Source organism: Hydrocarboniphaga daqingensis (genome assembly GCF_900129825.1).
Taxonomy (GTDB): domain Bacteria; phylum Pseudomonadota; class Gammaproteobacteria; order Nevskiales; family Nevskiaceae; genus Hydrocarboniphaga; species Hydrocarboniphaga daqingensis.
Genome location: NZ_FQWZ01000004.1, coordinates 375025 through 431795, shown reverse-complemented (window position 1 = coordinate 431795; position 56771 = coordinate 375025). Strand labels below are relative to the sequence as shown.

The following is a 56771-nucleotide window of genomic DNA, read 5'->3' as shown; positions in this document are numbered from 1 at the left end:
GCCCCCAGCGAACTGCCGAGCCCAATCGCAACCGATCCGGTCGGCACCGCGATGGTCCCGACATCGATCGTCGAAACGGCAACGGCCGGCATCGACAATTCAGGTAAAGCTGCCTGCGCCAACGCCGGTGGCGCCTCAGGCGGCGGTGGCGGCGCTGATTGCAGCAGCTTCATCGGGTCGGCTGGCGGGGTCTCGTCACGCTCGGTCTGGACGACCCGCACGTCTTCGATCGTCGTCGGCGGCTCCAGCGTCGATTCCTGGCCCCGAATCGCCAACATCATCAGCAGAAACAGCAGCCAGGTCAGCAGCAAGGCCGCCGGCGGCAGCCACAGCCAGCGCAGCCTCGACACGCGCGGCAATGGAACCTCGGACCTGACGGCGATCGACGGCATCGGGGCTATTGCGGCGTTGCGGATATGGCAACGTCGGCAACACCCGCCAGACGCGCCTGGTCCATAACCTCGACCATCAGTCCGGCACGCGCATCACGATCGGCTTGAACGACGACGGCGGCCTTGGGCCGGTCGCGTCGCATGCGCTCGATTTCGGCGCGCAAACGGCGGATGTCGACGCGTTGCCGATCGATCCAGACTTCGTTGGTTGCCGACACGGCGACGAAGATGCTGCCCTTGTCCTCGGGCTTGGCCGTCTTGGCGGCGGGACGGTTCACGCGAATGCCCGACTCGTGCACGAAAGCGGCGGCGATGATGAAAAAGATCAGCAGGTTCATCACGAAGTCGAGCATCGGTGCAAGGTCGATACCGGTGTCTTCCTGCACCACGGTATGGCGGCGAAACTTCATGCTGCAGCTCCGATGCGACGGCCGACGCGAGCCGAAGGGCGGCCGTCGAGCAGATCGTGGATGTAGGCGGTCTCGCGCTGGATGCGCGTTGTGAACAAGTGACTGAACAGCAGGCCGACCAAGCTGACGACGAGACCGGCCATCGTCGCGATCATCGCGTGGCTGATGCCATCGGCCATCGCGCGCGTATCGGCATTGCTCGACGAGGTCATCGCGTCGAAGACCTGCAGCATGCCGGTGACGGTACCGAGCAGGCCCAGCAAAGGCGCCATCGGCACCGTGACACGGATCAGTGCCATGCCCGACTCCAGGCCAAGCTGGAGTTGCGACACCATCGCACTGCGGATCCGCAACGCCGCCCAGCTGTGATGTTCGGTGCGTGAACGCCACTCGGCGATCACGGCAGCCCGTCGCAGCGGATGGATTTTCCACAGATACCACGCGCGCTCGAGTACCAGCGTCCACATGATCAGCGCGGTGATCAGAATCCAGGCCACGACCCAGCCGCCGGCATCGAGGAAATCGAGCAGCAGGGTCAGTGGCATCGACAGCATTTGACGCATCAACGCGCTCCTGCGGCGCTGCTCTGAGCCTTGGAGTTGGCTTCAAGATGGCGCGCCAGCAGACCCGCCGCCTGCTCGTCGAGCACCTGCGTTAGTGCGCGCGAGCGCGAGCCCAGGAAGCTGTTTGCGAACAGCAGCGGGATCGCGATGATCAAGCCGAGCACCGTGGCGACCATCGCCTGCGAGATGCCACCGGCCATCACTTTCGGGTCGCCGGCACCGAGTTCGGTGATCACCTGGAAGGTCATGATCATGCCGACGACGGTGCCGAGCAGGCCGAGCAAGGGGCCGGCTGCAACGATCATTTTCAGCAGCGACTGGTAGCGCTCCAGCTTCGGCGTTTCGCGCAGAATCGCCTCCGACAGGCGGGTTTCCAGCACTTCGGGATCTTGCAGCAGCAGTGCGTCGGAGGCGCCCTGCGGCGCAATGCTCGCCAGCACGCGGCCGAGCGGATTGTCGAGCCGCGGCTGCTCGATCTGGCGCAACTGCTGACGCACCTGCCGATCGACCCGCAGCAGATACACCAGCTGATAGATCGCCAGCACGCCGCCGAGAATACCGATGGCGATGATTACGTAGCCAACTTCGCCGCCCTGATCGATCCGCTCGCCCAGCGTCGGCCGCTCGGCCGAACGGCGCAGCAGCGCACCGCGCGACGGGTCGATCAAGATCGTGGCCAGCGGCTCGTCGCCGCGACCGAAATCATCGATCAGGCCAGTGTGGCCGGGCTGGCGCGCCAACGCCGCAAGCTTGCCGGTGTCGGGCTGCAGCGCCAGGTAACGGCCGTCGGCGAACGCGGTAAACAGGCCGATACGCGTGACCTGCTGTTGCTGCGGGCTGCCCTGGTCGTCGAACACTTGCGCGTCGAAGCGCGCCACCTTGCCGCCTTCGGCAATTTCCTGGGCGTAGGCCAGCCAGAGCTGCTCGATCTGGTCGACACCGGGCAGCTCGCGCGCCTGCGCCAGCGCGTCGAGTTCGGCAATGCGGTCGGGGAACTGCGGCGTCACCAGCGAATCCCCAGCCTGTGCACGGAACGCACCCGCGGCCTCGGCCACGGCCGAAAAAATCTGCGCGCTATCACCCACGCGGCCGGACAGCTGCTGCTTGAGCGCGGCAATGCCGGCTTGCGCACCATCGAACCGTGCCTTGGCCGCCTTGGCGCGGGCATCGGCCGCGTTCCGCGCGGCCTCGGCTTGCGCCAGCAGCGCCGCTTGCTGCGTCTTGTCGCGCAGGAACCGCGCTTCGCGCTCGGCGTTGGTCTTGGACATTTCGCGCGAACCGTCGCGGATCTGCTCGACCAACTTATCCAGGCCGTTAGCCGGCGGCGGGGTCGCTGCCAGCGACGACAACGACGCCAGCAGCAGCGCGAGCGCCAATGCGCCCGATGCAATGCGTGAGGTCGCGGCGATCATCGCGCGGTCTCGGTGGCGGGCGCGGCAGCCAGCCGCTGCGGCATCGGCAACTGCAACAGATCGGGCGCCAAGGTTTCGCGCGCCATCCGCAAACCGCGGCGGATCGGCGTGATGTGCTCCGAGTCCAGCGTCTGCCATTGGCGTGCGGCGGCATCCCACCACCCGGCCTGGCTGCCGTCCGTACTCAGGTAGTACAGCGCCGTGCGCCCGACGCGCAGCACGTCGACGGTGCGCTGATCGATCTGCGTACGCTCGGCGCCCAGCGTGCGACCGTACTCAGCTTCGATCTGATAGGCCTCCAGAATTCGCTTGAACTTGTCGGCATTGCTGGTCGACGGGTCCGACATCAGCCGCTTGATGCCATCGACGCGGTCCTTGCGCTCTTGCTGCAGAAACGGCAGGTCTTCAGCAACCACGCTTTCGAGCCCTTGCACCATGCGCAGCATCAGCGGCAACAGTTCACGCTCGGTGCGATCGATCTCGGTTAACTGCCGCGACAGCGAATCGCGCTCCGCCTCCTGACCATTGGCCAGCTCTTCGAGCTGTTCGGCATAAACCTTCAGCTGCTGCGACTGCCAGGTGGCCGCGCGATAGCGTTCCAGCATCTGCCGCGTGGCGTCATCGAGCTGGTTGATCCGCGCCTGAGAATCACGCGCACCCCGGTTGGCTGCGATCGTGGCGTCGAGCGCCTGCCCGACCGGATCGGCAGCGGCTGCGGTCACCGGCAGCGCCGTGACGGCCAGCGGCCATGACAAGAGCAGAGCCCAAGAATGGGCCCGAAAAGACCTCTGCACCGGTACGCTCCTCAATCGCAAGTCGACCCACTAATTTGCCGCGAAGATTCGGCGCCGCCGTTGTCGCTGTCAACGTCGATATGGACGAGGCCAACGCAGCCACCCGATCGACCGCGGTTTCGAACCCCGGTTCCACGGCAACCACGGGTCGGATCGCGCCCGCATCAGTAGAATCGGCGCCTACATCCATGCCACGCACGACAGGAACGACGATGAGCGGCCACTCCCACAACTTTCTGAAACTGGTCAACGACGCCCGCAGCCGGGTCCGTGAAATCCCGGCGCGCGCGCTGGCGGCCGAACTGGGCGCCGTGCCCAACGCCAAGCTGATCGATGTACGCGAAGAAAGCGAATATGCAGCCGGGCACATCAAGGGCGCCGAGCATATCGGCAAGGGCGTCATCGAGCGCGATATCGAATCGCGCCATCCCGACAAGAGCACCCCGCTGTACCTGTACTGCGGCGGTGGGTTCCGGTCGGCTCTGGCGGCCGACAACCTGAAGAAAATGGGCTACGACAATGTCGTCAACATCGACGGCGGCTGGCGCGAACTGAAGGACCTGCTGCCGGTCGAGTGACGCTGACGATGACGTAGCGCGCGCCGCCGCTGCCGGCGGCACGCGCTACGTCAGTGAACGCTCAGTTGCGCGCGGCCTGCTGCGGCGGACGGGCGATCAGCGACTCCAGGTTGGCCTTGACCTCGCGGGCATCAAAAGCCTTGAAGTTGTCGGCCGGCTTGGGGCCCTTGAAGACCAGAATATTGGCCTGTGCCTCGTACTCGGTGCGCGGAATCGCGTTGCTGACGCCCAATCCGAAACCGGGGCCATAGAACGGCGACCAATAGCCGCCGTAGCCACCAAACCCACCAAACCCACCCGAGAACGTCTGCGAGTACGTGGTCTGCGCGTCGGTGTTGGCATCGGCCTGGACGAAATAGTCGTAGCCGTTCTGCAGCGTGACTTCGGCGGCGCGATACAACAGGTAGTTTTCGACCGTCTGCCGCGGCGTGCTGGAGTTGCCAGCAAACGTGACTTTGTAACGGTTGGACTCCAGCCGCTGCTCGGCGTAGCCGACGCCGTTCTTGATCGGCTGGTACGGCGTGGCCGTGGCGCAGGCTGTCAGCGCGAGCGCCAGGCTCGTCAGCGTCAGGCTGCGAAGGACAGAGTTACGCATGCGAAGGCTCCTGGGAAGGCGAAAAGTTCGGGCGGCACCCGGCCGCCGATGGCGCATTATCGCGCGCCGAAACCGTGGTCGGCACAACCGTTCATTTACGATTCAGTTGGGGCCGGGCGCCGCGTTTCAAGCGCGAGTTGGCGCGTCATAGCCTACGGATACGACCTCGATTTCGGTTTCACCCGACGGCAGCCGCAGCCGGAAAACCTCACCCTCGCCCTTGCCCAGCAGCGCCCGTGCCAGTGGTGAATCGACACTGATGTAGCCACCGTCGAAGCCGGCCTCGTCCGGGCCGACGATCCGGTAGCGCCGAGTCTCACCGCTGTCGTCGGCCACCTCGACCCAGGCGCCGAAAAACACACGGTCGCCACGGTCCGGAACACGGTCGACGACCTGCAGTTCCGGCAGTCGGACCTGCAGGTAGTGCACGCGCCGGTCGATCTCGCGCAGTTCCTTTTTACGGTACTGGTACTCGGCGTTCTCGGACCGGTCACCTTCGGCCGCCGCTGCGGCCAAGGCGCGGACGACCTCGGGGCGGCGCACGCGCCACAGCTGGTCGTACTCGTCGCGCAGACGCGCATAGCCACCGGCCGTCACGTACAGCGAGCCCTTCTCCGACGGCGGCCGATAGCGCGACATGCTCAGACCTCGGGAAGCCCGTCCGGGACGAAGAAGTCGGGCATGAAGCGCGTCGTGCCCGGCACGGCCGCGTAATGACTGAAGTCCTTCACACCGGCGGCCTGCAGAACCAGATCGTCGATACAGAACTGGCCGGTAAATGCTCGGCTCGGCTGCGTCAGCATCACGTGCGCGGCATCGGCCATGATCTCGGGCTTGCGCGACTGCTTCATCAGCGCCTCGCCGCCGAGCATGTTGACCGCCGCCGTGGCGATGCCGGTGCGCGGCCACAGCGCGTTGGCCGCAATGCCGGCCTTACGGAATTCCTCGGCCCACGCCAAGATGCAGAAGCTCATGCCGTACTTGGCCATCGAATACGCCACATGCGGGCCAAACCACTTCGGCGACAGATCCAGCGGCGGCGACAGCGCCAGGATATGCGGATTGGCAGCGCGTTTCAGATGCGGGATGCAGGTGCGACCCACCAGATACGTACCGCGCGCGTTGATCCCATTCATCAGGTCGTAGCGCTTCATGTCGGTTTCCAGCGTGCCGGTCAGCTGGATCGCGCTGGCATTGTTGACCAGGATGTCGATGCCGCCGAAACGCTCGACCGTGGCGGCGACCGCCGCCTGCACTTGGGCCTCGTCACGAATGTCGCATTGCAGCGCCAGGCCCTTTCCGCCTGCCCGCTCGATCGCCTCGACGGCCGAATAGATCGTGCCTTCGAGCTTGGGATGCGGCTCGGCCGTCTTGGCCGCGATGGCGACGTTGGCGCCGTCACGCGCAGCACGCTCGGCGATCGCAAGGCCGATACCGCGGCTACCACCGGTGATGAATAGCGTCTTGCCAGCCAGCGAGCCGGCCGTCAAAGGCTTGAGTTTGAATGCGTCCAGATCCATTGCCGCTCCTCGTCATGTTTATTGTGGTGATTCGCCGCGCTGGTGACTTTCCTGCAGCATGGCCGTGGCACGCGCCAGCCGCTCGGCCTGGACGCGATTCAGATTGCGGAAGACGGTAGCGGCGATCCGCGGGTAGCGGCGCCGCAGCCGCTCCAAGTCCTGCGAGTCGAAGCGGAGCACGCGCAGCGGTGTCGTTGCGGCCGCGTTGGCGGTGCGCTTCTGGCCGAAGTAGCCGGCCTCACCCAAGACCGCGCCACGCGTCAGGCGGGTCAGCGTCTGGTGCTCCCCTCCGCGATCGATCCAGATCTCGATATCGCCGTCGACGACCACGTACATGTCACGCGCGACATCGCCCTGGCGAATCACCAAATCGCCGGCCTGGTGGCGCTCTAGCTTGGATATCAACGCGAATACTCGCGCCTGACGCAGCGACAGCCCCGAGAACAACGGGATCGTGTGCTGTGGCGACTGGCCCAAGTCCAGCCGCAGCAGATCCCACAGCGTGACGATCTTCAGGCGCGTCGCCAGTGCCGGCGTCAGCGTGATCTCGGAAATCCACGCAACGAACAGCGTAAACGACGCCAGCAAGCCGAACTGCACCTGCGATCGCAGGTCGCTGCCGGCAAACATCAGCAAGCCCAGGCACAGCGCCAGCGTGTTGAGCGTGGTCGGGCGCAGCGTGCCGGCCAGCGCCTTCTCGACGGCTTGCTGCTCGTTGCCGAGCGCCCGCGCGTAGCGGTTGAAGCGCGCCAGGAAGTGCACGGTGTCGTCGACCGCAATGCCGAGCACGATGCTGGCGATCAGACTATTGGTCGGGTTCAGCGGAATGTCGAGAATCCGCAGCAGACCGAAGTACACGGCAACCGGCAGCAGGTTGGGCAACAAGGCCCACAAGCCGGCGATCATCGACGTGAACATCAGCGCCAGCAGCGCCCAGATCACCGCACCGGCCACGGCCAGCGACAGCCACTGCCCCTTGCCGATCTCCTCGACCGTGCGCGTCGCCAGCACCGAGCTGCCGGTCAGTTCGCCGTCGAGCGGCTGCGGCAGCGTCGCCAGCTGCAAACGGGTGCGCTCGGCGAAGCGGGCGATCTCGGCCGAGTCGTTGACGTTGAGACGAATCGAGATCAGAGCCTCGCGAAATCGCGGATCGACGAAACGACGCAGGTCGTCGCCACCGGCAAACACCAGCAACTGCTTGGCGGCGGCGGCGCTGTCGGGCAAGGCATAAGCCGCAGCCGCGCCCTCGTTCATGCTCTGGTTGATCAGCTTCAGATGATCGACGTACGACACGGCGGCGCCAACTTCAGGCTGCTTCCGCAGCCAAGTCTGCAGCCCGTCGATCGCCTGCATCAGTTCCGGCTCGGTCAGCGCATCGTTCAGATGACTGTCGATGTGCACCGACACCAGATTGGCGCCGTTGAAGACCCGGTTGACGGCCTCGTAATCCATCCGCGCCGGATGGTCGGCGACAAAGCCTTTCACGTAGTCGGCACCCACTGGAATGCCAGTGGCCAGCAGCAGGCAGACCGGTACCAGCACCAGGGCGACGCCGATGATGCGGCTGCGCCAACGGGTGTCGAACCGCGACAGCGGCCCCGCGAAGCGCTGCGCCAAGCGGTTGCCAAGCTGGTTGTGTTCCCGCGAGCCACAGTGCAATACCGACAGCATGGCCGGCATGAAGAACAGCGTCAGCAGCAACAGGTACGACACGCCCAGTACCGACAGCATGACGAACTGCCGGATCGCCGGCAGCGCATTGAGCAGCAGCGCTAGGAATCCCGCCACCGTGGTCGCCGTCGCCAGCAGCAAGGCCGGCGCCAACTGCTTCATCACATGGATGCTGCGCTCGCGGCGCTCGGCGGCATTGCGCGCCGGCTCGGAGAAGAAATCCGACAGCAGATGGATCGCATAGGCCAGCCCCAGCGTCACCACCAGCGGCGGCGTGATCACGGTGACCACGTTCAGCGGAATCTCCAGCGCCACGGCGCTGGCCAGCGTCCAGATCATCGCGATGCTGACGCCGACGACGGCCGTTAGCATCGCCCGGATCGAGCGAAACGCCACCAGCAACAGCACGACGATCAGACCGTAGATCGTCGGGATCGTGAACTTGAGCGTGTCGAGCAGCGCCAGCGTGGTCGCGGCGCGGATCACCGACGCGCCGGTAACGTGAATCTCGGCGCTGCCGGTGGTCTGCTGGGCGAGTTCGCGGAAGCGACGTTCGTAGTGTTCGCGCAGAAAGCGGACTTCGTCGACGCCATCGAGCGACACGACCAGCGCTGCATAGCGACCATCTGACGACACCAGCGTGCCGCGATACACCGGATTGCGCACGAACGCGTCGGCCAAGGCCGGAATGACCGAAGCATCCTGCGCGGCCTGCTCGGTAAACGTGCTGACCTCGATGTCTTCGCCCTGCGCCAGCAGATTGGGCGCCGTGGCCAGCGAATACACACTCTTGACGCCGTCGACGCGGCGCAGCGCGTCGCTGAGCTGGGCAATGGCGGCCAAGCTGTCGGCACGCCACACGGTGTCGAAGCGCACCGCGAGCAGAATGGCGTCGGTATCGCCGAACGTCGCGCGCAGATGCTCGAAACTGAGCCGGTCGGCGTCATCCTGCGGCAGCAGTTTTTCGGTCGACGGATCGACGCCGATACGCAAGCTGCCGTCACGGTCGACGCAGTTCAGCGCTGCCGCGATCGTGATCGCCAACACCAGCACGAGCGGCCACCACGGGTGGCTTGCAACCCCGTCGACCAAGCGGTTGAACAAACGCGTCAAGCGCTAGTTCCCCAGGTAGAAGCTGCGCGGATTGAAGTACAGATCGGGCAGCGCGTCGCTGGTGGCGACGCCGTCGATGCTCAGTTGGGTCCGGCTATGTTCGCCGAGATCTTCCATGACGCCCTTGGCGACATACCAGTGCGGCCCAGCCTTCAGAAGATCTTTGGCCGATGCGCTGTAGCGCTTGCGTGCTTGCCCATCGGCGATGAACTCGGCGCGCAGCGCCACGCAGGACTCACGGTCGACCCAGGTGCGGATTCGTGAGTAGCGCGACTGTTGGCTCGCGTCAGGGATCAGGCCCAGGATGTAGGTGTCGCGGCCGTCGATCTTGTCGGTTTTCTCCAATTCGATCTGCCCGCCGCTGAACGCATGCGAGATCTGCTTGAGATCGGCATAGGACAGATCGGTACCGAACAAGGGATTGTCCTGCGTCCCGCCCATGATGCGCCGCACTTTGTTCAGCGCCGGCAGGTAGACGTACATCGCGTCCTGCTGCGCCGCCTCGCCTTCGCGCAACAGATAGGCGGCCCCGCGCAGATCCGGCGGCGAGTCGATGCGCAGCATCGTCCGCAGCAGGCCGTTGTCGCGGATCGCGTACAGACGACCCTTCATCAAGCGGCCGGCGCCGTTGTGATCGACCGCATTGAGGGAGAACTGCCGGATCTGCAATGCGGGCGGAATGTTGGCGCGCATGCAGGCGTCAATCGCCTCGACCGTCGCGGCCGTCGGCGCGGCCTGCCCCGCACTGCTGGCTCCCAGCATCAGCAAGGCAGCCGCCAGCAGGCGCACACCGGCCCGGTAGTCCCTAGGGTTTCGCATCGATCTGTCTCCCGGCGGGGTGCACCCGCTCTCGTACTAGCTTAGCGGGCGGCGCTGGCGCCCGTGCAAACGACCCTCCGCGTCAATGCGCGCCCGGCAACGGCATCAGCCAGAGCATCAAGCCGTGCGCTGGCGCGTACAGCAGCAGCGGCGATCCGATCACGATGAATACCATCCAAGCCCAGCCCGGCATCCAGCGCTGAGGCACCTCGTCGGACAGGCCGTACACGTAGTTGATGTTGACCGGCGTAATGCCCTGGCGATGCGGCGTCGGCGGCGGCAGGTAGAAGTAGCAAACCAACAGCAGCAGCGTGGCCAAGCCGGTCCAGACCCAGAAGGCGCGCGGGTCGTAACCGACTCGGGCGACCAAGTAGACCAGCAGCAGCGGCAACCAGCCATGGAACAACGACAGCCCGCGCAGCAAACGCGAGCGCCGGGGGTCGAACATATAGTCGGTCATGCCGGTGGCCCGCCGACGGGTCGCGCGGACGATGAAGTCGGCCAGCCAGAACATCTGCGGCACCAGGATGCCGGTGGTCGCCACCGACAGCAGCAGCGGGCTTTCGAGCCAGACGCCGGCCAGTGTCAGAAGCAGGGCCACGTCGCACAGGTACAGAAAATTGGTCGGGCCGTAGTGGCGCAGGTACACCGGCACCAACACCGCCATGAACGCGCTGTAGCCGAGCTTGACCGCCAGCGGGATCGTCCCGACCGCGACATCGATCATCGAAGGTCCTTTTTCAACCATCCTCCGCAGAAGTCCGTTTCGTCTGCCGGCAGCCGCACCGCCGGTGCCGCAGCGTTCAGGCTGCCTGCGGACGCATGTTACCGTCGCCACCCGTCACTCAGGAGCCGCCGCGTGAACCCGCCCGACCGCATCCCCGTCTGCCTGCTGACCGGCTTTCTCGGCGCCGGCAAGACCACGCTACTCAACAGCCTGCTCAAGCAGCCGGCGATGATCGGTACCGGCGTCATCATCAACGAGTACGGCAGCGTCGGCATCGACCATCATCTGGTGGAATCGGCGCCCGAAGACACGGCCCTGATCGCCGACGGCTGCATCTGCTGCACCGCGCGAGGCGAAATCGCCGAAGCCTTGCTGAGCCTGAGCCAGCGGATGCAGGAGCGCGCGCAGACCGCATTGCAGCGCGTGATCATCGAAACCACCGGCTTGGCCGAGCCCTGGCCGATTCTGATGCAGATCCTGCGTACGCCGGAACTGGCCGAGCGCTTCACGTTCGATTCGGTGGTGACGCTGGTCGATGCCCTCAACGGCGGCGATACGCTGGCTGCGCACGACATCGCCGTCCAGCAGATCACGGCCGCCGACCGCTTGCTGATCACCAAGACCGATCTGGTGAGCGCCGCCGACGTCGACGCGCTGCAGGCGCAACTGACGGCGATGAACCCGGACGCCGAGGTCAGTGCCCTGACCCCAGGCAGCGCGCAGCCGTCGCTGCTGTTCACCGGCGGCCGCCATGACCCGAGCTCGCCGCAGTTCCGGCCGGGCGCGTTGCTGGCGCAGGCCGACACGCTGCGCTTCGTACCCGCCTCGGCGCATTCGCTGCGCCCGGCGGGCTCGCCGCCGCCGCGCGAGCAAGACATCCAGACCTTCAGCCTGATTCTCGACCAGCCGATGCTGCCGGGGCGGTTCTACGGCTGGCTGGAGTTTCTGCGCACGCTGTGCGGACCGACGCTGCTGCGCGTCAAAGGCATCGTCAACATCGACGGCCGGCCGGGGCCGACCGTGATTCACGGCGTGCAGAAGGCGTTTCACATGCCGACCGAGTTGCCGGCATGGCCGGATGACGACCATCGCACGCGCCTGGTGTTCATTACGCGCGGCTACGGCCAGGAGATCGTCACCGACACCCTGACCCACCTGCGAGCCTGTGCGGCCGGCAGCCCTTGAAAACCTCCGAGCCGCGCCTAGTTTGAGCGGTGTCGGGATGCCGAGGTCTGGGTCCCGATCCAACAAACTTTGCTGATATTCAGGAGGTTGCACATGAACACCGCATTTTCTCTGGCGCCGCTGTTTCGCTCGTCGATCGGCTTTGACCGCTTTAACGACCTGTTCGAGACCGCGCTGCGCAGCGACGCTGCCACGTCGTATCCGCCGTACAACGTCGAGAAGCATGGCGACGACGACTACCGCATCGTGATCGCGGCTGCCGGCCTGCAGGACGCCGATCTGGACATCCAGGTCGAGCGCGACGTGCTGACGATCACCGGCGGCCGTCGCGAAAAGGCATCCGAGCAGGTTCAGTACCTGCATCAGGGCATCGCGCAGCGCGCGTTCAAGCTGTCGTTCCGTCTGGCCGACCACATCGAAGTGCGCGGCGCGAGCCTGAAGCATGGCCTGCTGAACGTCGACCTGGTCCGTCGCGTGCCCGAGGCCGCCAAGCCGCGTCGCATCTCGATCGCCGGCGACAGCCTGCCGCAGACCGCTGGCGCCGCTGCTAACGGCGTGACCGTGGACCAGCGCGCCGCGTGATCGTCGCCGCCCGGTCCAACGGGCTACCGCTGCCGTAAACGAAATGGGGCGCCCATCGGCGCCCCATTTCTTTATGCGCGGCTCATGACAAGCTCAGGGCCGGAATGGTCCGACCCCTCCGGTCGCAGCAGCAGCAGCGACCGTCGCGGTAGCGGGATCATCAGCGTGCGATGGCCGTCGCTGACTAGCCCAATCGATTGAGCTGCGCACCCTCTGCGGACGCCCGGTAAATCCAGTACGCCAGCGCCAGCAGCGCGGCAGCGGCAGCGGGCACGGCAAGCGCCGCAAACTGCCAGTGCTGGAAGGCCAGCGCACCGGCCGAGCCGCCGCTGATGAATCCGGCGATCAGCAACAGAAACAGCAGTGCCTTGCGCCGGTCGATCGGATGGCCGCGCAGCCGTGCGCCGAGCATCGTGCCCAGGTCGGTGAACATGCCGGACACATGCGTGGTGCGGATCGTGGCGCCGCTGTAGGTACTGACCATGCCGTTCTGCAAGCCGCAGGCGGCGGATGCCAGCAGATGGCCGACGTCGGCGCCATGCTGCATCGCGACCATGGCCAGCAGTAGCAGTGCAGCTTCGATCAGCAGCGCCACGCCGTAGCGATGGCCCAGCCGCAGCGCGGTGTGACCGGTCAGCGCGCCGCTGAACGCCGCGCCCGCGACGAAGCTCAGCAGGATCAGCAGCAGATGCCAGGCATCGGCGCCGTCCTGATTGACCAGCGCCAGGCCGAGCAGCGTCGAGCTGCCGGTCAGATGGGAAACCGCCTGATGCTTGAAGCCGAGCAGACCGATCGCGTTGACGGCGCCCGCGATCGCCGCCAGCCAGAAGCCCCCGATCTCGACCCAGCGCGGCAGGCGCGTCATCACGGCAGTTGCGGGAGTTTCCGGATCATCGCTGCAAGTGTCGGCAGCGGCAGCGTTTGTCGCAAGCAATCCTTCATTTCAACGTGTCTTGAATCGATCACATTGCTTCAATAAGCTTTGAAGCATGAACACCGAAATCGCCGTCGACCGCCTTGCCGCGCTGGCCCAGCCGTCGCGGCTGGCGGTGTTCCGCCTGCTGGTGCAGCGCGGCCGCGACGGCTTGCCGGCCGGCGAGATCGCCACGCAGTTGGGCATCGCGCCCAACGCGCTGTCGTTTCATTTGAAAGAGTTGAGCCGCGCCGGCCTGCTGCAGGCCCGGCCCGACGGCCGCTACATCCACTACGCCGCCGACTTCGCCGCGATGAACCAACTGCTCGGCTACCTGACCGAGCACTGCTGCGCCGGCGGCGCCTCCGACCCGGCTTGCATCGAAGCAACCGGCTGCACCACCTGCTGATCCACGACCTGCGACGACCCGACCCATGCCCGACTCCCGCTATCAGGTGCTGATTCTGTGCACCGGCAATTCCGCCCGCTCGATCCTGGCCGAGGCGGCGATCAACCATCTGCCGACGCTGCGCGAACGCTTCGTCGGCCACAGCGCCGGTAGCCAGCCGCGCGGCGAGGTCAATCCGTACGCGCTGGAGCTGTTGCAGCGCGCCGGCATCGACACTCAGTCGCTGCGCAGCAAGAGCTGGGACGAGTTCGCCGCACCGGGCGCGCCGCCGCTCCACTTCGTGTTCACCGTCTGCGATTCGGCAGCCGGCGAAACCTGCCCGTACTGGCCCGGTCAGCCGATGACCGCGCACTGGGGCATGCCCGACCCCGCCGCAGTCGTCGGCAGCGAGGAGCAGATCCGCCGCGCGTTCCTGCAGACCTGGCAGCTGCTGTGCCGCCGTCTGGAACTGTTCGCGAGCCTGCCGATGGCCAGCCTCGACCGGCTTGCCTTGCAGCAGCGTCTGCAGCAGATCGGTCAGTCATGAGCGCGCCCACCCCAGCCGCTCGGCTCGGCTGGCTCGACCGCTACCTGACGCTGTGGATCGGCCTCGCGATGGTGGCCGGCGTGCTGCTGTCGCTGTACGTCGGCGCGATCCCCGAAGCGCTTGGCGCCACGCCGATCGCGGTCGGGCTGATCGTGATGATGATTCCGCCGCTGGCGCGCGTGCGCTACGAAGAGCTGCCGCTGGTGTTCCGCGACCGCCGCGTGCTGCTGCTGTCGCTGGTTCAGAACTGGCTGATCGGGCCGGTGCTGATGTTCGCGCTGGCGCTGCTGTTCCTGCGCGACGAGCCGGCCTACATGACCGGCGTGATCCTGATCGGCCTGGCGCGCTGCATCGCGATGGTGCTGGTCTGGAACCAGCTCGCCTGCGGCAGCGCCACCTATGCGGCCGGGCTCGTGGCGTTCAATTCGGTGTTTCAGCTGTTGTTCTTCAGCGCGTACGCCTGGGTGTTTCTCGGCGTGCTGCCGCCGCTGCTGGGGCTGGAAGGCCGCGTCGTCGACGCGGGATTCTGGACCGTGGCGCGCGCGGTGCTGATCTACCTAGGGCTGCCGTTCGTGATCGGCATCGCGCTACGCCAAGGGCTGGGCCGTCGCTACGGCAACGCCTGGTACGAACAGCGATTCCTGCCGCGGATCGCGCCGCTGACGCTGGTCGCGCTGCTGGCGACGATCGTGATGATGTTCAGCCTCAAGGGCGGCCAGATGCTGGCGCTGCCGATCGACGCGCTGCGCATCGCCGCGCCGCTGGCGATCTACTTCGTGCTGATGTTCGGCCTGAGTTTCTGGATGGGCCGCTGGATCGACGCCGACTATCCGCGGACGACGTCGATCGCATTCACCGCCGCCAGCAACAACTTCGAGCTGGCGATCGCCGTGGCCATCGCCAGCTTCGGCATCGGCTCGCCGGTGGCCTTCGCCACGGTGATCGGGCCGCTGGTCGAAGTGCCGGTGCTGCTGGCGCTGGTCCACGTCGCGCTGTGGCTGCGTCGCCGCGTCTACGGTGACGCCGCCACCTGACGACACCGTCGTCAACGGCGATCGCGCGCCGTTGAATCTGATCGAGCCGGTTTGCCGTTAAGGTGTGGAATCCCTCGACCACTGGCAGACCTCCGATGCCGGCACGACCTCCGTCGCCCACATCGCGCACGCTGAAGCTGTTTGGTGCCGGCGCGCGCACGCTTGGCCGCGTCGTGCTGCAAAAACTGACGCCCGGCGACGATGCCGACAGCCAGGCCCGCCATTGGGGCGCGGTCGGCGCCGACTGGGTGCGCACGCTGGCCAGCCTGCGCGGCGCCGCAATGAAGCTCGGCCAACTCGCCTCGCAATACGGCGATCTGCTGCCGCCGGCGCTGGCCGATCAGCTGCGGCTGTTGCAGCGCGCCGCCGTGCCGGTACCGCTGGCCGACTTGCAGGCGCTGATCGATACGCAGTGGAGCGCGGCGCAGCGCGCCCAAGTCGCACGCATCGAGCCGGTCGCGCTGGCGGCCGCCAGCATCGGTCAGGTACACCGCGCGACGCTGGCCGATGGCCGCGCGGTCGTCGTCAAGATCCGCTATCCCGGCGTCAAGGAGGCGGTCGACGCCGATCTGGTGCAGCTGCGCCGGCTGATCACGCTGAGCAAGCTGTTGCCGCTGGACGACGCGGCGATGGACCGGCTGATGGACGAGGTGCGCGCGCGCTTTGCCGAAGAAACCGACTACAGCCGCGAACTCGAACATCTGCAGGCCATGCACCAGTACGCCAGCCTGCCCGGCATCGTCTACGCCACGCCGGAGACGGCGCTGTGCACCGACGGCCTGATCGTGATGAGTGAAGAGCCCGGCGAGCCGCTGGAGCAAGCGCGGCTGGCCTTGCCGGCGCTGCGCGAGCAGTGGGCGCTGCATCTGTGCCAATGGTTCGTGCATAGCCTGTTTTTTGCGCGCGCCGTGCACGCCGACCCGCATGCCGGCAACTTCGCGTTCCGCAGCGACGGCCATGTCGTCGTCTACGACATGGGCTGCGTCAAGCGCGTACCCGCCGCAACGGTCGCGCAAGTCGCGCGGATGCTGCGGGCCGCGCTGGCCCAGGACTGGTCGGGCGTGCACGACTGCCTGCGCGCGCTCGACGGCGTTGATCCAGCGGTCGACTTCGATGAGCTGCAGGAGCTGTATGCCGAGTTCGGCACGCTCAGCCTCGGCCGGATGGTCGAACACGATACGGTCGACTTCGGCCAGCCGCATTTCATCGACGATCTGCGCGCGGCCGGTCGCCGGCACATTCGCTACACGTTCAAGTTCACGCCGGTATCGGATCTGGTGTTCGTGATGCGGGAACTCAGCGGCTTGTACTGGCTGCTGCGCACTCTCGACGCCCGCGTGCCGCTGCGCGCACTGATCCTCGACACGCTGCATCGCTACGAGCAGGCGGCCGCCGCATGACGCGCCGCAGCTCGCCGAACGATCTGGCCTCGCTCGACGACTTGAGCGCGCTCGATGCGCTGGTCGTCGACAAGCGTCGCGGCCAGCGGTCGCACGCCAAAAAGAACCGTCGCAACCGCCACTACCAGCGCCAGTTTCTGCGCAGCGCCGGCACGCTGGCCGCGCTCGACGGTGACGATGCAAACCTCGATGTCGACGACGCCGACGCAGTCGATGACTGAAGCCGCGGCGACGACCGTGGTCGGCGTCGATGGCTGCAAATCCGGCTGGATCGCCTGCTGGCGATCAGCGAGCCGTCGCCTGCAGGCGCAGGTCTACGCGGACGCCACCGCGCTGCTGGCCGCGCACCGCGATGCGCGCGTGATCGGCGTCGACGTGCCGATCGGCCTGTCCGAACACGGGCCGCGCGCCTCGGATGCGCTGGCGCGTCAGGTCCTCGGCGGGCACCGCGCCAGCAGCATCTTTTCGGCACCGGTGCGCGGTGTGCTGCACGCGCGCACGCAAGCCGAAGCCTCGGCGCTGCACAAGGCGATCGACGGGCGCGGCTTTGGCGTGCAGAGCTTCGGCATCCTGCCGAAGATCCGCGAATGGGACGACGCGCTGGCGGCGGACGCGACCGCGCCCGGCCGCGTCCGCGAAGTGCATCCCGAGCTGAGCTTTGCCGCGATGAACGCGGCGCAGGGCGGCGATGGCAAGGGACTGGTCGCGTCGAAGAAGTCAGACGACGGCCAGGCGCAGCGGATCGCGCTACTGGCACGGCACTTTCCGCGCCGCGCGATCGAGCGGCTGCTGGCGGATCGCGCCAGCGGCGTCGGCCGCGACGATTTGATCGACGCGCTGGCGGTGCTGTGGTCGGCGCAGCGGATCGAGCGCGCGCAGGCGCATTGCCTGCCGCCGACGCCGGTGCGCGACCGCACGGGTCTGGCGAGCGCGATCTGGGTCTAGGCCCGCGCGCCGCGTCGGCGATGCCGCCTCACAGCAGGCGCTGATTCCAGTCGGCGCCGGCTTGTGGAAACACCGCAGCCAACTGGCGGTCGTCGAGCCGCAGATGCTGGGCGCAGACCTGCTGCAGCACGCTGCGAAAGTCGGTGGTCACGGCCAAATCGCGGCCTTCGTACAAGGCGCTGCTGTCCAGCCCGGGCCATTGGCCCCAGACCTTGCCGCCCTTGAGCCCGCCGCCCAACAACCAGATCACATTGCCGTGGCCGTGATCGGTGCCACCGGCGCCGTTTTCGGCAACGGTGCGGCCGAATTCGGACATCACGACGATCAGCGTGTCGTCGAACACCGGGCCGAGGTCACGCGCCAGCGTCGCCAAACCATCGCCGAGACCGCGCAGACGATCGGCCAACGCGCCGCGCGACGCACCTTGCTTCAGGTGCGTGTCCCAGCTGCCCAGTTGCAGAAAGGCCAGTTGCAACTCGGGGTTGCGCACCATCAGCCGCGCCAGTTGGCTGGCATCGAGCGCAAAACCAATCGGCGGTGGCGCGCCGTTGTCGGCAACGCGCGTCTCGTCGTCGGGCGCGGTGCTGGCGAGATCGCGCCGGATGCGCTGGCGCGTTGCCAAGCCTTCGCGGTACGCGTCGGCAATCGGCGCATCGCCACTGGCCTGGTACATCGCGCTGAATGACGCGGCAACCTCGGCACGGTCGAGCGCCGATGGCTTGAGCACGCCGCGCCCGAGCGGCACGTTGGTGACGTCGTGCTCGCCGCTGCAGATGCGCGGCAGCGTCGCGCTCAAACTAACGGCGCCGAAGGCATCGTCGTCAGCTACCACTTGCGCGGCCAGCCGGTTGAGCCAGCCATCGTCACGCGAGGCCTTGGCGAGCACCGCCGTCTCCAGATAGTGCTGGGCATCAAAATGCGAGCGCGTCGGGTCCGGCGATCCGCAAGCGTGGACGAAGCCGAGGCGGCCACGGGCCCACAACGGCTGCAGTGGCGCCAGCGCCGGGTGCAAGCCGAACCGGCCATCCAGATCGATCAAGCCACCATCGGTGCCGGGGCGCGGCAACGCGATCGTGCCGCGCCGCTGGTAATAAGCCGCGTCCTGATACGGCGCGACGACGCTGAGACCATCGACGGCACCACGCAGCATGACGACGACCAGACGACGCGGGCGCTCGGCGGCGCGGGCACGCGCGATCATCGACGGCGACACGGCCAGCAAACTGCCGAGAAGGCCGGCACCGAGCAGATCGCGACGGGAAATGGACATGGTCAGGGATCTCCGTTGATGGCAAGCCAGAGCGCGATGCGCTCAGCGACGCTGGAACTCGGGGCTGGCCCACAGCAGCGGCGCGCGCAGCGCCGGCGGCGCCTGCCGGGCAGCCGCCAAGGTGCCAGCCGAAAAGCGCGCGCCGACGGTCGCGATCAGTGCATCGGCACTGAGTGCGCGCGGCGCGGCGGTGGTCGGTGCCGCCACGGCGTCATCGTCCGCGTCGGCGGCCGGCATCGACCGCATGCGGGCATCGTCGTCGGCCATCGCGCCGACGCCGGACATCGTTGGCGGGCGCGATGCGACCTGCCGCGATCGCGATGCGGCGTCGACCGACACCGCAAAGTGAACGCGAGCTGCAATGCCGCCAGGGCTCAGCCAATCGGCGGCGACGTTCGAGTAACCATCGGGCGTCACGCAGCCGTACAGCGGCTGGCCGAGGTCGCGCAGCGCGGTGACGAGCTTGCGCGGATCAACGCGGTCGGCATCGCCACGGCTGCGCGCCACCGACACGACGTACTGATACGGCGTCTTGAACTTGGCACCGCGCGCCGACGCCGACCAAAACTCGGGGCTCTCGAACAGCGCGCGCAGCGTTTCGCGCAGATCGCCGTCGGTTTTCAGAAAGCGCTGCGCGACGCGGTCAACCGCGGCCGGCGGCGGCTCGTCGGCGATGAAGTACTGCACCAGACGGCGCGCGATGTGCCGCGCAGTTGCCGGATCGCGTGCCAGCCGATCGAGCGCGGCCAAGCCTTCTTCGCGCCCGCCGCCGGCCGCAAACGACTGGCCACGCCAGCGCTTGGCGCCTTTGTCGTGGCGGTCGGCCGCGAATACGAAGGCCGGCGCTGCCGGTTGCTCGATCATCTTTTTGGTCAGGTAGGTCCAGCCGGTCAAGATGCGCGCCAGCGCCAGCACATCGGCCTGCTGGTAGCCGCCATCGACGCCGAGCGTGTGCAGTTCCATCAGCTCGCGTGCGTAGTTTTCGTTGATGCCGCCTTTGGCTGCTGGCTTCAGCGGCGGCCGCGAACTACGGGCGTTGTCCAGATACAACAGCATTGCCGGATGCTCGGCCGTCGCACCAAGTAGCTCGCGAAAGCGGCCCAGCACATGCGGCCGGATCGCCTCGCGCTCGTAGGCGCCCATCCACAGCGGCGCCACCTGGCTCTTGCCCGCGTAGACGTTGAAGTGGTTGAACCAGAAATCGACCAGCACTTCCTGCAACTGGGCGGGACTGGCAACGGCCCGCATCAGCCGCAGGTTCTGCGCCTGCGCCAACACTTGGCTGCGCTCGCGCCGGAATGCCTGCAGTGCGGTGCGATCGCGCGAGGCGCTGCGTCGTTGCTCGGGACCCAAGCGCGCGTACAACGCCGCCGGCGATTCGGCGACACGCGTCTGCGCGGCAACGTAGCGGCTCAAGGCTTCGGGCTCGGCGATCCGCTCGGGATGCAGTTGCTCGTCGATCCACTGTCGCGCGCCGATCTGCTGCACGCGCTGCAAATCACCCGGTGCGGCGCCGAACGCGAGACGGTCGAGCAGATGCCGCGCGTCGGCCTCGGACATCGTCGACGGCAGCGCATCGGCCGCGGTCGCGGATTCGCCGATCACAGCGGCCTGCAGCACCCACACCATCGCCAGCGCCGATACCACGGCCCGCGAGGCGATCGTCCATTGTTGCAGGAGCCCGCGCTGGCAGCCGGTGTAGCGCAGCGGGGTCAGCGCGCGGCGCCGCAACGGATAGGACATCGGCAAACCTCCCGCCCGGACCGGGCATGTCGCAATCGGAAATGGCGTCGCGGCAAAAGTGTGGCGCGCGGTGTAGTGGACCGCCGTAAGCTGGTGACGTTCATCGACGCGGTCGGATCCGGAGGCCCGTCGAGAATGCGCTATCGATTCCATAAACCATTACATAAACCAACGAGATCTGACCCATGACCGGATTCACCGCCGTACTGCTGTACATCGGCTGGACGCTGCTGCTGGCATTGTCCTACGCCACGTATCGGGTGCCCGTCGCACTCGGCGGCCGCAAGCCGATCGACCACTGGGAACGCGGCAAGGCCAGCGACGACCCCGGCGTGCTGCAGCGGGCCAAGGGCGCGCATCTGAACTGCCTGGAAAACCTGCCGCTGTTCGCGGCAATCGTCATCATCGCCGCACTGCTGAACAAGAGCGCGGTCGTCGACGCCGTCGCGGCCTACGTGCTGTATGCGCGCATCGGCCAAAGCGTGTTTCACCTGATCGGCACCTCGTTCGTGCTGGTGCTGATGCGTGCCACGCTGTTTCTGACCCAGGTCGGCTTGATGTTCTACCTGCTGTACCAGCTGCTGGCCTGATACGGCCACCCAGCGGGCGGTGTCGGCAAGGCCGGCGCCGCCCGCGATCCAAGGAGGGATGGATTCGATGAACGCCACGATGCCGGACCTGCCGCGCTGGCTGCAGGCCGGCGGCTGGGGCCTGCTGTCGGGCAGCGCGCTGCTGATCGGCGCCGCGCTCGGTTATGGCGCCGATATCCCGCGCCGCGTCGTCGCCGGCGTGATGGCCTTCGGCAGCGGCGTGCTGATTTCGGCGCTGTCGTTCGAGCTGATGGACGAGGCTTACAAGACCGGCGGCCTGGCGGCGACGGCCTTCGGCTTTCTGGCCGGGGCAATCCTCTACACCGGCGCTGACCGGCTGCTGGCGCGCTACGGACACCGCGATCACGATGGCGGCGGCGCGATCGCGCTCGGGGCGCTGCTCGACGGCATCCCCGAATCGATCGTGATCGGCCTGTCGCTGCTCAAGGGCGGCATCGTTAGCAGCGTCACCGTCGCGGCGATTTTTCTGTCGAACCTGCCGGAAGGCCTATCCAGCGCCGCCGGCATGAAGGCGGCCGGCCACTCGCCGCGCTCGATCTTCGGCATTTGGGGCGGCATTGCGCTGTCATCGGGCCTGGCGGCGATCGCCGGCTATTCGCTGTTCCGCACGGCCGCACCGGAGACCGTCGCCGCAACCACCGCCGTGGCGGCCGGCGCGATCCTGGCGATGCTGGTCGACACGATGATCCCCGAAGCCTTCGACGACGCGCACGAATACGCCGGGCTGATCACCGTGCTGGGATTCCTGACCGCGTTTGCGCTGAGCAAGGCGGGCTGATGCTACGCGCGCTGTCGCGTCATCAACACCGATCACGCCACCACGCGATTGCCACCCTGCTCGCGCGCCTCGTCGCACTTGGCTTGCGCGCGGCTCAGCAGCGCCGCACAGCTGATGCGTCCGGTGCGCGTCGACACCACACCGATCGACAGCCCGATGCGCCGGGCGTAGCCCATCGCCGCCGGACTGGCGTCGCGCGCGACCGCAGTGCGCAGCCGCTCGGCGGCGCACAGCGCGCCGCTGGTGGCGACATCGATCAGCAGCACGGCGAATCGGGTGCCGTCGAATCGGCAGACGATGTCGGACTGGCGCAGCCGCTGGGCACAGGCCTTCGCGAAGCCGCGCAACACCAACGGTGTCCACGCCGGCTCGGGCAAACCCGGATCGCCGACGCGATCGATATGAATCCGCATCAGTGACAGAGGGCGGCGATGCTCGCGTGTCCGGTCGAGCGCTCGCTGAACGATCTGCAGGAACCGGGGTGGGCTGACGATCCGCTGCACGCCCGATCCGGTCGGAGGCGGTTCGGACTCGGGCAGACGTCGAGGCAATGGCTCCAGCTGTTGGAACAGGCATTCGATCAGGCGATCACCACTGACCTTGCCGACCTCATGAAACTCGAACGAAAAACACAGCCCGTCACGGCTCATCAACATCAGCTCACGACGACGCAAGTGCTCGTAGACCCCCAGACGGACCATCGCCAGCGCCGATTCGCTAGCCCAGGGGGCGCTGCCCAGATCGGACAGCAGCCGCCCGCGCAACTCAGCACCTGAGTATTGCAGCAACTCGGCCAGGAATCGGTTGACCGCGACGATGCGGCCGCCGCCGTCGAGGCGGACCATGCCGACATCAGGGCGATCGAAAAAGCTCGGCGTGGCGTCGATGGCGGGCACCGCAGCGGCCGGATCGCGTATCGACCGGCTCGGGCAATCAGCTTGGCATCGACGCTCGCGCCGTTCGGTCTGCTGGCGTACCGACCGCGTGCCGGGCGACATCGCCCCGGTACGCGGCCGTCACGATGTCCGCGGCAGCGTCAGTGCGCGAGCATCCAATCGCGCATTGCCTTGCCGTAACCGTCGGTTGGCGTCCCGTCGACATCGCGGATCAGCACGTTCTCGGGGTCGCCCCAGACATTCCAGGTCCAGCCGAGCACGCTGGCGCCGTTTTGGTCGGCAAACTGGGTCATCGTGTCGATGATCGGCGCGCCGGTCGTACCTGGCGTGTTCTGGGCCCCGACTTCGGTCATCACCAGTGGAATGCCGGCCGCCAGGATCGCGCGCGCATCGTCGAACACCTGCGGATGGAAGTTCGGATACGGGTAGTCCCAGGCCGAACCGAACTTGCGGTAGGGGTGCCAGGCAGCCGCCATCTGGTCGAGCGGATCGCGCGGACGATGCGATAGCCAGCCGCTCAGGTCCTGGGCGTAACTCAGGCCACCGACCAGCACCACGTTGCGCGCGCCCGTGGCGCGAACCGCATCGATCAGCGCCTGATAGCTGGCGATCGCCCACGGCTGCTTGATGTCTTTCCAAACGCCGCTGGTGCCGCTCGCCGGGTAGCCGCTGAACGACCCGCCACTGCCCTGCATCAGGTAGCTCCACGCGTCACCACTGAAGTCAAAGTCCATGAACGGCTCGTTGAACAACTCGAACACCACGTTCGGGTACGCCTTGAAGCGCGTCGCCACCGAGGTCCAGAACGCGATGGAGTGATCAGCGTTGGCCATCTGCGTCTGCAGCATCGGGCAACTGTCGCCGGGCGCCGACCAGTGCAGATCGACGATCACATACAGCCCGGCCGCCGTCGCCTGATCGACCTGAGCCTGCACCGAGGCCACGTAGTTGCCGCCCGGATCGGGGTTGTGGCTCAGGCCGCCGGTGTCGACGCAGCGATAGCCGAGCCAGGACGCTTCGTTCAACGGAATGCGCACCGCATTGGCCTTCCACGCGCGGATCGCCGACCACTTCGGGCCACCGCCCTGCCCGGCCTGAGCACCGGATGGATCGGCCGGACTCCAGCCCTGGACCGCGACGAACTCGAAGCCGCTGTAGTTGACGCCGCGCAGTTGCACCGTTGCACCCTGCGCATCGATCAGCCGGTTGCCGAGCACGCGCAGCGACAACTCGCCTGACGGCACCGGCGGCGGTGGCGGTGGCGGTGGCGGTGGTGAGGAACTCAGCGTGAACGCGGTGGCGGCCGTTGCCGAATACTGGGCACTGGTGATCACGACGGCACCCGAAGCCGCGCCGGTCGGCACCGTGATGCGCGCCGCCGTGTCACTGAGCACGACCAGTGAGGCATTGCCTGCGCCGCCCACCGAAGCCGAGGTGGACCCGGCAAAGCCGCTGCCGACCAGGCTGATCACGGTACCCACCGGGCCCGAGACCGGCGAGATCGACGCGATCTGCTGCTGGCGCAGCGCGGTCGCCGCGCCCGTCACGGTGAAGGTCTGCGGCGAGAACGCCGCGTGCTTCGGATTGAGAATGGCCAGTTGGCCGCTGGCTGCACCAGCCGGGATCGTCACACGCACCTGCGTGTCGCTGACGACGGTCAGCTTTGCGTCGTGCGAAGCGCCCACCCACGCCGCATTCGAGCCGGTGAAGCCACTGCCGGTGACCGTCACCACGCTGCCGACCGGGCCCGACATTGGCGAAAAGCCGCTGATGCTTTGTTGAGGCAGCGCGGCCGCGGACTGGGTCAGCGCAAACGCAGTGGCGGTGAACGCGGCGTGTTTGCTGTTGAGGATCGCCACCGCGCCGCTGCTGGCGTCGGCGGGCACGGTAACGGTGGCACGGCTGTCGCTGAGCACCTTGAGCGCGGCGCTATGTGAGCTACCAACCCATGCCTGCTTCGAGCCGGTGAAGCCGCTGCCGCGCAGCGTGATCACGGTGCCGACCGGGCCGGAGGCGGGGCTGAATGAGGCGATGGCTTGCTGCCGCGCGGCAGCGGCCTGCGATCCGCACGAGGTCGTCGCCAGCAGCACGGCGAGCAGGCGGGCAGCGACCATCAGCGGCGCAGGCGAGCGCCGTTTCGCGTTGACGTTGGAACCGGGAACGGATTCACCGGGCTGGCAGACATCGCCGAATACGGGGGTCGCGAATGAGGCTGGGCTTTGCATGGGCACTCCAAGCGAGGCGAAGGCAGGACAGATCGACGGCGGCCGATGATTGAATAGCCAATGAATTCATCTAGATGGCCTATCCACCATCAACATCGGCCGCCGCTGCAACCATCGTTTTTGGACTCTGTCTGTGCGCCAACCCACGTTGAACGGCGGCATCGGTACCGTTGAACGGTCGCCTGCTGCATCGTGTCGCCGGCTATGTGGGGGAGCCCACAGACCCCGCCGCGGGTGCCGGTTACAAAGCGGGCACCCGGCGTGGCCCCTGCCCGCGCCACTGCTGCGCCTGTACGGAGCTCCCCCGATGCCCGCATCCCAATCCCGCTGCGGCCGATCGGCGCCGGTGGCCATGCTGTTGGGCGCCACCCTCGCCATCACCGGCTGTCCCCTGTCAGCCGGCGACCAAGCCGAGGCGATCACGACGACGGCCGCACCGCGCGTCGCCGGCACTGCGCTGGGTCCGCGTCAGGGCGCTGCAGCGTCGGTGCGGGTACTCGGCAACCGGCTGGTCGACGCCGGCGGCGCCGAACTGCAGTTGCGCGGCGTCAACTACAGCGGCTTTGAGTTCGTCGCGATCCAGGGCTGGAACCCGGCCGATCCATCGGGCGCGCAGGCCGGCCAGGCACGGGGGCCCAACTGGGCCGCGCTGAAGAGCTGGAAGGTCAATACCGTGCGGCTACCGCTGAACGAGGCCTCGTGGCTGGGCCGGTCCTGCATCGACACCAGCGGCGTGCGCCACGACCCGGACCCGGGCGACAACTACCAGGCGGCCGTCACCGAACAGGTCGAGCAGGCACTGGCGCAGGGGCTCTATGTGATCGTGGACCTGCACTGGTCAGCGCCGGGCGACACCTGCCCGATGCTGCAGACGCAGATGGCCAACCGGGATCATTCGCTGGCGTTCTGGCACTCGGTGGCAACGCACTTCAAGCACCAGCCGGCCGTGATGTTCGAGCTGTTCAACGAGCCGTTCCTGAACTTCGGCTATGACGGCGGCGACCCTTGGGCCTACCTGATGCACGGTCGCGGAGGCCGTTTCACGGCCTTTCCGGCGACCAGCGGCAGCGGCAATTGGCAGACCGTCGAGCGCGGCTGGGATATCGCCAGCTATCAGTCGATGCTCGACACCGTGCGCGCCACCGGAGCACGCAATGTCGTGCTGATCGGGGGCCTGCAGTACGCGCAGGACCTGAGCGGCTGGTTGGCGCAACGGCCGCTGGATCCGCTGCAGCAGATCGCTGCCGTCTGGCACGCCTATCCGCGCCATGGGGCCGACTGGGGCAGCGCCGACTACGCACAGCCCAACGGCGCGCCGGCGATCTACCGCCATTTGCGCGCGATCCAGGCCGCCGGCATTCCGGTGGTCGCTACCGAGACCGGGGATCGCAATGCGCCGGGCACGGTCGGTGCGCCGTTGGTGTCAACGATCACCGCGTGGGCGGATGCCAATGGCGTCGGCGTCGTCGGCTGGGGCTGGGGCGTCTGGCAGGAGCCCGACAACGTATTGATCCAGGACCGGCACGGCGCGCCCACCGACGGATACGGCCAGGTGTACCGCGACTGGCTGCGGGCCCACTGAGCACCTCGCTCAGCGAGTGCGCTCTGGCGTCGACTCGACCGACGTGGACCGGCGCAGCACCAGCCGGCAGCGCCACAACACGGCGAATATCTGCGGCCCGCGCACCAGATAGCGTGCCGCCATGCGCCGCGGCGCACGCCATAGCCGGTAGCACCACTCCAGCCCGAGGCGCTGCATCCAGCGCGGCGCTCGGCGTTCCTGGCCGGTCAGAAAGTTGATCGAAGCGCCAATGCACAGGGCAAGGCCGCGGACACCGGCACGATGGCCGAGCCGCTGCGCGATCTGCTCCTGTTGCGGCGATCCAACGGCCAGCAGGCAATAGCGGAACGGGCTGTGAGCCTCGACGAATGCCAGACAGGCTTCCACGGCAGCCGGATCGTGAATAAAGCCCATCGGCGGCTGGTGATGCGCCAGCCGACGCAAGCCGTAGCGCTGCCGAAGCGCATCGGCCTGCGCCGCGCTACCGCCGACCAGCACCAGGCTGTCGTCTGCATCAACGAGGCTCAACACCGCTGCCGTCAGATCGCTACCGGTGCACACCGGGAGCCGGCGTCGCGCGGTAAGCGCGACCAGATGGGAAACAAAGCGACTGTCGAGCAAGACGAATGCGGCATCGCGGTACAACGCACGGAACGAGGCCTGGCGATACCAGCGGATCAAATGGTCGGCATTGGGCGTTACTACATAGCCATAGCGCCGCTGTCCGTAGTCGCGCGCCACGGCCGTGAATGACGCCAGATCGTGATCGTCGAGCACGCAGTCCGGCGGCGGCAGTGGCGACGCACGCCCAGCGCGACCGCCACGCGCATCGCGTCCAGCGCGGAAGGTGGCGGCGAGCAGCCGCGGAATCCAGATCGGCAGTACGGCATCAGCGGCGGCGGCGGCGTGCTGGCGCAGACTGCGCGCGGTTTCCGGTGCCGCGCTCAGACGGAGCAAGGTTGCCGACGAAGGGTCGAGCCGGTCGGCACCGATCGCACCAAACACAGCGGGACACCAGCCGACCGGCGTCGACAGTGCCTTGAGCCGGTAGACCAGCTGCTGCACACGCGCCTCCGCTGCATCGGGCAACGTGATCAGGATCCAGTCGAGGCGATGCCGCGTACCCAAATCGATCAGCTCCGCGACCGTTCCATCGACGCCACGCTCGAACTGCTGATGCCGCGCTCTGCGGTCGTCATAGATGCCGACCACGCAGATGGGGTTACCGGTGCTGGTCTGCAGGTGTCGGACCAACCGATCGGCCACCGGCCCCGCACCCACGATGGCCACTGTCTCGATCAGCACACCGGACCGCTCCAAACGCCACAGCTGCCACATCATCAGCAGCCGTAGCAGCCCGGTCGACAACAGGCTCAACAGCAGCCACAGGTACAACCAGCCGGTCGGCAGCGTCGACATCGATGCACTGAGCCGCGTCAGCAAGGCGACCGATGCAACCCAAACCAGAAACCGGAATGCGTAACAGTTCATTGCCGCGATGCGACGACCGTTGCGAGCCAGCGCAACATAGCGGCGATCGCACATCAGCAGCGGTGCCAGCACCGCGGCTGCCAGTGCCGCGCGAGCGCCGTTATGCCAGATCGATATCAGTGCCGGATCATCCGTAATCCAGTGCAGGTAGATCCAACTGGCGAGGCCAGCGGACAACAGCACGGCTACAAAGTCGAACGCGGGCAACAAATCACCGGTGACGTCGATGGTATCGCGAGACAGTCGCCGAACCGGCAAAACGCGGTGCGGAATGGCGACGGACGCCTGTGGGTTCTTCATCGATCCACACTATCGGACCGATTGCGGACGGTCTGTGCGGACGCATACTCAAAACAAACTAATCGAATCGAAGTTGCACTTCGAAGGCCGCGATATACCCGTCGAAGCGATCGATCGATCGTGTCGAATCGCGTTGTCGATAGCCCCCGTCGAGCGCCACGACCATCCACGGCAGCGGCTGATACGACAATTGTGTCGACGCAATGGTGTTGTTGTCGCGCCGTCCGCCACCTTCGGCAAATACGTCGGCCTGTTGCAGCCTGCCGCGCGTGCGTTCGTAGCGCAGGCTGAGGGCACTCTTGGGCGTGGCCTGCCACTTCACGGCGGCCGATCCGCCGATCTCGCGCGTGGTGCTGGCGTCACCGACGTAGGATGCAACGCGCCGGTACAGCGCCAGATCGATCGTGGTCTTCGCCGTCAGCTCGCGGTGCAGTCCCAGCGCCCCGGTGACGCCGGATACCGTGGTCGCCGCATCGCCCTTCTGCTTGCGCTGTGTGTAGCCGAGCTGCGCATCGGCCCGGGTGACGCTGCCAACCGCGCGGTCGAGCCGCAGGCCCAGGCCTCGCTGCTCGAAGCGCTGCGACTCGGGTATGCCGTCGAAGCGGCCGGTCTGCAACTCGGGCACCAACGAGGCCTTCATCAACTCGGTTATCTCGTAGCGCAACGCAGGGCTCAGCGTGGTCTCGGTCAGCGACAGTTCCGGAAAGCCCGGCAGCGGCGAGCGCAACTCGCGCCGGCGCAGCGTGGACTCGAGCCGCCAACGCGGCGTGATCGATACACCAATGCGCGCATCGCCGATGCGCTCGCGCTCGATGCTCAGCGCCGTGCTGTTGCGATCGGCAAACGAGGCGATACGACGTTCCTGCCGATAGTCGAGCGCGCCGTCGAACAGGTGTTGTAGCTGCCAGTCCATACCGAGAGCCACCAGCAGCTCATCGTGGTCGAGTTGGTGGAACTGCATGAAATCGTACCGACGGCCTTCAATGGTGGAATGCAATCGCTGGCGTCCGATCCGGCGCCGCAGGTCAACACCGACCCGCTCGCGGACGACGATATCGTCGCGCTGCGTCGAACCGGTCAGCGTCTGCGCCCGCTGCGCGCTGTCCAGATAGAACACGTTCGACTGATACTCGATACCGACGGCGCCGTACGGCACCAGCGTCCGTTCGGCCTGTGCTGCGCAAGGCGCAGCCACCATGGTGGCGAGCACAGCGGCGGACAGCGCCGGGAACACGCGATGGCAGGTGGCTGCCACGCCCCGCCTAGTACACATCGGCAGTCCGGATCACGGCTCTGAACGTGGCCAGCAGAATGCGGATATCGAGTATCAGCGACCAGTGATCGACGTAGTACAGGTCCAGCTCGATCCGACGACGCAGCTGCTCGACGGTGTCGGTGGCGCCGCGCGACCCGTTGACCTGCGACCAGCCGGTGATGCCGGGTTTGACTCGGTGCCGGTGACAGTAGGCATCGGTAATTTCCTGACCGAGCCGCTGCTGCGTCCGCATGTTGACCGCGTGCGGACGAGGACCGACCAGCGACATGCTGCCATTGAGCACGTTGAGCAATTGCGGCAGTTCGTCGAGGCTCCATTTACGCAGCACGCGGCCGATCGAAGTCACGCGCGGGTCGCTGCGTGCGGTCTGCTTGAGCGCGCCGTTGTCGCTCGTCGACGGCAGACGCATCGTCCTGAACTTGTAGATGTCGAACTCGGCGTTATCGAAGCCATGGCGACGCTGCACGAACAGCACCGGACCGGGGCTGTCGAGACGGATCAACAGCGCCACCCCCAATAGCAGAGGCAACAACAGCAGCGTCACGAGCAGTCCAACCGACAGATCGAGCGCCGTCTTGATCACGTGGTCCCAACGGCCGATCGGCCGATTCGACAGCACCATCAGTGGCATGCGGTCGCCGAGCCGGTGCGTCGCTTGTACGACGCCCGGCCGGTAGAGGCCGGACCACAGCTCGATCGGCTGCCGGAACGGACGCAAACGCTCGATCATCGTCAACAGTCCGTTCCACGGCCACGCAGCGGAAGCGACGATCACGAACGCCGTCGGCGTCACGGCCAGCGTCGACAGATGCGATTCGATCGAGCCTTGATGATCGAGGCTCGCACCCCGCTCGTCGAAACGGTCGAAGCGCTGCCCGCGAGCGGCCAGATCATCGGCGTAGCGGTCGGCTGCAGCGCCGGTGCCGATCACGATTCGATGCTCAATCGCGCCACGGGCCTGCCACTGCTCACGATCAAGGCCGACGATCCGATGCCGGATCAGCGACGACGCCAGCAATCCGGCGATCAATCCGGTCAGCGTATGCGGCAGCATCAGCAGCCCCATCCAGCCACCGGAGAACGCCAGGCAGCCAATCAGCATGATCAGCATGAGCATCCGCGCATAAAACCGCCGGCTCTGCGTACCCGCGTCGGCCTTCGCAGGCAGCAGCGCATAGCGCTCGTACAGCACGAACGGGGCTGCAACGGCGCTGAGCCAGATCAGCTTCAGCGCCGGATCACTGATGGCCGGTGGCGACCAGCTGCCGGCCACGGCGATACCGAGCACCGCATTGCCGGCACCACCGGCGATCAGCATCACCGCGAAGTAGATCAACGGCAGGTAGTCGGACATCGCCGTGGCGGGCCGCGGATCGGAGACGGGCGACACCGCGACGGGGCGGGTCACAGCGGAGGATCGTTCAAGCGGTCGGGTCATGCGCCAGCCTGCGCAGTGGCCGCAGGCCGGTCTGTACGCTGCCGCACCGGCAAACCCGAAGGCTCGGCACGGCCTGCCAGGCGACAGCGCCTCGGACTCCGACGATCGGCGGTTCGTCGGCCTCGATGTCGCGGGTCGGTTGGACAACGCACTGACCGGAGGCTGCGGTAATGCCAGCCTGACCGCGTTACGCATCCCTCTCAAACGCATCCTGCGAGTCGAGGGAATACGAGGTCCACATGAACCAGAACAACGACAACAACAAGTCCGGCAAGACCGCGTCGTCGACGCAGCCCACGCCGAATACCAAGCCGACCCATGAAGGCGACAAAGCCCACCAAGCGCATCAGGCGACCCCGCAGAGCGACGGCGCCAGCGGATCTCCCGCAGCAGCGCAGCCCGCAGCGCCAGCCAAGCCGCAAGCTGACGGCGCAATCCCGATGAGCAACCAGCAGCAACAGAGCATGCCCAACGTCGACGCAGTCAAAGGCAAGTGGAAGCAGCAAGTCGGCTCGGCCAAGGTCATCTGGGGCAAGCTCACCGACGACGAACTGCTGCGGTCGGAAGGCCACGAAGAAAAGCTCACCGGTCTGGTCGAAGAGCGCTATGCAATTTCGCGCGCCGAAGCCAAGAAGCAGGTCAACGGCTTTCTCGACAAGATGAAAGTCTAGATTCAAGGCCTCCTCGCCCCCGCGAGGAGGCTCTTGCCGGCCGGCCACGATGCAGCGCGTGATGCCGTGGACCGATGCGTCGCTTCCTGAGTCACCAGTAGAAACAATCTAATGTCAATGTTCGACGACGTACGGAGCGTTCAGGGTTAGCGCGTATGCTCGTGCAATACGCATGTTGAATCGACCGATGAGCCGGCGTGCCTGCGGCCCTGAAAGGCAACACAATGTCCGATACGCCACACCCGCAGCAGAACCTTCTGTACTCGGCTCTGCCCGACTCCGTGCAGATCCGCATCCGTCACCACCTCGACCTGATCAACCTTCCGCTTGGGAAAGTGCTGTACGAATCAGGCGATACGCTGAACCACGTTTACTTCCCGACCGACTCGATTGTCTCGCTGCTTTACGTGATGGAGAACGGTGCGTCAGGTGAAATTTCGGTGGTCGGCAACGACGGCTTGGTCGGTATTTCGCTGTTCATGGGCGGTAACAGCACACCGAGCCGCGCAATCGTCCAGAGTGCCGGCTATGCCTACCGTTTACCCGCGCAGCACTTAAAGGATGAATTCGATCGGCACAGCGACTTGATGCAGTTGCTGCTGCGCTATACCCAGGCACTGATGACGCAGATGTCGCAGACCGCCGTTTGCAATCGACATCATTCGATCGACCAGCAGTTGTGCCGGTGGTTGTTGCTGTCGCTGGATCGCCTGCCGAGCAACGATCTAAAGATGACGCAGGAACTGATCGCCAACATGCTCGGTGTGCGCCGCGAAGGCGTCACCGATGCAGCCGGAAAACTGCAACGGGCCGGTGTGATCTCGTACAACCGCGGCCACATCAGGGTACTCGACCGCCCACGCCTCGAGCAGCTCAGTTGCGAATGCTATGCCGTGGTACGCAAGGAAACCGATCGGCTGTTGCCGTACACGATCACTCACCGTGCGCTACGCGCAACCTCGTCGTCGCCAAGCAATACATCGTGACCGTATCCTGCGGTGACGTGCAGCGCTGCACACTGCTCGGCGCGCTGCTACCGGATGATGTCTTCGCGATGGCACTCAAGGGTGTCGGCGATGCCTCAACGCTGCGTCCGGACGAACACGACGAACTCGGCACCGTCAGTGCCCCGCGCAGAGCCGAGTTCGCGGCAGGGCGTCGCTGCGCGCACCAAGCCTTGATGTTGCTGCAGCGAGACACCGCATCGCTGACCCGTGCCGACGACCGACGTCCACGATGGCCAACGGGTGTCGTGGGCTGCATCACCCATACACGTGGCTACACTGCAGCAGCCGTCGCCGACAGTATCCGATACGCAGCCATCGGCATCGATGTCGAAGCTCGCGATGCCCTGTCGCCGGACCTCTGGCGATACGTGTTGCACGATGATGAAATCGCGTGGGTCGGCCGCTGGCCGCGTGGCCAGCGCAGCGCGGCGGCGACACTGTTGTTTAGCGCCAAGGAAGCGCTTCATAAAAGCCGGACTCCGTCGATAGCCGCGCTGAGCGACTTCCGGCAAGTGACGCTGATGCTGCTCGGCAACAGTCTGACGCACGGCAGCCTGGCAGTGACACGAATCGGCATCGCGTGCTATTCGGGCAGTGGCTGCGGGCACCGCCCTGTCGGGTTCACGACCGATGCGCGGCGGGTGATGACGGCAGTCGTCGTGCCGGCTTCGGATCGACCCGTTCGGTATTGAACGGCAGTCGTCGCGCAATATCGGCCGCCGACCGACATTCGCCGCCGCCCAATCGATAGCGCGCAACGACAGCTGCGATCCGCACCCGCTCGTCTGCGTCGGCGAGACGATCAGCCAGCGTGCTCTTTGTATCGTGGGCAGAGTCTGGCCGCCGTGCCGCCGGCTCGATCGGATGCAGCCCGTCACGCGCCGGATTGTGCCGAGCGGTTGGATCGCCATCCTCGCCGCCACGGTAGTGGCGGCGCAGATCGCCAAGAATGCGTCGCCACCAAAACGGCGTGCCAATCCGGAATATCTGCAGGCTCTGCGTCGGCGTCATCCGAGCCAGCCAGCGCTGCTTGTAATAGCCAAAACCCCACAACAGATTGAACACACGGCTGCCACGATCAATCGCCGACTCGATGCCAAATAGCAGCATGGCCGAGCCGGGTGCCAGCGGACTCAGCCTCGCGTCATAGGCGATCTGCAGTGCGTAACTGGCTTGGTTGAATTCGCCGCAGATCAACCCGGCTACCGGCAAGCCGTCGAGCAGCAGCAACTGAATACGCAGCTTCATCGGCTGCCCGCCTTCCATCAGCCCCGCGTAGTACGCCGCCGCGTCGCCGTCACGGTCGAGCGTTGCCGCCGCCTCGTGCTTCCAGCTATGGGCTTCGAGATGGCGATACAGCGCAAACAGCAGCGGCGTCAGTTGCGGATCGTCCGATCCCAGCAACTGAAGGTGACCTGCCGCCATCAGATTGCGCATCTGGCGGCGGACGTTGGAGCGCACTTTGTGCGGTAACTCGGCGCAATAGTCGGCCAACGTCGACCAACTCAATGCGATGGTTCCATTGGCCATGTTGGGCCAACATCGTGCTGTCAGCCTGCGATGCGCCAGCGCACCGCCCAGCGGCAGCAGGGGCGAGTCGTCGTCCTGCTGCTGGAATTCGAGCAGGCTCCACTGCTGACGAGGCTCGATCAGATAGCGGTAGAACGCTGCCGCCATCGCCTCTTCGTGCTCGATCCGCGCAACCAGGTGCGGCCGATCCGCGTGGTGGGCCGTCAGCCAGTCGAGCTTCAAGCAGCGCCGCCCCAAGACGCGGTGCGTCGTCTGCTTGAGAGCCATATAGCCGACCAATCGATCTCCATCGAACGCCAGCAGCAGCCAGAGCCGGGGGACGTCAGCAGGCGACGTGGCGATCAAGTGCCGCAGATAGTGCGAATAGAACTCGAACGTCGAAAACGGATCGGGTCGCGCCGACGCCAGATTCAACTGATTGATCGCATCACGAAGCGGCACCGCATCGACCCAATCGTGGAGGCAGCGGATCGAGGTCATGGGCCGGCCCTCTCAAGCACCACCACGCCGTCCGGCGCGGCTGGTGAGATCCTCAACACCGGCTGATCGACGGTTCGCGGAACCGGGTCCAGCCCGAGGCGACGCGCGACACGCTGCACCCATACCTTGGCGCGGGCCGTGACACCGGTTTCGCAAGCCGAGGGCTGCGCCAGCCTCCAATGGCGGCGTAGGTAGCGATTGGCCCGATACAGCTGGGCACGCCGGCAGCTGTCGCGGCTGAAGTGCTCGGTGGACAGCGACACGTTGAGTCCGTCGAGATTCTGCACACGGTGCGGTGCATTCTGGGGCCAGCACAGCCACTGGCCCGGCTCTAGGTCGTAGACGTCGGCCGACAGATCGAAGTCGGGCCGGTACGGCAGGTATTCATGACGCGCCCCTGCGAATAAATCTTCAAGCAGCGCGGCGCTCATGAAGCGCTCATCGAGTGTGGGATAGATCCAAACCCGCTTGCGGCCACGCAGATGCCACAGCACCGATGACGGCGCGTCGGCATGGAAGTACACCAGCGCACCCGGCGATGAAATCAGCAGTGTGCCCTGACTGCGGTCCGGCACAGCGGCAGCCCGCTGTAGCGGCGTCTGGAGGCGCAGTTCGTTATACAGCCGGTCGATCAGGCGCCGATAGCGCGCATCGACCCGATCGACGCGTGTCACGTTGAGCCACAGTCGTCCGCTACGCACGGCCTGCAGCAACTCGGCACCACTGACACCGTCGTGGCACACCAGATGATTCTGATCGCTACGACACGGATCGTGGCCCATATTCAGCGCATACAGATGCTCGCGAGGAAAATGATCGAGCAAGTCGATCAGCGCGGCATCACCGAACAGGTCCTCGCCCGACAGGCCGTGCGTGCCCAGCACCGTGCGCCAGCCGATATCGCCCCGCTCTTCGGCCGCCAAGTACACCTTGCAGTGGGTCATCGGTTTCCTTTCGCAATCATGTCAAGACGATGCTCATCGCACGGTGACGCTCGCCGGCAGATCCGTACCAGGCGCCACCGTGGCCGAGGCTGCCCGAGCCGGGCGCAGCTGCCCCAGGCACAGCATCAGCACGCCCAGCGCGGTGATCGATTCGCCGACCAGAATGCCGAGCGGCGCGCCCGCGCCGCCAAAGCGCAGAATCGCGGCATAACTTGCACCGGTCGCGGCAACGGCACTGATCAGCGCCAGCGCCGTGAGTTGACGAAAGCACTGTCGTGCGACCAATAGATAGATCAGCTGCTGGTGGACCGCCATCGTCACGAATGTTGCGGACCACAACATCAGCAGCAGGTCGCGCTGGGCGAAGCGCTTGTGCAGCAGATGCTCGAACACCAGATCACGCAGCACCCACAGCAAGGAAAAGTACGCGACTGCCGCCAGACCGACCCCGAGCGCGCACCAGATTAGCCGGCGGAAAACAGCCGGCACCCCAAGCTGCAGCATCCAGCGCGCGACCAGCGGCAGCATCAGAGACCCAATCCCGGACGACAACAGATTCACCGGCATCGCGAGCAGCCGCGTCGCCGCGATCGCCGCAATCGCGCGGACATCGAGCATCGCCGCCACCAGCACGGTATAGCCTTGGCTGAATGTCCAGTGGATACCGGCGCCAGCCGTCGACCACGCCGCCAGCGGCGCGATCTGGCGCAGGATGCCCGGGGCGCCGCGCTGATTCCATGCATGACCCTGTCGCAGCAAGCGCGACAACTGACCTGACGACAGCGCGGCGGCGATGCCAAGCGCAATCACCGCCGTGGTACCCGGCATCGGACTGACCAGCGCCAGCAGGACGCCGGCCGATAGCGCCAGTGCATAGAACAGGTCGCCGCGCAGCACCGTGTGGGCGTCCCGGTATGCCAGTAGCACAGTGCGGAAGTACTCGCGCCGCAACGCGGCAACGATCGCCAGCACGCTGGCGGTCAGCAGCATCAGCGTGCGGCCGTCGACGACGTTGCATACGGCCAGCGCCACGCAGAGCAGCAGAGACAACCCGGCGCCGATCAGAACCAGAACCCGCTGCTCGCGGTACAAGCCGCCGATCAGATCACCGCACTCAGCCGCGCTCCTTTGCACGATGCGGCTGACCATCGCCGGGACGATGAATGCATTCTGTAGCGACGCCATCAGCATGATCGCGCCGGTCGCCAGGATGTAGCGACCATACTCGAGGTCGTCGGTGTGACGGATCAGCAGCAAGCCGACGCCGAGGCTGGTCAGCGACAGCAAGGCTTGACTCAGCAGCGCGCTGCTGAACAGCCGTGCGAACGCCAAGCGTGGATGTGATCGCATCACGAGTCGCGTCGACGCGTCGGCGTCCAGCGTCGTCGGTCGTGCGGGCGCAGCAGCGTCAGCAGCTTCCACAACACGAACCACGGTGCGCGGATCAGATCGAGCAGCCCGGCCGCGCCGCGACCGCTGAGCTGCCAGCCGCGCAGAACGTAGACCACCAGCACCGCCGCACCGCCCGCAGCCACCGCGCACCACACCATCAGAGCTGGAACCCAGATCGACGCGACCGCCGCCAGCACCGCCAGCAGCAGCAGGTTGCAGGCCACATAGGACAAGGGCAGCACCAACAAGTCGAGCGCCAGATCCAGGCAAACCGCCGAGCGCCGAACCACGGCGGCGCGCAGTAGTGGGCCTACCTGTGACGTCATCAGCGCCAGCCGCCCATCCTCCCAGCGCTGACGCTGGCGCCGCGCGACGGCCTCGCTGCTTTCCATCACGGCATCGACGCGCGCGGCGGCCACGTAATGCACGCGATGACCTGCCAAGCCCAGCGTGATGCCGTACTCCAGATCCTCGGTCAGCGACAACGCGGCGTACGGAACCTGCCGCAATACATCATGCGTGACGAACCAGCCGTTGCCCCGGATACCGCAAGACAGACGCAGACGCTCGCGCGCCTGCGAACGCAAGTCGTGGAATGCACCGTGGGCAATCGCCATCAAGCCGGTACGCCAAGACTCTGCCGCATTGAGCACGCCGTAGCGCGCCTGACCGACACCGGCGCCGCGGTCCATCGCGGCAGCGAAACCCTGCAGCAGATCGGCCGACACCTGAGTGTCGGCGTCGACGATCACCACCGCGTCGGCCCAGGATGCCGCCAAGCTGTCATTGAACGCACGCTGTAGCGCATACCCCTTGCCCTGCTGCCCCTGATCATCGCGGACGATGACCCGCACGCCACAGCCGCGCGCCACAGCCGCGGTCGCGTCGTTGCAGTTGTCGGCCAACACGATCAGCTGCAGGCGCTGCGCCGGCCAGTCGAGCCGATGGAGGCTGGCGAGGCAGCGGCCGATTACGGCCGCCTCGTCATGCGCCGGCACGACGATGTCGAAGCGCGGCACGGTGCGCGTGTGGCGCAATGCGGGCAAGCGAGCCGACCACAATGTCAGACACAACAGGTAAGCACAGGCGGCCAGTGCCGGTGCCGCCACACAGAGCAGCAATGCGGTCAGCACGATCGACAGCAGCGCTGGGCTCATGCGTACTCCCGGTAATGCCAACCGGCGAATGCCGACAGCTTGCCGAGGTTGGCGGCGGCCTTGGTCAACCAGTGCGCCGCCAAGTGAAAGCCGATCGGCAGACACAGCAGCGCCAGCAGGCCGGCCATCATCATCTGCGTCAGCGCTCGACCCAGCAGCCGGGCGCGGCGCGCCGACCCGATCGGACCGTAGCGCCCGGCCAGCTTGTGACGCGCAAAGTCCTGGCCGCCCCGCATCGAGCGAAGCAACAACCAGCGCAGCGACTGGCGCGCGGGCTCGACCGGTTCGCTGACCATCGCCTCATCGCACCAGATCAGCTGCGCACCGCCAAGCGCGAGCCGCGCCAGCAGGTCGCCATCTTCACCACCGGTGAGCCCGTAGGCCGGATCGAACACCGGGCTCTGTGTGCGCAGCGTCGTGGCACGCAGCATCACGTTGCCGAAGCGCAAGCGGTTCGGCGGCACGATGCCCCCGGTCTTCATTCGCGGCCAGTGATAGAACTGCCCACGATGCAACCAAGCGGGAGCCGAAGCCGGCAGCAGCGGCTGCACCGGCCCGAGGACGCCGTCGGCAGAGAAGCGCTGAGCGCTGATCGCCAGCGTATCGAGCCAGTGCACTGGAGCCCGCTCGTCGTCGTCGATGAACGCCAGCCAGTCACCGCCGGCCAGTGCCACGCTGGTGTTGCGTGATACTGCGATGTTTTTCCGAGCTTCGACCGCGTAGCGCAGTACGAACGGCAGATCACCGGCGGCGCACACGTCATCGACGACGATTTGCGCGCTGCGTAGTACGTCGTTATCGACGACGATCACTTCCTGCGGCAGCCGCTGCTGCAACAACAGGTCGCCAAGCAGAGCGCGTAACCGATCCGGACGCCGGTAAGTGGCAATGCAGACACTGATGTTCATGCGGGCGGCTCCGTCGGATATCGGTCGATGCGGTGTGCTGACCGCAGCGTCGCGCGCAACTCGTCGCGTGCGCGGTACAGGTTCCACGCCAATAGCGCCGCCGACGTGGTGTTGATCGTGTGAGCCCAGCCCAGGCTCAGACCCAGCAGTGTTGCCAACACCACGAAGAACAGCAGGCGCGTCAGGCAAACACGGGTCTCGGGCCAGCCGCTGACTCCAAGGCGGTAGACGTAGTACGGCAACCACTTGGCCAGAACGTGGGCACCCAGCGCAGCCGATGCGATCGGCACGATCGGTACCAGCACAACGAAGGCCGCCGCGCGCGCCAGTTGCAGGCCAGGAAACAGCCAGATGCGGCTGGCCTTGTCGAGCCGGTTGTACAACGCAAACCAGACCCGGGTGGCGACCAACAACAACATCCAGACGACGAGATCCGCCGCCTGGGCACGTGCCGGCCAACGCAGCAGCGCCAGCGCGGCCACCGCAAGCGCCGCCGCCCACAACCAGGGCTGTAAAGCCGGGGTCGGCACGGTCGATGTCGCGAACGTGGCACTGAGCTTGGGCTGCGCCTCGTAGCGCGCCGCGATGCGGTCGTTGTCGACATAACCACTTTCGTAGACCGTCCAGAACGACATCAGCAACAGCAGCAGGCCGAGCGAGTGCATCACAGGCACAAGGGCCACGCCGGCCGATGCCAACAGCCAGAACGCGAAATCCTCCTGCAGGATGCCGCGCACGATGTAACGCTCACCGGGGCGTTTGACACGTGTCAGATAGCGACCCGGCAGGTAGACGGCGCTCAGTGCCTGGCGATAGCGCGCCGCTGGCCAACGCGTGCGCAACGGCACACGGCAGGCGTCCAGCAGCGCCAGGTCGTCGAGCGAATCGGTCAACACCAGACTCCGGCGTACCGTGGACGCGCCAACGGCATCACGTGCCAAGTCCAACTTGCCCCGTAGGCGATCACGGCAGGTCGACACACGGACGGCCACGATCCGGCTCTGGCCGAGCTGTAGCCTGACGATCAGCGGGGTCACAATGCAGCGAAAGCCCATCGTCACGATCACGGTCATCGCGCGATGCCGACGAATCAAATCGGCCAGCGGCACATTGGTATAGGCGTGCAGCAGCACAGGCAGCCGATAGCGCCAGCGCAGCAAGGTCCAGGGGAACACCAGAAGGATCAGCCGCACGCGCCAGACATCGCGCGTGGCCTCACCGCCGCTCCAGCGCCAAGGCTTGATCCAGTCGAGCCCCTGCATCAGCACGGCCGCTACGACAGCCGGATAAGCGCAGTCGATGAAGTCTTCGGTGCTGCTGCGCAGGTACAGCGTTTCGTCGAGGTCCATCAGCAGCGGGCCGTCAAACGCGCGGATCGACGCCAGCGCCTTGTCGGGCGATACGTCATGACTGCTGGCGATCAGCGTGTCGATGCGGCCTCTCCGGCATCCGCTGCGGCGGCCGTGGGCAATACCGCGCGGCGGTGCAGTTGACGGCGCAGCTCGGCGCAAGGCGCTTCCACCGCGCGACGCATCAGCTCGGCCAGCGCCAGCGTGAGTATCAAGCCCAGGCCCAGACGGGGCGCCCAGGCCAGCGTCGGCCATTGCGCGTGCAGGCCGTCAAGAATCATCTGATGCGACAGGTAGATCGTGTACGACACGCCGCCGAGGTAGACCAGCGGACGCGCCGACAACATTCGGTACGGCGCCTGTGTGGCGCGTGCCACCGCCAAGTGAATCAGCGGCGCGATCGCCAGGCTCTGCAGGCTGTAGCGCAGCGTCTGACGAAACGCATCGTTGCGTACCATCAGCGTCAGCAGCAGCAAGGACACACAAGCGAAGGCCATGGCCCGGTCACGGCGGTCGTTGCGGGGTGGTGGTGCCGTCGTCGCGGGATTGGACCAGAACGCCATCAGGCAGCCGACCAGAATCGCGTCGGCACGTGTGTCGGTGGCCATCGATAAATAAGCCTGCGACGCGCCCAGCGCATACAGCACGCAGCGCCAGCCCAGTACCAGCAGGCACAGCGACAGCAGCACGAGTACCACAGTACGTCGCTGCTGCGTGCCCAGCAGCACGACGGCAAGCGGCGGATACAGCAGGTAGAAGTGCTCTTCGACCGCGAGCGACCAAACCACGCCGATACCGGCCGGCATGCCGCCGAAGTCCGCGAAGATCACCTGGTAGTTCCCCAGGTAAAAAAGTAGCGACAGCAGGCCTTGCGTGGAGAAGCGGCCGTCGATCCACGTCAGTGACGACAGCATTGCCGCCAGCGCCACCACCACCAGCAGCGGCGGCATCAGACGCAGCAGGCGACGCAAATAGAATGCCCCCAACTGCAGGGCGCCACGCGCGGCATATTCGCGCTGCATCAACGTGGTGATCAGAAATCCACTGAGCACGAAGAACACCGTCACGCCGAGCCCGCCGGGGACGATCCGTTCCAGCCCGCTATGGGCAAAGACGACAAGTAATACGGCCAGCGCGCGAATGCCGTCGAGCGACGCAATCGGCGCCGTGTCGGCGATCACCTGGCCGCGCGACATCGGTCGTGGCTCAGTGCGGGGCATGGACAGCCTCCGCCGGCATCGATCGGCTGCCGGCAGCGCTGTTGCCCGTCATCGCAGACCGGCGCCGCCGCTGCCAACGTTGATCGAGCAGCGCGCGGGCGATCGATACCGTGGCCAAAGTCATGATCACGAAGTCCACCGTGAGGCTACTGAACCAGCGGCTCTCGGACAGATTGACGATGGCTTGCTGCAGAAACAGCGCCAGATATAAGCAGGCCTGCGTGCGATCGTAGGCCAGCAGGCGCAGCGCTTGGCGAACGAAGGTCAGCAGATAGGCCGCCAGTATCAGAAGTCCGGCGATACCGAGGTCGTTCAGCACTTCGAGATAGCCGTTGTGCGCCGATGCCGGGTAGAAGCCGAGCCGTGTCACCAGCTCGTAGGATGGCGTACCCTCGTGCACACCGGTCCAGTAAGCGCCATAGCCGCTGCCGTGCCACGGACTCCGCGCAATGTGCTCGGTGACGATTTCCCAGATTTCGGTGCGCCCGGTAAAGCTGAGGTCCTTGCCGGTGATCATCGTCAGCGGCTTCAGTAACAGGCCCAGCCCCGGCACCAGATCGAGCACGGCCAGCGAATACGTCAGTAGCGCTGCAACGAATGCCGCCACCAGATACGGCAAGTAGATACGCAGCGACGGCGGCGTACGTAGCAGCAGCGTCATCATCAGCAACGTGAACGCCGTTGCGACCATCGAGGTCGAGCTTCGCGACAACAGCAGGCACGCCAGCGCGATTCCGCTGCCAACGGCGAAGTGTGACCAGCGGCGCTCACCCGACAGCAGCGCATGCATCCACAAAATCAGCGCGATGCTGGCGATGTCGCCCAAGCCGTTTTTGTGATTGGCCAAGCCGTGCCAGGCATTCATCAGCACGCCGTCGGTATCCGGGTGTATCGCCAGTGACGGCCACGCCAGACCAAAGATCAGCGATGCGATCAGCACGCCGGTCAGCAGTGGACGCAACAGCGCCTGGAAGCGCCGCGGATGCCATCCGACCAATACCACGGCCGATGTGCAGACCAGGATCGTGACCAAGCGTATCAGGCGCCGCGCCGTCACTGGCGGGTCGTCGGACCAGGTGATACTCGTCGCTACCAACAGGACGAACAGCGGCAGCGCCAGGTTCAGATGCGACGCCATGCGACGTAGCGGGGTCAGGCGTAGCAGCATGGCCAGGCTGCCGGCGCCGAGCAGCGTCAACCACAACAGGCGGCTGCCGGTGGTTCCGACCGAAGGCGCATCGCCATCCGCCAGCGCCCGGTAATCGAATCCTTCAGGGACGATCATCAGCAGCACCAGCACCGCGAGCATCGATGCCGTAACGGGCGCGTAGCGATCGCGCGACATCGGTTGCGGCAGCGCCGGCACCGGCGTGGCCACAGCCGCAACCCGCCGTGAGGCAGCACGAGCAAATGCTGGCGCGATACGGCTCATCGTCGAGTGGCCATCAGCGTGGACCAGTCCGACACCTGCATGCCGATCATCTTCAGGGCACGAGGCATCGGATCAAAAGCGGTTGATCACGGCACCCAGCAGCCGAGATTGCGTCGCAGCCAAGCGGCGCAGCATGTCCCGCGTATCGCGATACGACGTGTGGCCGGCACGGCTCAGCGACAGCACGCGCCCGATGATGGTCGCCACGGCCAGACCGTCCGCATAGCGACCTACGGCAGGCGTATCGACGATGACGAACTCGTAGCGCTCGCGCCACTGCCCTACCAGCGCTTCGAAAGTACGATCCGACAGCAGCTCCAGCGGGTTCGGTGGCAAAGGGCCGGCCGTCAGCAAGCTCAGCGACGGCAATCCAGCGATCGGCTGCATCGCAGGGGGCTGCCCGAGCGACAAGGCCTGGGACAGTCCGCGTGTATCGACGACGTCGAACAGCCGATGCTGGCGCGGATGACGAAGGTCGGCATCGACCAGCAGCGTCGGACGACCCAACTGAGCGAACGCGATCGCCAACTCTGCGGCCAGCTGCGAGCGGCCTTCAGCGGCGCACGGACTGAGCACGGCCATGATATTGGCTTGGTCGCGATGTTCGTGGCGCAGCAACAGTTCGGTACGCAGCGTCCGGATCTGCTCGCTGCGGCCGTCATGCGGGTCATGGCCTAGACGCAGGCTCGGGTCCGGCGTGGCGCGATGCTCTCGAGCCAGCGGCGTCGGAAGACGCTGAGTCGGCGAGTCGATATCCTCGCGTTGCAGATGTCCCAGATGCAGGCCCGCTTCGGCGAAGCTCATGTCCGCCATCGTCTGGAGTGCGACGATCGCCGTGACGACATCGTCGCAGAGCTTCAAGCGCTCGATCAGCTTCTGTCGGCACTCGATGTCCGACGCCGACTCGCCGTCGAGCATCGCTTCGATCCGGGCATGTAGCGGAGGGGCGTTGCTCATACCAGTGCTCCGACGTCGCCATGGGTGGATAGAGGGCCCAACTCGACCAGTACCGGAATACCCAGATCGCGTTCCATGTCGTCGCGACATCGAATCCGACGATGGAGCAACTCATAGATCAGCGGCAGCGCTACTCCCAGACCGACTGCGAGCAGCGCGCCGAGCATCAGCATCACGCGGATCTTCGGCTTGCTCGGCTTTGCCGGGGCGACCGCACGACTGACGAAATCGACGTTGCGATAGCCGCCGGCCGACGCGAACATCACTTGGTCGTAGCCGTCGAGCGCGCGCTTGTAGACCGACTGTGCCGACTCCAGCTCCAGCTGATACTTGGCGCCATCATCCTGCAGCTGACGAACACTAACGACGCTGGCGCGCTGCTGGTCGACCGCCGCCTGAAGCTTGGCTTCCAGCTCGGTGGCCGATATCAGTTCGGCGCGGGCGTTGCCCGAATAAGCGTCCAGCTCCGCGCCCAATGAGCGTCGCGATTGGGCCATTTGCGACTGCAGCTCCAACACTTGGGGATGGCGCGGCCCGAGCGTGGCGCGCAACTGCGCCATCTGTGCGCTCTGCAGTGCCAGCTGGGTTTTCAGTGACTGCACCATCGTCGATCCCAGCACTTGACTGCCAACCGCAGAATCAGATGCCGAGCGCGCCTGTGCCACGCGCTTCTGGTTCTGCGCGTCGAGCAGCCGTTGTTCGAGCGTGGACATCAGCTGCAGGTCGAGATCGTTCTTGGCATTGGAATCGATCAGCCCGCTGCGCTGGCGGTAGTCGGTCACCTGCTGCTGCGCGACGATCACCTTGTCCTTGAGGTCGGACAGTTGCTCGGTGTAGCGCTGCGCGCGTTCGCTGGCCGGGCCGGTCAGACGCGCGTATTGCTGCTCGGAGTAAACCTCGGCGACCGCGTTGGCAACCTGTGCCGCACGCTTCGGGTCGTCGGCGCGATAGTTCACATACAGCAATTGGCTGCCATACCGGCCCTGCTCGATGATCAGGTTCTTCTGCACGCGCGTTACCACCCAGTCGGCGAGTCCAGCGGATTCACCCGGGTAGCCAGCGCTGTACTGGCGGTCGTCAGCCAAACCTAAACGCGACACCACCGGCAACAGCACCTCGGAGCCATGCGCCAGTTCCACTTGCGTGGCCATGTAGCTGCTCAGCAAGCCGATCGGAAACTCATGCCCGCCAAGCGGATCGTTGACTTCGAAGTTGACCATCAACGTCGCCGTCGCTTGATAACTACGAGGCCAGATCCAGCAGGCGATCGCGACCAGCACCATCACGCCGGCGGCGATCAGCAAGCTGTAGGCCCGATACGACCACAGGATCGCGGCCAACTGCGACAGTGACAGCCCGGGTAGGGTCTCGTCCTGCGGCATCAGCGGCGTGGCATGCGCCATCGCTCCATGGGCTGCCAAAACCGGAAGATCGCGTGCGTAGCTCAAAAGATGCGCTCCTTGATACGGATGACATCGTTGGGCAACACGATCTCGCTGAGTTCGGCACTGCGTACCTGGTAGCTGCCGTCCGCGTTGCGGCGTCGAATCTCGATACGGCTGCTGCTGCCGCGAGCGGTGATTCCGCCGCCACGGGAGATGGCCTGGACCACGGTCATACCGGCGCGCAGTCGATACATGTTCGGCGCCTGGACTTCGCCGTTGATGTAGAACTGATCGGCCTCGGGCACGAAGATCGAGTCACCACCGCGCAGCATCGGCATCGACGCCGGAACGCTGCCGTGGCTCAACCCATTGAGGTCAACTGTGGTGCGCACCACTTTGCCGCTGGCATCGGGGCGCAGTATCGCGACGACATCGCCGCCGCTGTCAGTAATGCCGCCAGCCTGAGCCAAGGCGTCAAGCAACGTGGTCCGCGACTCGACGACGAAGCGGCCCGGCGAGCGCACGGCACCGAGTACCGACACCTGCTGGCTGCGGAACTGAACCAGCAGGATCGTGACCTGCGGATTGACCAGATAGTCCCCTTTGCGAAACGCGGTAGCGACGCGCTGGCCCGCCTGCGACGGCGACAGCCCGGCCACCGCGACGTCACCGGCTAGAGGCACCGGGATCGTGCCGTCGTCGCTGACGTAGGTCGTCGTCGCCAGTTCCGGACGGCCATACACCTGCACGCTGACGGCATCACCGACACCGAGCGTCAGCAGCGGCGTCGAGACGGGCATATCGACGGCCAAGGCGTCGCCGCATAGCAGCCATAACAGGCCACAGCCTGCAGCGGTCCAGCCGGTCACGGGCCGCTGCGATCGGGGCTCGGTCGATGAACAAGACACACTGGTGTGATCGGGCATGTGTCGCGGCTTCTCGGGTCGGTGCTTCGGGTGCGGATGACGGACAACCGCTACGGACGCCCGACACCACTGCAACAGGCCGGGCTGGGTCCATTAACGGAGATGCGTCGCAGCGGCGTCTGTTCGATTGCGCACCGACGTCCATTTGCGGGCGCTCTAGCGTCAGGCTCTGCCCATCGTGGGCAACCTGCCGGAGCCATCAACGTGCTGTCGTCTCGCCTGACGAGTAACCACGGTCGCAACACGGCGGCCGCATTCCCAACCGATCCATCACGGGCGACCGAGCCTCAAACAGCCTGTACCGTGGAGCAGCAGCGACTATGGTTGCTCGACCGCATCGAACCCGGTAACGCTGCGTTGAACTTGAGCGCGCTCTGGCGTGTTGTCGGCGGCTTGCCGAACGCGCACCTGCAGCGGGCGTTCGAGTTGATCATCGAGCGCCACGCGCCGCTGCGCTGTCGCTTCGTCGAAGACGATGGAATGCCGGTTGCGGTGCTGATGCCGCCGTCGACATTCCACGTGCCCGAACTGGACCTGAGCGGGTTGAACGACGACGACGCCGAAACCGAATTGCAGCGCATCGCCCAGATCGACGCGCGCACGTCGTTCGACTTGAGCGTGGCACCGTTGATCCGGGTCACGCAGCTGCGGATGCCACAATCGGCATCGATCGTTATGCTGACCGTTCACCAGTTGGTCTGCGATCGCCGTTCGTTGGGGCTGCTGGCCACTGAACTGCACTCGGTGTGTCTTTCGCTGAGCCAGCGGCAGGCACCGTGTCTGCCGCTGCTGCACCGGAGTTATCTCGACGCTAGCGTCGAAGGCTTGACCAGCGACGACGAAGGCCTGCTCGGACGCGACGAAGCCTACTGGCTACGCAAGCTTGAGGGCTTTACGCGCTGCGAGCTGCGCAGCGACCACCCACGTGCCGCTGTCCAGTCGACCCGTCACGGACTGCGTCGCCTGATGCTCGACCTCGACCAAGCACAGACCTTGCGCGCCTGCTCGCAGACGTGGAACTGCGGGCTGTATGCCAGCGCACTCAGCAGCCTGCTGGTGTTGCTGCATCGTCACACCGGCGATACCGACATCACCATCGCCACTGAATACGCAGGCCGGCCGGTTGCCGAACTGTCCGATCTGATCGGCGCGTTTGCGCGACCCTTGCTACTGCGCGTCGACCTCGACGGCGACCCGGACTTCTTCTGCCTGCTGCAACGGGTCAGCGAGCAACTCGGCGACGGCCTGCGTCATGCGAGCACGCGTATCGACCGGCTGACCGAGCGCCTGCAACCGCAGCGCGACCCAAGTCGCAATACGCTCTATTCAATCCGCTTTCACCTCGACCGATTGGTGCCCGATGCGCTGCAGTCGACCGAGTTGTTGCTGGAGTCGTTACCGGCCTGTACCGGCGGCACGTTCGACGATCTGGACTTTTCGCTGATCGAATATGCATCGGGCTGGCAGTTACGCTGTCAGTACAACGCCGAGCTGTACGACGCGCACCGTATCGAAGCGCTGCTTGCGCATTGGCAGCGCGTGCTGCACGCGGTCTGCGAGGACTCGACACTACCCTTGTCGAAGATCCCGATGCAGTCGTCGGCCGAGCGCCACGCACTGCTGCTGCAAGCCGATGCGGGTCCGACGCTGTATCCGTCGCATATGACCGTGCTCCAGCTGATTGATCTACAAACACAGCGTCGCGCGCAGGCCACAGCCGTAAGCTGCGATGGCCACAGCCTGACGTATGCAGAACTCTCCGCCGCTGCCAACCGCCTCGCCAACGAGTTGCGCGCGCGCGGCATCGGCCGTGGCAGCCGCGTCGGTGTCTGCATCGAGCGCTCGACAGATCTGCTGATCGCGCTGCTCGGCGTGATGAAGGCCGGCGGCGCCTATGTACCACTCGATCCGGCATACCCGGCCGAACGACTGGCGCAGATCATCGAAGACGCGGGCCCGATGGCGGTGCTGACCCAGCAGCATTTACGCGCCCGTGTACCGGTCGCGGATGCCGCACTGATCTTGGTGGACGCTGCAGCCAGCGGTTTTGCGCTGCGCGATACCGCGCTGCTGCACCGGATGCCCGACGCCAACGATGTGGCCTACGTGATCTTTACGTCCGGCTCCACCGGACGGCCGAAGGGCGTGCAGATTCAGCATCGGGCGCTATGCAACCTGCTGTGCGCGATGCGCGATCAGCCCGGCGTGGGATTCGACGATCGCTGGCTGGCAGTGACCACGGTGTCCTTCGACATTGCCACGATGGAGCTGCTGCTGCCGTTGACGGTCGGCGCGCTGTTGATCATCGCCCGCGAAACAGACACCGCCGACGGTCTGGCGCTATCGCAGTTGCTGACGCAGGAACGAGTGACGGTGATGCAGGCCACGCCGGTGACCTGGCAGCTGTTGCTGGCAGCCGGCTGGCAGCCCAGCGCGGAACTGAAGATGTTGTGCGGCGGCGAAGCACTGCCCCGGCCGCTGGCCGATCGTCTGCTGGCCAACGGCGGTGAACTGTGGAACTTGTACGGTCCGACCGAAACCACGATCTGGTCGTCGGCGCTGCGCGTCCGCGCCGGTACCGGACCGGTACCACTGGGACCACCGATTGCCAACACGCAGTTCTACGTGCTCGACGCCAACGGACAACTGGCGCCGCAAGGCGCACCCGGCGAGCTATACATCGGTGGCGATGGCTTGGCCTTGGGATACTTGAACCGACCCGGCCTGACCCGTGAGCGCTTCGTCGGCGACCGGCTCGGGCTGGAACCCCGCCGACGGCTGTATCGAACCGGCGACTGCGTGCGCCGTCGCGCCGACGGTACGCTCGACTTTCTCGGGCGCAACGACCAGCAGATCAAGCTGCGCGGGTTTCGTATCGAGCTGGGCGAAATTGAAGCCGCACTGCGCCTTTCGCCGCACGTGGTCGAGTGCGTGGTCGTGGTCGACAACGGCAACCCCGACGTTGCGGCACTGCGCGCCTATCTGGTGATGACGACCGGTATGCCCGCATCGGCCGCCGGTTTTGCCGCATCGGTGCGCGACCAACTGCGCCCGCTGCTGCCCGCATACATGATTCCGAGCACGATCGTTGCGCTGCAGCGACTGCCGCGGATGCCCAACGGCAAGATCGATCGTCAAGCGCTGCCAATGCCAACGACCGAGCCCACCGCTCCCGCGCGAGCAGCGACAGTCGAGGAACCGGTCTGCGAGCGACAGCAACAACGCCTGTCGATGGTGTGGAGTGCGGTGCTGCAGGCTCCGGTCAGCGACATACACGCCAACTTCTTCGAGATCGGCGGTCACTCCTTGCTGGCCGTGCGGCTGATCGCGCGGATCGAGGCCGAATTCGGCCGACGGCTGAGCCTGACCGCAGTGTTCCAGCACCCGACGATCGCGGCACAACTGCTGTTGCTCGGCGAGCAAGACCCGCGAGCCTACGACTTCCGTCAGGTGCTCAAGCTGCAAGCCAACGGCTCGCGAGCACCGCTGATCGCGATCAACAACACGGGCATCTACTACGCCTTATCCAAGCATCTGGGCCGCGATCAGCCGTTCATCTCGTTGCAGCTGTTTGACCCGACACTGCCAGCCGCGTCGTTGCCACAGTCGCTGGAAGAGATCGCCAGCGGCTATGTGCAGTTGATCGGTCGCGTGCAGAGCGAAGGGCCCTATGCGCTGCTTGGCTGGTGCGTCGCGGGCACGCTGGCGTTCGAAATCGCGCGTCAGTTGGTGGCCGCAGGCCATAGCGTGGTGCAACTCAGTCTGTTCGATACGCTGGCGCCAGGACATCTGCATGGTTTGCCGTGGCATCGGGTGTGGCTGGCCGAATACGCGTATCGGTATCAGTTGATCCGCGCCGACTGGCGGCGCGTACGCGGTCAGCCGCTGGCGATACGGCGGTTTCTGGCGCAGCGGGTCGTGGTCAAGCAGCTGGCGCAACTCTGGCGCGGGCGTGCCGCGCGGCGAGCGCCATCGGCCTTGTCGGCCCATGGTAGGGTGCTGAGCCCAGAGCAGTACGATCAATGGCTGCTGAACTATCTGCAGGCGCACGCGGATCGCTATCAGCCGAAGCCTTACGCCGGCTCAATCACGCTCTATCGCAGCGCAAGCGAGCCGGCCGGCCGCTTTCTGGACCCGGCGATGGGCTGGGGCCGCCACGCACGGGATGGCGTCGAGGTGGTGGCAATGGACGGTGATCATTTCGGCGTGTTCCAGGAGCCCGGCGTGTCGCGGCTGGCCGAACGCATTGCAGCTGATCTGGATGCGCGCATGCCGTCGGCCCACTGATGCCGACGCGCTGGCGCGCGGAGTCGGCCGCGTCGAATGCATCCGATCACCCCGACCGACGTCCAGCGCAGGGGGTGGTGCTGATGCTGATGACCGCCATTGGCGTCGCGCTGTGCTACGCGATGACAGCGCCGTTCCTGGCGCCGCTGGCATTGGCGCTGGCACTGGCGGTGCTATTCGCACCGCTGCAAGCACGACTGGAACGAAGACTCGGCGGGCCGGGCGTTGCAGCGCTGCTCGCTGTGGCATTGATCGCCATCATCGTCGTGGTGCCGGTTACGTTCGTCACACAGAATCTGATTACCCAGTTTGCGCGCGGCGCGGCGCTGATCGAAGCGCGCATCGACTCAGGTCAATGGCAGCGTTCCATCGAAGGCCAGCCCAGGCTGATGGCGCTGGCTGCGCGGATTCAGCAGCACGTCGATCTGCCTGGAGCCAGCCGCGCGCTGACCACGTGGATCGGCGCATCGGCAGGGCCGTTGGTCCGTAGCTCAGCCCTTCAGCTCATCGGCTTCTGCCTGACGTTCTATCTGCTGTTCTTTTTCCTGAGGGACCGGCGACAAGTGCTGCTGTCGCTGCGACGGCTCGCGCCGTTGAGCGGTGTCGAAATGACCCGCCTGTTCGACCGCGTCGATGACACGATCCACGCGACGGTCTACGGCACGCTAGCGGTTTCAGCGGCGCAAGGCCTGCTCGGCGGCCTGATGTTTTGGTGGCTGGGCTTGCCGGCGCCGCTGCTGTGGGGCGTGGTCATGGGCTTGCTGGCCATCGTGCCGGTGCTTGGCGCCTTTGTCGTGTGGCTGCCGGCCGTGGCATTCCTGATCGTCGACGACCAACTCGGCAAGGCCGCAATCTTGGCGTTGTGGGGGATGCTGGTCGTCGGTACCGTCGACAATCTGCTGCGTCCGCTGCTGGTCGGACGGCGGCTGCATTTGCACACGGTGCTCGCCTTCATCTCGCTGGTCGGCGGGCTGATGCTGTTCGGCCCGTCGGGGCTGATCCTGGGGCCGGTGGTGCTGAGCGTGACCTGCGTGCTGCTGGAAACCTGGGTACAGCGCAACGCCGACCGGCGCGGCGACTGAACGCCCTGGCTCCGTCCGAACAACGGCCGACGCTAGCGGCCTGCAGCAAGCGGCGCAGCGCACCGACGCCGCAGTCGCCAATAGCGTAGTCATGTGGTGCGACGTCGCGCTCACACCGTATTCACGGTGCTGCGCAAGTCGGCATCGCCACCATCAGGATACCCACGGATGAGCACCCCGCATTTGCCTCACAACTACTTGCTGTCCCATCTGCCGGATGCCGACTATCGACGTCTGTCGGCATCGATGGAACGAGTCGACATGACGTTGTCGGACATCGTCTACGAGACGGGGGTCGATCTGAAATACGCCTACTTCCCTGTCGATTGCATCGTATCGCTGCTCAGCGTGATGGAAGACGGTGATTCGGCCGAGATCGCGATCGTCGGCAACGAAGGCGTCATCGGCATTTCGCAGCTGATGGGCGCCGGCTCGACGATCAGCCGCGCGATCGTGCAGTGCAAAGGCACTGCATTGCGAATGCCGCTAGAGACCTTGAACGATGAGTTCAAGCGTGGCGGCGCGATGCAGGCGCTGCTGCTGCGCTACGCACAGGCGCTGATGGCGCAGATCACGCAGACCGCCGCCTGCAATCTGCATCACAGCGTCGAGCAGCAGCTCAGCCGCTGGCTGCTGCTGAGCCTGGATCGATTGCCGGTCACCCAAATGATGATGACCGACGGGCTGATCGCCAACATGCTCGGCGTCCGCCGTGCCGGCACCACCGATGCCGTCGGCAAACTGACCGACGCCGGTTTGATCCGCTATCAAGACGGCTGCATCTCGGTGCTCGACCGCGCGGGACTCGAACGCCTCTCCTGCGAGTGCTACGCCGTTGTCAGGAAAGAGTTCGACCGGCTGCTGCCCGGGTACGGGATGCCTTGAAGCAGGCGGCACCACGGCCCGGCGCGATGGTGCGCTGGCGTACCGACGTATGGGCCAGGCGATCCGAGACTGCGAATTCCGCTCACGCTGCAAGAGACACCCACGGACGGTCCGCGATGAACGACTCCACCGACGACGACACGATGCAGTTGCTCAACGACGCCGCCGCGTCCAGCGATCCCGACATCGCCGGCTGCGCGCGCCAAGGGCTGCAGACTCTGCGGGCCCACTACGGACCCACCATCGGCACCGCGCAGTCGATGCCAACGCGATCGGCCGCTATGGTGTGTAACAACGAGCCGCTGCGCGCCGATCGGACACCGCGGTAGGCCTGCGTAGAAGATCCGCGCCCGTCCATAGGCACCGCCATGCGGCCTGCCGGATTGTCACCATCACGGGCACCGTGGGTGTTCTCGGGCCCGGCGGTTCTTCGACTCGGCGACCATCACGACAGCGATGGTCGCCGGCAATCGAGGCCGCTCCGCGACCTGCGAGGCGACCAGCGGCCGCGTTGACGGCGATCCCACAAGATGACGGCCGCACAACACCAAGAGCCGCTGAGTCAGCGGCTGTTTCTTTTGGGCCCTACGGGTTGCCGATGATCGGTCGGGCGCGGCAGCTTCGACATGCCGTTCACCACGAACTGCCGCCACGCATGGTTGGCGGAAATAGTGGTGGTGATGAGTGGAATCGAACCACCGACCTCAGCGTTATGCGGGCGAGTTACCAGGCGTTTTTAGTCTTAATTCGTCAACTACTTGTGGTGCTTGCTCCGCTCGAGCGCACCAGATTTGTACCGCTTGTTGACGGGTCACAGCCGTTTCACCACGGTGCATTCTGGGTACAGACAGGCACGTGCTAACGCTTGCCGTTAGTAACGAGAGACGATACTGTTTTACATGATCAAGTCTTTCCGCTGCTCGGACACCGAGAAGCTGTTTGGCGGTAAGCGCGTCCGGCGCCTCGTCAACGTCGAGGTCGTCGCCATGCGCAAGCTGGCCATGCTCAACGCGGCCACGCGGCTCGATGACTTGAGAATTCCGCCCGCGAACCGATTGGATGCCTTGAAGGGCAATCGCAAAGGGCAACACAGCATTCGTATCAACGATCAGTGGCGGGTGTGCTTCGTTTGGACCGACACCGGACCGGATGCCGTCGAGATCGTGGACTATCACTGAGAACCGCCATGCGCCAAGTCTCTTATCCAAAGCCCGGCGAAATTCTGCTGGAGGAATTTCTGAAGCCGATGGGCATCACGCAGTATCGGCTGGCGAAGGAAATCGGGGTGCCACAGCGGCGCATCGGCGAGATCGTCGCAGGCGCGCGCGCGATCACGGCGGATACCGGCCTGCGGCTGGCAAAGTTCTTCGGAACGTCTGAAGGGTTTTGGATCACGCTGCAGTCTGACTACGAGCGGGAGATGGCGAAGGATCAGCTAGCGGGTGTACTGGCTGAGATCCGGCCGTGGTCAGAGGTGAACAAAGCGGCTTGAGCCGTAGTCCGACTCATGAGGGCGGGTCGAATCGGCCATGGTCCGCACGAACGGCCTGCAGCCCGTCGGCCGCCGCGGTCTGCGTGGAAAATGATGTTGAATGGAGCTTGCCGCTAATGGTGATCCGGACGCGGAAGAGGCCATTCGATCCGCGCTGATCGATGCTGCCGTGCGCCTTGTTGCCCGCCTTGTTTCGCGCCATGGCTTGTAGCTCGATTTAGAGCTACAGCGGTATCCCAAGGTTTCGGGCCCTGATCGTCCGGGCCGGAACCACCGGGAACGTCACCAGAACCGCGGCGAAGGCCGCGAATAGGTCCTGAAACGTCGAGAAACCTCACAGGACTATCTGGGAAACGTCGACAGAATCGAATTGGTGGTGATGAGTGGAATCGAACCACCGACCTCAGCATTATGAGTGCCGCGCTCTAACCGTCTGAGCTACATCACCGAACCGGTCCCACTGGCGTGGGGCGCGCATGATAGTCGAACGGGCGGCGGGGTTAAAGCCCGGCGCCGGCACAATTCCAAAAACAGTTTCGAGGGGAACGACAGTGAGCGAGCAGCGAACCACGGTGCGGTTTGTTTCGGGGTCGGACGAGTGCGAGGCCTGGCTGTACACACCGGCCGGCTCGGCCGGCGGTGCGCCGCGGCCGGCCGTCGTGCTCGGTCACGGCCTGGGCGCGGTCAAGGAAATGGGCCTGGACGCCTACGCCGAGCGCTTCGCGGCAGCCGGCTACGTGGTGCTGGTGTTCGACTACCGCCACTTCGGCAACAGCGGCGGCGAACCGCGCCAGCTGCTCGACCCGGACCGTCAGCTGGCCGACTGGGCGGCGGCGCTGGCCTATGTGCGCGCGCTGCCGGGCGTGGATGCTGACCGGGTCGCGATCTTCGGCAGCTCGTTCGGCGGCGGGCATGTGATCACCGTTGCCGCGCGCGACCCGCGCGTCGCCGCGGCGATCTCGCAGTGCCCGTTTACTGACGGCATCGCGTCGGCGATGACGCTGGGCGTGCCGGCGAGCTTGCGGCTGTCGGTGCTGGCCCTGCGCGACGCGGCGGCGGCGCTGCTCGGCAAGCCGCCGGTGCTGGTGCCGCTGGCCGCGGCACCGGGCGGTACGGCCTTGATGAACGCAGCCGATGCGCTGCCCGGCTATTACGCGCTGGTGCCCAAGGGCATGCACCATCCGTCGGAGGTGCCGGCGCGGATCGGCCTGCGGATTCCGCGGATGGCGCCGGGCCGCGATGCGGCGCGGGTGCGCTGCCCGATCCTGTTCGCAGTCTGCGACCAGGACTCGGTGGCCCCGGCCGGGCCGACGCTGCGTTATGCAGCCAAAGCGCCGCGCGGCGAAGTGGCTCGCTATCCGATCGGGCACTTCGATATCTATCTGGGCGCTGCGTTCGAGCGCGCGATCGCCGATCAGCTGGCCTTCTTGAAGCGGCACGTGCCGGTCTGATCGCCGCGCGGCCGGGGCCGCAGCGGCCGGCGATCAGCCGGCCTGCAGGTCGCGCCGCTCGCGCCACCACAGCAGCGCCGTCAGCAACAGCCAGGTCGCTGCAAACGGCCATCGCGGCAGCGGCAGCTTGATCGGCGCCTCGGCCGGCGCGTCGGCGCCCGCGCTGGGACCCGGGTCGCCCTCGCCTGCCGCCAGAGCGCGCGTCGCTTCTGCATCGCGCGCGGCGCGCAGGCCACGCCCGTCGTCGGCGGCCAGCACAGGAAACGGCCAGTCGCGGCCGCCAAGCTTCAACGCATACCAACCCGGCTGCGCCGGCCACAGCGCGGCGCAGCCCTGGACGATCAGCAGCGGCAGCGGCTGACGCTGCGGGTCAAGCAGCAGCGCGTCCTCGGGCAGATCGCACAGCTGGCTGCGCTCATCGACCCAGGCCCGCATCGGCAGCGGCGGCGGCGTCGGCTGGACTTGTGGCCGCGCCAGCGTGGCAACGGCATCGGACCACAGCGCCGCGTAATGCCCGCCCTCGCCTTGCAAGCCCAGCCGGTAGCTGTCGATCAGCAGCCAGGCGCCGATGCGACCGGCGCCGCGCGCGGTCCACGCGGCCAGCGTCTCCCCCGCATCGCTACGCAGCCACGCCGACGCACCGTCAGCCAGTGACGCCGGCGCTGCAGTCAGCGGCAGCGGCTCGCGCAAGCCGAGCGTCTGGTCGAGCGCCACGCTGCGCAGCTGCGGCTGCGGCTCCAGCGGCAGGCCCAGCGCGCGCCATTGCGCGGCGACCCCGTCGTCGACCGCGCCGGTCACGCGCAGCAGCAGGCCCATGCCCTGCTCGACTGCGGTCAGCACGCTGGCCTGCTCGTCGCTGCTCAGCTGCGCCCAGCTACGCTCGTCGAGCAGCAGCAGGTCGGTGCCGGCCAGCGTGGCCGCGTCGAGCGCGGCGTCGCCGTCGCGCAGCGCGATCTGATCCGACAAGCCGACCGTTGCACCGACCGTTGCGCCGGCATCGCGCGCCCAGCGCCGCCAGTACTTCTGATCCGGATCGGGG

General features: G+C 66.1%; 54 protein-coding genes and 1 tRNA gene (2 of these 55 only partly in view). 22 read left to right on the top strand and 33 right to left on the bottom strand.

Annotation, left to right across the window (positions count from 1 at the left end; translation table 11 throughout):
• The 5 genes in view from BUB09_RS17220 to BUB09_RS10445 are tightly spaced (at most 5 nt apart) and all read right to left on the bottom strand, a layout consistent with a single transcriptional unit that may run on beyond the window.
• On the bottom strand, nt 1-392 hold the 5' portion of the coding sequence (locus BUB09_RS17220) for an energy transducer TonB (RefSeq protein WP_175550172.1). Its footprint begins 367 nt before the window's first position; only the first 392 of its 759 coding nucleotides appear in the window; its start codon is at nt 390-392; its stop codon lies off the left edge, out of view.
• A 5-nt stretch (nt 393-397) separates the two neighbouring features.
• Complete coding sequence (locus BUB09_RS10460; RefSeq protein WP_072897350.1) at nt 398-802, bottom strand: ExbD/TolR family protein; 405 nt, start codon at nt 800-802, stop codon at nt 398-400.
• The gene (locus BUB09_RS10455) at nt 799-1365 is read right to left on the bottom strand and encodes a MotA/TolQ/ExbB proton channel family protein (RefSeq protein WP_084083344.1); all 567 of its coding nucleotides are present in this window, start codon (nt 1363-1365) and stop codon (nt 799-801) included. The genes BUB09_RS10460 and BUB09_RS10455 overlap by 4 nt, the downstream gene beginning before the upstream one ends.
• Nucleotides 1365-2777: a MotA/TolQ/ExbB proton channel family protein gene (locus BUB09_RS10450; RefSeq protein ID WP_072897348.1), complete on the bottom strand. Its 1413-nt coding sequence runs from the start codon at nt 2775-2777 to the stop codon at nt 1365-1367. The genes BUB09_RS10455 and BUB09_RS10450 overlap by 1 nt, the downstream gene beginning before the upstream one ends.
• Nucleotides 2774-3532, bottom strand: coding sequence for a DUF3450 domain-containing protein (locus BUB09_RS10445; RefSeq protein ID WP_245793246.1), 759 nt, complete (start codon nt 3530-3532; stop codon nt 2774-2776). The genes BUB09_RS10450 and BUB09_RS10445 overlap by 4 nt, the downstream gene beginning before the upstream one ends.
• Nucleotides 3533-3783: 251 nt before the next feature.
• Here BUB09_RS10445 and BUB09_RS10440 point away from each other — a divergent pair, with 251 nt between their 5' ends.
• Nucleotides 3784-4149 (top strand): rhodanese-like domain-containing protein, encoded by a 366-nt coding sequence (locus BUB09_RS10440; protein WP_072897346.1) that lies wholly within the window; start codon nt 3784-3786, stop codon nt 4147-4149.
• 61 nt (nt 4150-4210) lie between these two features.
• On the opposite strand, the gene BUB09_RS10435 is transcribed toward BUB09_RS10440, so the two are convergent.
• From BUB09_RS10435 to BUB09_RS10410, 6 genes are all read right to left on the bottom strand, one after another.
• A complete protein-coding gene (locus tag BUB09_RS10435) occupies nt 4211-4744 on the bottom strand; it encodes a CC0125/CC1285 family lipoprotein (protein ID WP_072897345.1) in 534 nt (177 codons plus the stop codon).
• A gap of 126 nt (nt 4745-4870) precedes the next feature.
• Entirely contained in the window at nt 4871-5383 is a 513-nt protein-coding gene (gene greB / locus BUB09_RS10430; protein ID WP_072897335.1) for a transcription elongation factor GreB, read from the bottom strand.
• Between the two features lie 2 nt (nt 5384-5385).
• Nucleotides 5386-6264 carry an SDR family oxidoreductase gene (locus tag BUB09_RS10425; protein WP_072897334.1) on the bottom strand — a complete coding sequence of 293 codons (879 nt, stop codon included), beginning with the start codon at nt 6262-6264 and terminating at the stop codon, nt 5386-5388.
• Between the two features lie 18 nt (nt 6265-6282).
• Nucleotides 6283-9048 carry an MMPL family transporter gene (locus BUB09_RS10420; protein ID WP_245793245.1) on the bottom strand — a complete coding sequence of 922 codons (2766 nt, stop codon included), beginning with the start codon at nt 9046-9048 and terminating at the stop codon, nt 6283-6285.
• A 3-nt stretch (nt 9049-9051) separates the two neighbouring features.
• Nucleotides 9052-9867 carry an outer membrane lipoprotein-sorting protein gene (locus BUB09_RS10415; protein WP_084083342.1) on the bottom strand — a complete coding sequence of 272 codons (816 nt, stop codon included), beginning with the start codon at nt 9865-9867 and terminating at the stop codon, nt 9052-9054.
• A gap of 82 nt (nt 9868-9949) precedes the next feature.
• The gene (locus BUB09_RS10410; RefSeq protein WP_245793244.1) at nt 9950-10594 is read right to left on the bottom strand and encodes a hypothetical protein; all 645 of its coding nucleotides are present in this window, start codon (nt 10592-10594) and stop codon (nt 9950-9952) included.
• Nucleotides 10595-10726: 132 nt separating this feature from the next.
• Here BUB09_RS10410 and BUB09_RS10405 point away from each other — a divergent pair, with 132 nt between their 5' ends.
• Both BUB09_RS10405 and BUB09_RS10400 read left to right on the top strand, forming a co-directional pair.
• Nucleotides 10727-11779, top strand: coding sequence for a CobW family GTP-binding protein (locus tag BUB09_RS10405; RefSeq protein WP_072897330.1), 1053 nt, complete (start codon nt 10727-10729; stop codon nt 11777-11779).
• Nucleotides 11780-11872: 93 nt separating this feature from the next.
• Nucleotides 11873-12361 carry an Hsp20 family protein gene (locus BUB09_RS10400; RefSeq protein ID WP_072897328.1) on the top strand — a complete coding sequence of 163 codons (489 nt, stop codon included), beginning with the start codon at nt 11873-11875 and terminating at the stop codon, nt 12359-12361.
• A gap of 184 nt (nt 12362-12545) precedes the next feature.
• Here BUB09_RS10400 and BUB09_RS10395 read toward each other — a convergent pair whose 3' ends face one another.
• Complete coding sequence (locus BUB09_RS10395) at nt 12546-13226, bottom strand: YoaK family protein (RefSeq protein ID WP_217650284.1); 681 nt, start codon at nt 13224-13226, stop codon at nt 12546-12548.
• 124 nt (nt 13227-13350) lie between these two features.
• Between BUB09_RS10395 and BUB09_RS10390 the strand changes: the two genes are divergently transcribed.
• The 6 genes from BUB09_RS10390 to BUB09_RS10365 all read left to right on the top strand — a co-directional run bounded on the left by BUB09_RS10390 (nt 13351) and on the right by BUB09_RS10365 (nt 17588).
• Entirely contained in the window at nt 13351-13683 is a 333-nt protein-coding gene (locus BUB09_RS10390) for an ArsR/SmtB family transcription factor (protein ID WP_072897326.1), read from the top strand.
• Between the two features lie 25 nt (nt 13684-13708).
• Nucleotides 13709-14209, top strand: coding sequence for an arsenate reductase ArsC (locus BUB09_RS10385; RefSeq protein WP_072897324.1), 501 nt, complete (start codon nt 13709-13711; stop codon nt 14207-14209).
• Nucleotides 14206-15243: an ACR3 family arsenite efflux transporter gene (gene arsB, locus BUB09_RS10380; protein WP_072897322.1), complete on the top strand. Its 1038-nt coding sequence runs from the start codon at nt 14206-14208 to the stop codon at nt 15241-15243. Before BUB09_RS10385 ends, arsB begins: the two co-directional genes overlap by 4 nt.
• A gap of 95 nt (nt 15244-15338) precedes the next feature.
• Nucleotides 15339-16643 (top strand): ABC1 kinase family protein, encoded by a 1305-nt coding sequence (locus tag BUB09_RS10375; RefSeq protein ID WP_072897320.1) that lies wholly within the window; start codon nt 15339-15341, stop codon nt 16641-16643.
• The gene (locus BUB09_RS10370) at nt 16640-16864 is read left to right on the top strand and encodes a hypothetical protein (RefSeq protein WP_072897319.1); all 225 of its coding nucleotides are present in this window, start codon (nt 16640-16642) and stop codon (nt 16862-16864) included. Before BUB09_RS10375 ends, BUB09_RS10370 begins: the two co-directional genes overlap by 4 nt.
• Nucleotides 16857-17588 carry a DUF429 domain-containing protein gene (locus BUB09_RS10365; RefSeq protein WP_072897512.1) on the top strand — a complete coding sequence of 244 codons (732 nt, stop codon included), beginning with the start codon at nt 16857-16859 and terminating at the stop codon, nt 17586-17588. Before BUB09_RS10370 ends, BUB09_RS10365 begins: the two co-directional genes overlap by 8 nt.
• Nucleotides 17589-17616: 28 nt before the next feature.
• On the opposite strand, the gene BUB09_RS10360 is transcribed toward BUB09_RS10365, so the two are convergent.
• Nucleotides 17617-18858, bottom strand: a complete 1242-nt coding sequence (locus BUB09_RS10360) for a DUF1501 domain-containing protein (protein ID WP_139250237.1) — start codon at nt 18856-18858, stop codon at nt 17617-17619.
• Between the two features lie 42 nt (nt 18859-18900).
• A complete protein-coding gene (locus BUB09_RS10355; protein ID WP_175550171.1) occupies nt 18901-20601 on the bottom strand; it encodes a DUF1800 domain-containing protein in 1701 nt (566 codons plus the stop codon).
• A 185-nt stretch (nt 20602-20786) separates the two neighbouring features.
• Between BUB09_RS10355 and BUB09_RS10350 the strand changes: the two genes are divergently transcribed.
• Nucleotides 20787-21191 carry an MAPEG family protein gene (locus tag BUB09_RS10350; protein ID WP_072897317.1) on the top strand — a complete coding sequence of 135 codons (405 nt, stop codon included), beginning with the start codon at nt 20787-20789 and terminating at the stop codon, nt 21189-21191.
• A gap of 67 nt (nt 21192-21258) precedes the next feature.
• Nucleotides 21259-21990, top strand: coding sequence for a ZIP family metal transporter (locus BUB09_RS10345; RefSeq protein ID WP_217650283.1), 732 nt, complete (start codon nt 21259-21261; stop codon nt 21988-21990).
• A 32-nt stretch (nt 21991-22022) separates the two neighbouring features.
• Here the strand turns inward: BUB09_RS10345 and BUB09_RS10340 are convergent, their stop codons facing one another.
• Together BUB09_RS10340 and BUB09_RS10335 are read right to left on the bottom strand one after the other, a co-directional pair.
• Nucleotides 22023-22886: a sensor domain-containing diguanylate cyclase gene (locus tag BUB09_RS10340; protein WP_175550170.1), complete on the bottom strand. Its 864-nt coding sequence runs from the start codon at nt 22884-22886 to the stop codon at nt 22023-22025.
• 140 nt (nt 22887-23026) lie between these two features.
• Nucleotides 23027-25000, bottom strand: a complete 1974-nt coding sequence (locus tag BUB09_RS10335; RefSeq protein WP_175550169.1) for a cellulase family glycosylhydrolase — start codon at nt 24998-25000, stop codon at nt 23027-23029.
• Between the two features lie 418 nt (nt 25001-25418).
• Here BUB09_RS10335 and BUB09_RS10330 point away from each other — a divergent pair, with 418 nt between their 5' ends.
• Entirely contained in the window at nt 25419-26693 is a 1275-nt protein-coding gene (locus BUB09_RS10330; protein ID WP_084083338.1) for a cellulase family glycosylhydrolase, read from the top strand.
• Between the two features lie 9 nt (nt 26694-26702).
• Here the strand turns inward: BUB09_RS10330 and BUB09_RS10325 are convergent, their stop codons facing one another.
• Genes BUB09_RS10325 through BUB09_RS10315 form a run of 3 tightly spaced genes read right to left on the bottom strand, consistent with a single transcriptional unit; the run spans nt 26703 to nt 31147 of the window.
• Complete coding sequence (locus BUB09_RS10325) at nt 26703-28463, bottom strand: WecB/TagA/CpsF family glycosyltransferase (protein WP_072897302.1); 1761 nt, start codon at nt 28461-28463, stop codon at nt 26703-26705.
• A 58-nt stretch (nt 28464-28521) separates the two neighbouring features.
• Nucleotides 28522-29718 (bottom strand): hypothetical protein, encoded by a 1197-nt coding sequence (locus tag BUB09_RS10320; protein ID WP_072897300.1) that lies wholly within the window; start codon nt 29716-29718, stop codon nt 28522-28524.
• A gap of 7 nt (nt 29719-29725) precedes the next feature.
• Complete coding sequence (locus tag BUB09_RS10315; protein WP_245793243.1) at nt 29726-31147, bottom strand: exopolysaccharide biosynthesis polyprenyl glycosylphosphotransferase; 1422 nt, start codon at nt 31145-31147, stop codon at nt 29726-29728.
• A 494-nt stretch (nt 31148-31641) separates the two neighbouring features.
• On the opposite strand from BUB09_RS10315, the gene BUB09_RS17665 reads away from it, so the two are divergent.
• The 3 genes from BUB09_RS17665 (at nt 31642) to BUB09_RS10300 (ending at nt 33547) form a co-directional block, all read left to right on the top strand.
• Nucleotides 31642-31848 carry a CsbD family protein gene (locus tag BUB09_RS17665; RefSeq protein ID WP_072897505.1) on the top strand — a complete coding sequence of 69 codons (207 nt, stop codon included), beginning with the start codon at nt 31642-31644 and terminating at the stop codon, nt 31846-31848.
• A 224-nt stretch (nt 31849-32072) separates the two neighbouring features.
• On the top strand, nt 32073-32834 hold the full coding sequence (locus tag BUB09_RS10305) for a Crp/Fnr family transcriptional regulator (RefSeq protein ID WP_072897503.1): 762 nt from the start codon (nt 32073-32075) through the stop codon (nt 32832-32834).
• A complete protein-coding gene (locus BUB09_RS10300) occupies nt 32732-33547 on the top strand; it encodes a 4'-phosphopantetheinyl transferase family protein (protein ID WP_084083336.1) in 816 nt (271 codons plus the stop codon). Before BUB09_RS10305 ends, BUB09_RS10300 begins: the two co-directional genes overlap by 103 nt.
• On the opposite strand, the gene BUB09_RS10295 is transcribed toward BUB09_RS10300, so the two are convergent.
• The 11 genes from BUB09_RS10295 to BUB09_RS10245 all read right to left on the bottom strand — a co-directional run bounded on the left by BUB09_RS10295 (nt 33477) and on the right by BUB09_RS10245 (nt 46409).
• A complete protein-coding gene (locus tag BUB09_RS10295) occupies nt 33477-34865 on the bottom strand; it encodes a GNAT family N-acetyltransferase (protein WP_072897294.1) in 1389 nt (462 codons plus the stop codon). The genes BUB09_RS10300 and BUB09_RS10295 overlap by 71 nt on opposite strands.
• A complete protein-coding gene (locus tag BUB09_RS10290; protein WP_072897292.1) occupies nt 34862-35809 on the bottom strand; it encodes a cupin domain-containing protein in 948 nt (315 codons plus the stop codon). Before BUB09_RS10290 ends, BUB09_RS10295 begins: the two co-directional genes overlap by 4 nt.
• Nucleotides 35810-35842: 33 nt before the next feature.
• Nucleotides 35843-37159: a capsular biosynthesis protein gene (locus BUB09_RS10285; RefSeq protein WP_139250236.1), complete on the bottom strand. Its 1317-nt coding sequence runs from the start codon at nt 37157-37159 to the stop codon at nt 35843-35845.
• Nucleotides 37159-38358 (bottom strand): glycosyltransferase family 2 protein, encoded by a 1200-nt coding sequence (locus tag BUB09_RS10280; protein WP_072897289.1) that lies wholly within the window; start codon nt 38356-38358, stop codon nt 37159-37161. Before BUB09_RS10280 ends, BUB09_RS10285 begins: the two co-directional genes overlap by 1 nt.
• Nucleotides 38355-39266: a glycosyltransferase family 2 protein gene (locus tag BUB09_RS10275; protein ID WP_072897287.1), complete on the bottom strand. Its 912-nt coding sequence runs from the start codon at nt 39264-39266 to the stop codon at nt 38355-38357. The genes BUB09_RS10280 and BUB09_RS10275 overlap by 4 nt, the downstream gene beginning before the upstream one ends.
• A complete protein-coding gene (locus BUB09_RS10270) occupies nt 39263-40777 on the bottom strand; it encodes a hypothetical protein (protein ID WP_072897285.1) in 1515 nt (504 codons plus the stop codon). The genes BUB09_RS10275 and BUB09_RS10270 overlap by 4 nt, the downstream gene beginning before the upstream one ends.
• Nucleotides 40687-41835, bottom strand: a complete 1149-nt coding sequence (locus BUB09_RS10265) for an acyltransferase family protein (protein ID WP_072897283.1) — start codon at nt 41833-41835, stop codon at nt 40687-40689. Before BUB09_RS10265 ends, BUB09_RS10270 begins: the two co-directional genes overlap by 91 nt.
• On the bottom strand, nt 41822-43267 hold the full coding sequence (locus tag BUB09_RS10260) for an O-antigen ligase family protein (RefSeq protein ID WP_084083335.1): 1446 nt from the start codon (nt 43265-43267) through the stop codon (nt 41822-41824). The genes BUB09_RS10265 and BUB09_RS10260 overlap by 14 nt, the downstream gene beginning before the upstream one ends.
• Nucleotides 43268-43339: 72 nt before the next feature.
• A complete protein-coding gene (locus BUB09_RS10255; protein ID WP_175550168.1) occupies nt 43340-44224 on the bottom strand; it encodes a CpsD/CapB family tyrosine-protein kinase in 885 nt (294 codons plus the stop codon).
• Entirely contained in the window at nt 44221-45672 is a 1452-nt protein-coding gene (locus BUB09_RS10250) for a GumC family protein (protein ID WP_139250235.1), read from the bottom strand. Before BUB09_RS10250 ends, BUB09_RS10255 begins: the two co-directional genes overlap by 4 nt.
• Nucleotides 45669-46409, bottom strand: a complete 741-nt coding sequence (locus tag BUB09_RS10245; RefSeq protein ID WP_175550167.1) for an SLBB domain-containing protein — start codon at nt 46407-46409, stop codon at nt 45669-45671. The genes BUB09_RS10250 and BUB09_RS10245 overlap by 4 nt, the downstream gene beginning before the upstream one ends.
• Before the next feature lie 330 nt (nt 46410-46739).
• On the opposite strand from BUB09_RS10245, the gene BUB09_RS10240 reads away from it, so the two are divergent.
• The 6 genes from BUB09_RS10240 to BUB09_RS10215 all read left to right on the top strand — a co-directional run bounded on the left by BUB09_RS10240 (nt 46740) and on the right by BUB09_RS10215 (nt 54281).
• Nucleotides 46740-50822 carry a non-ribosomal peptide synthetase gene (locus BUB09_RS10240; RefSeq protein ID WP_175550166.1) on the top strand — a complete coding sequence of 1361 codons (4083 nt, stop codon included), beginning with the start codon at nt 46740-46742 and terminating at the stop codon, nt 50820-50822.
• A gap of 83 nt (nt 50823-50905) precedes the next feature.
• The gene (locus tag BUB09_RS10235; protein ID WP_175550165.1) at nt 50906-51904 is read left to right on the top strand and encodes an AI-2E family transporter; all 999 of its coding nucleotides are present in this window, start codon (nt 50906-50908) and stop codon (nt 51902-51904) included.
• Nucleotides 51905-52072: 168 nt separating this feature from the next.
• Entirely contained in the window at nt 52073-52789 is a 717-nt protein-coding gene (locus BUB09_RS10230) for a Crp/Fnr family transcriptional regulator (protein WP_072897270.1), read from the top strand.
• A 116-nt stretch (nt 52790-52905) separates the two neighbouring features.
• On the top strand, nt 52906-53118 hold the full coding sequence (locus BUB09_RS10225) for a hypothetical protein (RefSeq protein WP_072897268.1): 213 nt from the start codon (nt 52906-52908) through the stop codon (nt 53116-53118).
• A gap of 570 nt (nt 53119-53688) precedes the next feature.
• Nucleotides 53689-53967: a type II toxin-antitoxin system RelE/ParE family toxin gene (locus BUB09_RS10220; RefSeq protein ID WP_072897266.1), complete on the top strand. Its 279-nt coding sequence runs from the start codon at nt 53689-53691 to the stop codon at nt 53965-53967.
• 8 nt (nt 53968-53975) lie between these two features.
• The gene (locus BUB09_RS10215) at nt 53976-54281 is read left to right on the top strand and encodes a HigA family addiction module antitoxin (RefSeq protein ID WP_072897264.1); all 306 of its coding nucleotides are present in this window, start codon (nt 53976-53978) and stop codon (nt 54279-54281) included.
• 13 nt (nt 54282-54294) lie between these two features.
• Here the strand turns inward: BUB09_RS10215 and BUB09_RS10210 are convergent, their stop codons facing one another.
• Both BUB09_RS10210 and BUB09_RS10205 read right to left on the bottom strand, forming a co-directional pair.
• Nucleotides 54295-54483: a hypothetical protein gene (locus BUB09_RS10210; protein WP_072897262.1), complete on the bottom strand. Its 189-nt coding sequence runs from the start codon at nt 54481-54483 to the stop codon at nt 54295-54297.
• Nucleotides 54484-54652: 169 nt separating this feature from the next.
• Nucleotides 54653-54729 (bottom strand) — tRNA-Met (locus tag BUB09_RS10205).
• Nucleotides 54730-54832: 103 nt separating this feature from the next.
• On the opposite strand from BUB09_RS10205, the gene BUB09_RS10200 reads away from it, so the two are divergent.
• Nucleotides 54833-55732: an alpha/beta hydrolase gene (locus BUB09_RS10200; protein WP_072897260.1), complete on the top strand. Its 900-nt coding sequence runs from the start codon at nt 54833-54835 to the stop codon at nt 55730-55732.
• A 33-nt stretch (nt 55733-55765) separates the two neighbouring features.
• Here BUB09_RS10200 and BUB09_RS17000 read toward each other — a convergent pair whose 3' ends face one another.
• Nucleotides 55766-56771 carry the 3' portion of a hypothetical protein gene (locus BUB09_RS17000; protein WP_139250234.1) on the bottom strand. Its footprint extends 776 nt past the window's final position, so the window shows 1006 of its 1782 coding nt (coding positions 777-1782); the start codon falls outside the window, past its right edge; the stop codon is at nt 55766-55768.

Bases quoted from the DNA above. Each gene is read 5' to 3' on its own strand.
- BUB09_RS17665 (WP_072897505.1), top strand. From the start codon at position 31,642: ATGCCCAACGTCGACGCAGTCAAAGGCAAGTGGAAGCAGCAAGTCGGC.
- arsB (WP_072897322.1), top strand. From the start codon at position 14,206: ATGAGCGCGCCCACCCCAGCCGCTCGGCTCGGCTGGCTCGACCGCTAC.
- BUB09_RS10450 (WP_072897348.1), bottom strand. From the start codon at position 2,777: ATGATCGCCGCGACCTCACGCATTGCATCGGGCGCATTGGCGCTCGCG.
- BUB09_RS10220 (WP_072897266.1), top strand. From the start codon at position 53,689: ATGATCAAGTCTTTCCGCTGCTCGGACACCGAGAAGCTGTTTGGCGGT.
- BUB09_RS10360 (WP_139250237.1), bottom strand. From the start codon at position 18,858: ATGTCCATTTCCCGTCGCGATCTGCTCGGTGCCGGCCTTCTCGGCAGT.
- BUB09_RS10325 (WP_072897302.1), bottom strand. From the start codon at position 28,463: ATGAAGAACCCACAGGCGTCCGTCGCCATTCCGCACCGCGTTTTGCCG.
- BUB09_RS10260 (WP_084083335.1), bottom strand. From the start codon at position 43,267: ATGAGCCGTATCGCGCCAGCATTTGCTCGTGCTGCCTCACGGCGGGTT.
- BUB09_RS10230 (WP_072897270.1), top strand. From the start codon at position 52,073: ATGAGCACCCCGCATTTGCCTCACAACTACTTGCTGTCCCATCTGCCG.
- BUB09_RS10385 (WP_072897324.1), top strand. From the start codon at position 13,709: ATGCCCGACTCCCGCTATCAGGTGCTGATTCTGTGCACCGGCAATTCC.
- BUB09_RS10285 (WP_139250236.1), bottom strand. From the start codon at position 37,159: ATGCGATCACATCCACGCTTGGCGTTCGCACGGCTGTTCAGCAGCGCG.
- BUB09_RS10305 (WP_072897503.1), top strand. From the start codon at position 32,073: ATGTCCGATACGCCACACCCGCAGCAGAACCTTCTGTACTCGGCTCTG.
- BUB09_RS10375 (WP_072897320.1), top strand. From the start codon at position 15,339: ATGCCGGCACGACCTCCGTCGCCCACATCGCGCACGCTGAAGCTGTTT.
- BUB09_RS10350 (WP_072897317.1), top strand. From the start codon at position 20,787: ATGACCGGATTCACCGCCGTACTGCTGTACATCGGCTGGACGCTGCTG.
- greB (WP_072897335.1), bottom strand. From the start codon at position 5,383: ATGTCGCGCTATCGGCCGCCGTCGGAGAAGGGCTCGCTGTACGTGACG.
- BUB09_RS10355 (WP_175550171.1), bottom strand. From the start codon at position 20,601: ATGTCCTATCCGTTGCGGCGCCGCGCGCTGACCCCGCTGCGCTACACC.
- BUB09_RS10290 (WP_072897292.1), bottom strand. From the start codon at position 35,809: ATGACCCACTGCAAGGTGTACTTGGCGGCCGAAGAGCGGGGCGATATC.
- BUB09_RS10415 (WP_084083342.1), bottom strand. From the start codon at position 9,867: ATGCGAAACCCTAGGGACTACCGGGCCGGTGTGCGCCTGCTGGCGGCT.
- BUB09_RS10365 (WP_072897512.1), top strand. From the start codon at position 16,857: ATGACTGAAGCCGCGGCGACGACCGTGGTCGGCGTCGATGGCTGCAAA.
- BUB09_RS10370 (WP_072897319.1), top strand. From the start codon at position 16,640: ATGACGCGCCGCAGCTCGCCGAACGATCTGGCCTCGCTCGACGACTTG.
- BUB09_RS10410 (WP_245793244.1), bottom strand. From the start codon at position 10,594: ATGATCGATGTCGCGGTCGGGACGATCCCGCTGGCGGTCAAGCTCGGC.
- BUB09_RS10280 (WP_072897289.1), bottom strand. From the start codon at position 38,358: ATGAGCCCAGCGCTGCTGTCGATCGTGCTGACCGCATTGCTGCTCTGT.
- BUB09_RS10455 (WP_084083344.1), bottom strand. From the start codon at position 1,365: ATGCGTCAAATGCTGTCGATGCCACTGACCCTGCTGCTCGATTTCCTC.
- BUB09_RS10300 (WP_084083336.1), top strand. From the start codon at position 32,732: ATGCTATGCCGTGGTACGCAAGGAAACCGATCGGCTGTTGCCGTACAC.
- BUB09_RS10245 (WP_175550167.1), bottom strand. From the start codon at position 46,409: ATGCCCGTCTCGACGCCGCTGCTGACGCTCGGTGTCGGTGATGCCGTC.
- BUB09_RS10210 (WP_072897262.1), bottom strand. From the start codon at position 54,483: ATGGCGCGAAACAAGGCGGGCAACAAGGCGCACGGCAGCATCGATCAG.
- BUB09_RS10440 (WP_072897346.1), top strand. From the start codon at position 3,784: ATGAGCGGCCACTCCCACAACTTTCTGAAACTGGTCAACGACGCCCGC.
- BUB09_RS10295 (WP_072897294.1), bottom strand. From the start codon at position 34,865: ATGACCTCGATCCGCTGCCTCCACGATTGGGTCGATGCGGTGCCGCTT.
- BUB09_RS10345 (WP_217650283.1), top strand. From the start codon at position 21,259: ATGAACGCCACGATGCCGGACCTGCCGCGCTGGCTGCAGGCCGGCGGC.
- BUB09_RS10265 (WP_072897283.1), bottom strand. From the start codon at position 41,835: ATGCCCCGCACTGAGCCACGACCGATGTCGCGCGGCCAGGTGATCGCC.
- BUB09_RS10235 (WP_175550165.1), top strand. From the start codon at position 50,906: ATGCTGATGACCGCCATTGGCGTCGCGCTGTGCTACGCGATGACAGCG.
- BUB09_RS10435 (WP_072897345.1), bottom strand. From the start codon at position 4,744: ATGCGTAACTCTGTCCTTCGCAGCCTGACGCTGACGAGCCTGGCGCTC.
- BUB09_RS10400 (WP_072897328.1), top strand. From the start codon at position 11,873: ATGAACACCGCATTTTCTCTGGCGCCGCTGTTTCGCTCGTCGATCGGC.
- BUB09_RS10395 (WP_217650284.1), bottom strand. From the start codon at position 13,226: ATGACGCGCCTGCCGCGCTGGGTCGAGATCGGGGGCTTCTGGCTGGCG.
- BUB09_RS10275 (WP_072897287.1), bottom strand. From the start codon at position 39,266: ATGAACATCAGTGTCTGCATTGCCACTTACCGGCGTCCGGATCGGTTA.
- BUB09_RS10225 (WP_072897268.1), top strand. From the start codon at position 52,906: ATGAACGACTCCACCGACGACGACACGATGCAGTTGCTCAACGACGCC.
- BUB09_RS10390 (WP_072897326.1), top strand. From the start codon at position 13,351: ATGAACACCGAAATCGCCGTCGACCGCCTTGCCGCGCTGGCCCAGCCG.
- BUB09_RS10215 (WP_072897264.1), top strand. From the start codon at position 53,976: ATGCGCCAAGTCTCTTATCCAAAGCCCGGCGAAATTCTGCTGGAGGAA.
- BUB09_RS10460 (WP_072897350.1), bottom strand. From the start codon at position 802: ATGAAGTTTCGCCGCCATACCGTGGTGCAGGAAGACACCGGTATCGAC.
- BUB09_RS10335 (WP_175550169.1), bottom strand. From the start codon at position 25,000: ATGGTCGCTGCCCGCCTGCTCGCCGTGCTGCTGGCGACGACCTCGTGC.
- BUB09_RS10330 (WP_084083338.1), top strand. From the start codon at position 25,419: ATGCCCGCATCCCAATCCCGCTGCGGCCGATCGGCGCCGGTGGCCATG.
- BUB09_RS10425 (WP_072897334.1), bottom strand. From the start codon at position 6,264: ATGGATCTGGACGCATTCAAACTCAAGCCTTTGACGGCCGGCTCGCTG.
- BUB09_RS10255 (WP_175550168.1), bottom strand. From the start codon at position 44,224: ATGAGCAACGCCCCTCCGCTACATGCCCGGATCGAAGCGATGCTCGAC.